Annotated in this window: 51 protein-coding genes (1 of these 51 only partly in view); 29 read left to right on the top strand and 22 right to left on the bottom strand. The window is 68.3% G+C overall.

From position 1 onward, the window contains the following. Positions 1-970 carry the 5' portion of a substrate-binding domain-containing protein gene (locus tag GQE99_RS16730; protein WP_161353285.1) on the bottom strand. The gene continues 224 nt to the left of window position 1, outside the view, so only the first 970 of its 1,194 coding nucleotides appear in the window; the start codon lies at positions 968-970; its stop codon lies beyond the left edge, outside the window. A gap of 101 nt (positions 971-1,071) precedes the next feature. Between GQE99_RS16730 and GQE99_RS21885 the strand changes: the two genes are divergently transcribed. Together GQE99_RS21885 and GQE99_RS16720 are read left to right on the top strand one after the other, a co-directional pair. Continuing rightward, the gene (locus GQE99_RS21885) at positions 1,072-1,671 is read left to right on the top strand and encodes a PAS and helix-turn-helix domain-containing protein (protein WP_161352772.1); all 600 of its coding nucleotides are present in this window, start codon (positions 1,072-1,074) and stop codon (positions 1,669-1,671) included. Positions 1,672-1,727: 56 nt separating this feature from the next. Next, on the top strand, positions 1,728-2,573 hold the full coding sequence (locus tag GQE99_RS16720) for a fumarylacetoacetate hydrolase family protein (protein WP_161352771.1): 846 nt from the start codon (positions 1,728-1,730) through the stop codon (positions 2,571-2,573). Between the two features lie 10 nt (positions 2,574-2,583). Here GQE99_RS16720 and ggpS read toward each other — a convergent pair whose 3' ends face one another. From ggpS to GQE99_RS16695, 5 genes are all read right to left on the bottom strand, one after another. Next, positions 2,584-4,086 carry a glucosylglycerol-phosphate synthase gene (ggpS, locus tag GQE99_RS16715; RefSeq protein WP_161352770.1) on the bottom strand — a complete coding sequence of 501 codons (1,503 nt, stop codon included), beginning with the start codon at positions 4,084-4,086 and terminating at the stop codon, positions 2,584-2,586. A 1-nt stretch (position 4,087) separates the two neighbouring features. After that, on the bottom strand, positions 4,088-4,870 hold the full coding sequence (locus GQE99_RS16710; RefSeq protein WP_161352769.1) for an HAD-IIB family hydrolase: 783 nt from the start codon (positions 4,868-4,870) through the stop codon (positions 4,088-4,090). Then, entirely contained in the window at positions 4,867-5,991 is a 1,125-nt protein-coding gene (locus GQE99_RS16705) for an NAD(P)H-dependent glycerol-3-phosphate dehydrogenase (RefSeq protein ID WP_161352768.1), read from the bottom strand. The genes GQE99_RS16710 and GQE99_RS16705 overlap by 4 nt, the downstream gene beginning before the upstream one ends. Positions 5,992-6,281: 290 nt before the next feature. After that, complete coding sequence (locus GQE99_RS16700; RefSeq protein ID WP_161352767.1) at positions 6,282-7,436, bottom strand: polysaccharide biosynthesis/export family protein; 1,155 nt, start codon at positions 7,434-7,436, stop codon at positions 6,282-6,284. Positions 7,437-8,029: 593 nt separating this feature from the next. Continuing rightward, positions 8,030-8,938: a LysR substrate-binding domain-containing protein gene (locus GQE99_RS16695; protein ID WP_161352766.1), complete on the bottom strand. Its 909-nt coding sequence runs from the start codon at positions 8,936-8,938 to the stop codon at positions 8,030-8,032. Between the two features lie 143 nt (positions 8,939-9,081). Between GQE99_RS16695 and katG the strand changes: the two genes are divergently transcribed. Then, positions 9,082-11,271, top strand: a complete 2,190-nt coding sequence (katG, locus tag GQE99_RS16690) for a catalase/peroxidase HPI (RefSeq protein WP_161352765.1) — start codon at positions 9,082-9,084, stop codon at positions 11,269-11,271. Between the two features lie 56 nt (positions 11,272-11,327). On the opposite strand, the gene GQE99_RS16685 is transcribed toward katG, so the two are convergent. Next, the gene (locus tag GQE99_RS16685; RefSeq protein ID WP_161352764.1) at positions 11,328-13,559 is read right to left on the bottom strand and encodes a CHASE2 domain-containing protein; all 2,232 of its coding nucleotides are present in this window, start codon (positions 13,557-13,559) and stop codon (positions 11,328-11,330) included. A gap of 190 nt (positions 13,560-13,749) precedes the next feature. Here GQE99_RS16685 and GQE99_RS16680 point away from each other — a divergent pair, with 190 nt between their 5' ends. Next, entirely contained in the window at positions 13,750-17,823 is a 4,074-nt protein-coding gene (locus tag GQE99_RS16680; RefSeq protein WP_161352763.1) for a tandem-95 repeat protein, read from the top strand. A 7-nt stretch (positions 17,824-17,830) separates the two neighbouring features. Here the strand turns inward: GQE99_RS16680 and GQE99_RS16675 are convergent, their stop codons facing one another. Both GQE99_RS16675 and GQE99_RS16670 read right to left on the bottom strand, forming a co-directional pair. Further along, positions 17,831-19,069 (bottom strand): lytic murein transglycosylase, encoded by a 1,239-nt coding sequence (locus GQE99_RS16675; RefSeq protein WP_161352762.1) that lies wholly within the window; start codon positions 19,067-19,069, stop codon positions 17,831-17,833. 154 nt (positions 19,070-19,223) lie between these two features. Further along, the gene (locus GQE99_RS16670) at positions 19,224-19,433 is read right to left on the bottom strand and encodes a dodecin (RefSeq protein WP_161352761.1); all 210 of its coding nucleotides are present in this window, start codon (positions 19,431-19,433) and stop codon (positions 19,224-19,226) included. Positions 19,434-19,590: 157 nt separating this feature from the next. On the opposite strand from GQE99_RS16670, the gene GQE99_RS16665 reads away from it, so the two are divergent. Together GQE99_RS16665 and GQE99_RS16660 are read left to right on the top strand one after the other, a co-directional pair. Further along, positions 19,591-19,953 (top strand): type II toxin-antitoxin system Phd/YefM family antitoxin, encoded by a 363-nt coding sequence (locus GQE99_RS16665; protein WP_161352760.1) that lies wholly within the window; start codon positions 19,591-19,593, stop codon positions 19,951-19,953. 41 nt (positions 19,954-19,994) lie between these two features. After that, positions 19,995-20,594, top strand: a complete 600-nt coding sequence (locus tag GQE99_RS16660) for an REP-associated tyrosine transposase (protein WP_161352759.1) — start codon at positions 19,995-19,997, stop codon at positions 20,592-20,594. Positions 20,595-20,639: 45 nt separating this feature from the next. Here GQE99_RS16660 and GQE99_RS16655 read toward each other — a convergent pair whose 3' ends face one another. Then, positions 20,640-21,029, bottom strand: coding sequence for a hypothetical protein (locus GQE99_RS16655; protein WP_161352758.1), 390 nt, complete (start codon positions 21,027-21,029; stop codon positions 20,640-20,642). 271 nt (positions 21,030-21,300) lie between these two features. Next, on the bottom strand, positions 21,301-23,100 hold the full coding sequence (gene lepA, locus GQE99_RS16650; protein ID WP_161352757.1) for a translation elongation factor 4: 1,800 nt from the start codon (positions 23,098-23,100) through the stop codon (positions 21,301-21,303). 163 nt (positions 23,101-23,263) lie between these two features. Between lepA and GQE99_RS21320 the strand changes: the two genes are divergently transcribed. Next, a complete protein-coding gene (locus GQE99_RS21320) occupies positions 23,264-24,028 on the top strand; it encodes a hypothetical protein (RefSeq protein WP_202530868.1) in 765 nt (254 codons plus the stop codon). Between the two features lie 184 nt (positions 24,029-24,212). Here the strand turns inward: GQE99_RS21320 and GQE99_RS16645 are convergent, their stop codons facing one another. Further along, on the bottom strand, positions 24,213-25,070 hold the full coding sequence (locus GQE99_RS16645) for a helix-turn-helix domain-containing protein (RefSeq protein WP_328794166.1): 858 nt from the start codon (positions 25,068-25,070) through the stop codon (positions 24,213-24,215). A 109-nt stretch (positions 25,071-25,179) separates the two neighbouring features. Here GQE99_RS16645 and GQE99_RS16640 point away from each other — a divergent pair, with 109 nt between their 5' ends. After that, on the top strand, positions 25,180-25,407 hold the full coding sequence (locus GQE99_RS16640; RefSeq protein ID WP_161352756.1) for a DUF2061 domain-containing protein: 228 nt from the start codon (positions 25,180-25,182) through the stop codon (positions 25,405-25,407). A gap of 60 nt (positions 25,408-25,467) precedes the next feature. Here GQE99_RS16640 and GQE99_RS16635 read toward each other — a convergent pair whose 3' ends face one another. Next, the gene (locus GQE99_RS16635; protein ID WP_161352755.1) at positions 25,468-26,673 is read right to left on the bottom strand and encodes a glycerophosphodiester phosphodiesterase family protein; all 1,206 of its coding nucleotides are present in this window, start codon (positions 26,671-26,673) and stop codon (positions 25,468-25,470) included. 119 nt (positions 26,674-26,792) lie between these two features. On the opposite strand from GQE99_RS16635, the gene GQE99_RS16630 reads away from it, so the two are divergent. Continuing rightward, positions 26,793-27,740, top strand: coding sequence for a 1-phosphofructokinase family hexose kinase (locus GQE99_RS16630; RefSeq protein WP_161352754.1), 948 nt, complete (start codon positions 26,793-26,795; stop codon positions 27,738-27,740). Between the two features lie 82 nt (positions 27,741-27,822). Continuing rightward, positions 27,823-28,125: a hypothetical protein gene (locus tag GQE99_RS16625; RefSeq protein WP_161352753.1), complete on the top strand. Its 303-nt coding sequence runs from the start codon at positions 27,823-27,825 to the stop codon at positions 28,123-28,125. A 10-nt stretch (positions 28,126-28,135) separates the two neighbouring features. On the opposite strand, the gene GQE99_RS16620 is transcribed toward GQE99_RS16625, so the two are convergent. Then, positions 28,136-28,579 (bottom strand): low molecular weight protein-tyrosine-phosphatase, encoded by a 444-nt coding sequence (locus GQE99_RS16620; RefSeq protein ID WP_161352752.1) that lies wholly within the window; start codon positions 28,577-28,579, stop codon positions 28,136-28,138. A gap of 114 nt (positions 28,580-28,693) precedes the next feature. Here GQE99_RS16620 and pcaD point away from each other — a divergent pair, with 114 nt between their 5' ends. The 9 genes from pcaD (at position 28,694) to GQE99_RS16575 (ending at position 39,648) form a co-directional block, all read left to right on the top strand. Further along, the gene (gene pcaD, locus GQE99_RS16615) at positions 28,694-29,488 is read left to right on the top strand and encodes a 3-oxoadipate enol-lactonase (RefSeq protein ID WP_161352751.1); all 795 of its coding nucleotides are present in this window, start codon (positions 28,694-28,696) and stop codon (positions 29,486-29,488) included. Then, positions 29,488-30,201, top strand: a complete 714-nt coding sequence (locus GQE99_RS16610) for an alpha/beta fold hydrolase (RefSeq protein ID WP_161352750.1) — start codon at positions 29,488-29,490, stop codon at positions 30,199-30,201. The genes pcaD and GQE99_RS16610 overlap by 1 nt, the downstream gene beginning before the upstream one ends. A gap of 79 nt (positions 30,202-30,280) precedes the next feature. After that, positions 30,281-31,372 (top strand): Zn-dependent alcohol dehydrogenase, encoded by a 1,092-nt coding sequence (locus tag GQE99_RS16605; RefSeq protein ID WP_161352749.1) that lies wholly within the window; start codon positions 30,281-30,283, stop codon positions 31,370-31,372. A gap of 66 nt (positions 31,373-31,438) precedes the next feature. Further along, positions 31,439-32,155 (top strand): Crp/Fnr family transcriptional regulator, encoded by a 717-nt coding sequence (locus GQE99_RS16600; protein ID WP_161352748.1) that lies wholly within the window; start codon positions 31,439-31,441, stop codon positions 32,153-32,155. Next, on the top strand, positions 32,145-34,304 hold the full coding sequence (locus GQE99_RS16595) for an STAS domain-containing protein (protein ID WP_161352747.1): 2,160 nt from the start codon (positions 32,145-32,147) through the stop codon (positions 34,302-34,304). Before GQE99_RS16600 ends, GQE99_RS16595 begins: the two co-directional genes overlap by 11 nt. Continuing rightward, positions 34,301-34,681 carry a DUF3307 domain-containing protein gene (locus GQE99_RS16590; RefSeq protein WP_161352746.1) on the top strand — a complete coding sequence of 127 codons (381 nt, stop codon included), beginning with the start codon at positions 34,301-34,303 and terminating at the stop codon, positions 34,679-34,681. The genes GQE99_RS16595 and GQE99_RS16590 overlap by 4 nt, the downstream gene beginning before the upstream one ends. Positions 34,682-34,814: 133 nt before the next feature. Next, positions 34,815-36,197 (top strand): TolC family protein, encoded by a 1,383-nt coding sequence (locus GQE99_RS16585; RefSeq protein ID WP_161352745.1) that lies wholly within the window; start codon positions 34,815-34,817, stop codon positions 36,195-36,197. Further along, on the top strand, positions 36,194-38,341 hold the full coding sequence (locus GQE99_RS16580; protein WP_161352744.1) for a type I secretion system permease/ATPase: 2,148 nt from the start codon (positions 36,194-36,196) through the stop codon (positions 38,339-38,341). Before GQE99_RS16585 ends, GQE99_RS16580 begins: the two co-directional genes overlap by 4 nt. After that, on the top strand, positions 38,341-39,648 hold the full coding sequence (locus GQE99_RS16575; RefSeq protein WP_161352743.1) for an HlyD family type I secretion periplasmic adaptor subunit: 1,308 nt from the start codon (positions 38,341-38,343) through the stop codon (positions 39,646-39,648). The genes GQE99_RS16580 and GQE99_RS16575 overlap by 1 nt, the downstream gene beginning before the upstream one ends. Positions 39,649-39,652: 4 nt before the next feature. On the opposite strand, the gene guaD is transcribed toward GQE99_RS16575, so the two are convergent. Beyond that, positions 39,653-40,939 carry a guanine deaminase gene (gene guaD / locus GQE99_RS16570; protein ID WP_161352742.1) on the bottom strand — a complete coding sequence of 429 codons (1,287 nt, stop codon included), beginning with the start codon at positions 40,937-40,939 and terminating at the stop codon, positions 39,653-39,655. A 123-nt stretch (positions 40,940-41,062) separates the two neighbouring features. On the opposite strand from guaD, the gene mgtE reads away from it, so the two are divergent. The 4 genes from mgtE to GQE99_RS16550 all read left to right on the top strand — a co-directional run bounded on the left by mgtE (position 41,063) and on the right by GQE99_RS16550 (position 45,723). After that, a complete protein-coding gene (mgtE, locus tag GQE99_RS16565; protein WP_161352741.1) occupies positions 41,063-42,445 on the top strand; it encodes a magnesium transporter in 1,383 nt (460 codons plus the stop codon). Beyond that, on the top strand, positions 42,442-42,996 hold the full coding sequence (locus tag GQE99_RS16560) for a 5-formyltetrahydrofolate cyclo-ligase (protein WP_407943800.1): 555 nt from the start codon (positions 42,442-42,444) through the stop codon (positions 42,994-42,996). The genes mgtE and GQE99_RS16560 overlap by 4 nt, the downstream gene beginning before the upstream one ends. A 68-nt stretch (positions 42,997-43,064) precedes the next feature. Then, positions 43,065-43,877 carry a TIGR00282 family metallophosphoesterase gene (locus GQE99_RS16555; RefSeq protein ID WP_161352740.1) on the top strand — a complete coding sequence of 271 codons (813 nt, stop codon included), beginning with the start codon at positions 43,065-43,067 and terminating at the stop codon, positions 43,875-43,877. Between the two features lie 67 nt (positions 43,878-43,944). Beyond that, entirely contained in the window at positions 43,945-45,723 is a 1,779-nt protein-coding gene (locus tag GQE99_RS16550) for an SLC13 family permease (RefSeq protein ID WP_161352739.1), read from the top strand. Positions 45,724-45,781: 58 nt separating this feature from the next. Here the strand turns inward: GQE99_RS16550 and GQE99_RS16545 are convergent, their stop codons facing one another. From GQE99_RS16545 to GQE99_RS16535, 3 genes are read right to left on the bottom strand one after another with little or no spacing between them, the layout of a single operon-like run. Further along, positions 45,782-46,909: a tetratricopeptide repeat protein gene (locus GQE99_RS16545; RefSeq protein WP_161352738.1), complete on the bottom strand. Its 1,128-nt coding sequence runs from the start codon at positions 46,907-46,909 to the stop codon at positions 45,782-45,784. Positions 46,910-46,916: 7 nt separating this feature from the next. Further along, the gene (locus tag GQE99_RS16540; protein WP_161352737.1) at positions 46,917-48,698 is read right to left on the bottom strand and encodes an SLC13 family permease; all 1,782 of its coding nucleotides are present in this window, start codon (positions 48,696-48,698) and stop codon (positions 46,917-46,919) included. Positions 48,699-48,729: 31 nt separating this feature from the next. After that, complete coding sequence (locus GQE99_RS16535) at positions 48,730-49,323, bottom strand: LysE family translocator (RefSeq protein WP_161352736.1); 594 nt, start codon at positions 49,321-49,323, stop codon at positions 48,730-48,732. An 81-nt stretch (positions 49,324-49,404) separates the two neighbouring features. On the opposite strand from GQE99_RS16535, the gene GQE99_RS16530 reads away from it, so the two are divergent. The 3 genes from GQE99_RS16530 to GQE99_RS16520 all read left to right on the top strand — a co-directional run bounded on the left by GQE99_RS16530 (position 49,405) and on the right by GQE99_RS16520 (position 51,784). After that, the gene (locus GQE99_RS16530; RefSeq protein ID WP_161352735.1) at positions 49,405-49,848 is read left to right on the top strand and encodes an Lrp/AsnC family transcriptional regulator; all 444 of its coding nucleotides are present in this window, start codon (positions 49,405-49,407) and stop codon (positions 49,846-49,848) included. A gap of 150 nt (positions 49,849-49,998) precedes the next feature. Continuing rightward, on the top strand, positions 49,999-50,739 hold the full coding sequence (locus tag GQE99_RS16525; RefSeq protein ID WP_161352734.1) for a YebC/PmpR family DNA-binding transcriptional regulator: 741 nt from the start codon (positions 49,999-50,001) through the stop codon (positions 50,737-50,739). Between the two features lie 112 nt (positions 50,740-50,851). Continuing rightward, the gene (locus tag GQE99_RS16520) at positions 50,852-51,784 is read left to right on the top strand and encodes a pirin family protein (RefSeq protein WP_161352733.1); all 933 of its coding nucleotides are present in this window, start codon (positions 50,852-50,854) and stop codon (positions 51,782-51,784) included. Between the two features lie 3 nt (positions 51,785-51,787). Here the strand turns inward: GQE99_RS16520 and GQE99_RS16515 are convergent, their stop codons facing one another. Genes GQE99_RS16515 through GQE99_RS16505 form a run of 3 tightly spaced genes read right to left on the bottom strand, consistent with a single transcriptional unit; the run spans position 51,788 to position 52,565 of the window. Continuing rightward, entirely contained in the window at positions 51,788-52,231 is a 444-nt protein-coding gene (locus GQE99_RS16515) for a hypothetical protein (RefSeq protein WP_161352732.1), read from the bottom strand. An 11-nt stretch (positions 52,232-52,242) separates the two neighbouring features. Beyond that, a complete protein-coding gene (gene hemP, locus GQE99_RS16510) occupies positions 52,243-52,395 on the bottom strand; it encodes a hemin uptake protein HemP (protein ID WP_407943802.1) in 153 nt (50 codons plus the stop codon). Between the two features lie 5 nt (positions 52,396-52,400). Then, on the bottom strand, positions 52,401-52,565 hold the full coding sequence (locus tag GQE99_RS16505; RefSeq protein WP_161352730.1) for a hypothetical protein: 165 nt from the start codon (positions 52,563-52,565) through the stop codon (positions 52,401-52,403). Between the two features lie 154 nt (positions 52,566-52,719). On the opposite strand from GQE99_RS16505, the gene GQE99_RS16500 reads away from it, so the two are divergent. Next, on the top strand, positions 52,720-53,631 hold the full coding sequence (locus GQE99_RS16500) for a DMT family transporter (RefSeq protein ID WP_161352729.1): 912 nt from the start codon (positions 52,720-52,722) through the stop codon (positions 53,629-53,631). On the opposite strand, the gene GQE99_RS16495 is transcribed toward GQE99_RS16500, so the two are convergent. Continuing rightward, on the bottom strand, positions 53,628-54,614 hold the full coding sequence (locus tag GQE99_RS16495; protein WP_161352728.1) for a 2-hydroxyacid dehydrogenase: 987 nt from the start codon (positions 54,612-54,614) through the stop codon (positions 53,628-53,630). The two genes, GQE99_RS16500 and GQE99_RS16495, sit on opposite strands and share 4 nt — an antisense overlap. Positions 54,615-54,742: 128 nt before the next feature. On the opposite strand from GQE99_RS16495, the gene GQE99_RS16490 reads away from it, so the two are divergent. Further along, entirely contained in the window at positions 54,743-55,252 is a 510-nt protein-coding gene (locus GQE99_RS16490; RefSeq protein WP_161352727.1) for an SH3 domain-containing protein, read from the top strand. A gap of 59 nt (positions 55,253-55,311) precedes the next feature. Beyond that, positions 55,312-56,217 (top strand): cation diffusion facilitator family transporter, encoded by a 906-nt coding sequence (locus GQE99_RS16485; protein WP_161352726.1) that lies wholly within the window; start codon positions 55,312-55,314, stop codon positions 56,215-56,217. Positions 56,218-56,259: the final 42 nt, after the last annotated feature.

Genomic DNA, 56,259 nt, shown 5'->3' with positions numbered 1-56,259 from the left:
CGCGCAGCGCCTTCACCACGGCCAGCGCCGAAGCCATGCCACCGGCGGTGAAGAAGTCCGGCGGGGTGCCGAAGCGGTCCATGTGCTCCTTGACGAGCCAGTCGTTGATCTCGTTGTCGAAGGCTTCGTAGTAGTAGTACACGGCGCCTTCGAGACCCGGGAAACGCTTGTAGGTCGGCAGAACCGGCAGGATGTGTCCGCCCATCGACAGCTCGATGTCGAAGCGGCCCGGGTCCATCGACTGCAGCTTGCCCGGCGCGTCGCCGCCACCGGCCCAGTAGACGAGAATGACCTTGCGGCCTTCCTTGTCCTTCAGCGCGTTGAAGAGACGCTCGCCCACGGCGGTGAAGTCGGCGGTGCCCTGCGGCGCGTATTCCTCGGCGACCACGGTGGCGCCGGTGCCGTCGAGCGCCCTCTTGAAGGCTTCGATGCCGTCACGGCCGAACGCGTAGTCCTCGGCCAGCGTCGCGACGTAGAGGTCTTCGTCGGGCTGGAGCGCGAGCGCCTGGGCCTGCATGTCCATCGACGAGTTGCGCGAGGTCTTGAACACGTAGCGGTTCGAGTCGGGACCGGTGAGCGAGTCCGCGACCGCCGGCTCGACGATCAGGATGCGCTCGTACTCGGCCGCGATGGGCAGCATGCCCGTGGTCACGCCGGAAGAGGTGGCGCCGACCGCGATCAGCACTTCGTCGTCCGCATAGGCCTCGGCCAGCGCGGCGCGCGCCACGTCCGGCTTGAACTGCGTGTCCTTCTTGATGATCTCGATCGGATGGCCGTCGACCGCCATCGACCCGTCGGTGGCGTATTCGATCCCCATCTCGAACCCGGTCTGGGTCTGTTTCGAGAAGGCTTCGAGCGCGCTGCCCGACATGCCGTGGATGAGCGCGATCTTGACCGGATCACCGTCCTGCGCGACGGCCGGAACGGCGAAGCTGGCAGCGACGGAAAACGCGGCCAGTGCGCGTTTCATGAGTTTCATGGAATGTCCTCCCTTTCCCCGCGGCGGTTTCACACCACGCGGGATCGTTGTAACGTGCACAGAGCCTCGCTTTTGGGAAGGGTCTGAGCAAGTTGGGGAAAATACGTATAGATGAGGCGTTCTCGTCCGGGGACTTCGCGGACCTCGCGTTCGAATGCGCGCCGGTGGGTCTGGTCGTGACCGAAAGCCGCGTGATCCGCAGCTGCAACCCCGAGTTCGAGCGCATGTTCGGCTACGGGCCCGGCGAACTCGACGACCAGTCGTTCCAGGTGCTCTACCCCACGCCGGAAGAGTTCGTGAAGATCCGCGACCGGGGTGTCATGCAGCTGCGCGAAACCAACACCTACTGGGACGAGCGCGTGATGGCACGCAAGGACGGCTCGCTCTTCTGGTGCCGTACGCGGGGCCATTCGCTCACCCCAGAACACGACCCCCTCAACCGCGCGGTCTGGAGCTTCGCCGACCTGTCGGGCCACCGTCCCTACCAGCCGCTCACCAAGCGGGAGCGCGAGGTGGTGAACCTGCTGGCCGAGGGCATGACGTCGAAGGAAGTGGCGCGCGAGCTCGAGATCAGCCCGCGCACGGTCGAGGTCCACCGCGCCAAGCTCCAGCGCAAGTTCGGCGTCACGAACACGAACGCCCTGCTCCACGCGATGTCCGGCGTGCCGCCCGAGCGCATCGTCGCGCGATAGGCTTGCACCCGGCGCCCGGCCCCGGCACAAGGTTGCCGGGATATCGGGAGGACCACATGAAACTCGCACGCTTCACGACGCAAGGCACCACGCGGCTGGGCCGGATCGACGGGGACCAGGTCGTAGACCTGTCCAAGCTGGGCCACGGCGCCTCCATGCGCGCGCTGCTCGACGCCTGCGCGGGCGACCTGTCCGCCGTCGCCGCCGTCGAGGGGCCGGCCTTCCCGCTCGACCAGGTCACGCTCGAAGTGCCGATCGACGACCCGCAGAAGTTCCTCGCCCTCGGCATGAACTACGCCGACCACGTCGCCGGTGCCGCGGGCCAGGGCTTCACCGCGCCCGACAGCCAGACATGGTTTTCCAAGCAGGTGTCCTGCCTCAACGGCCCCACCGGCGACATCGTGATCCCGCGCGTCTCGGACGAGGTGGATTACGAGGGCGAACTGGTCGTGATCATCGGCGAACGCTGCCGCTACGTGCCCCGCGAAGACGCGCTCGGCGTGATCGCGGGCTTCGCCGTGGGCAACGACGTGTCGGTGCGCGACTGGCAGAAGCGCTCCCCCACCTTCATGCTGGGCAAGGGCTTCGACACCCACGGCCCCGTGGGCCCTTGGATCACCACGCTTGAAGAGGTGCCGGACCCGCAGATGCTGTCGATCCGCACCTGGGTCAACGACGAGCTCAAGCAGGACGGCACCACCGACCAGATGATCCACAAGGTCGCCGACCAGATCGCCTATATCAGCCAGGCCTTCACGCTGATGCCGGGCGACGTGATCATGACCGGCACGCCCGCTGGCACCGGGATGGAGCGCGGGACCTATCTCAAGGCCGGGGATGTGGTGAGGATCGAGATCGACGGGCTCGGCACGCTCGAGAACCACGTCGTGAAAGAGGCCTGACCCCGAAGGATCAGGCCGCGGACATTTCGACGACCTTCGCGGCGTCGCCGCCCAGGGCCTGCATCTGGTGATCGGCCCAGAAGCGGATGTCGTAGCGCTGCACCGTCTCGCGCAGCGCGCGCATCCGGTCCTGCCGCTCCGGCGCTTCCATGTTCAGCGCCTGCTCGATGGCACTGTCCATCGAGCGCGCCGAGAACGGGTTGGTGAGCAGGGCCGAGCCCATCTCGACCGCCGCCCCCGCGAACTCCGACAGGACAAGCACCCCGTCACCGTCCACGCGCGCCGCGCAGAACTCCTTGGCGACGAGGTTCATCCCGTCGGCCAGCGGCGTGATCCATGCCACGTCGGCGGCGCGGTAGTAGGACACGAGCTCGGCGAAGGGGATCGCCCGGCTGATCAGGGCGATTGGCTGCCAGTCGAGCGTGCCGAAGCGGCCGTTGATGCGCCCCGCCATCTGTTCAAGATCGGCCTGGATGTTCTCGTAGACCGTCATGTTCTGGTTGGCGGGCACCGAGACATGCATCAGGCGCACCTTGCCGCGCAGGTCGGGGTTCGACTCGAGCAGCCGCTCGAAGCTTTCAAGCTGGTCGATCCCGCCCTTCGTGTAGTCCGTGCGCCCGACCGACAGAAGCAGCCGCCGATCGCCCAGGTCCGCGCGGATCTGCGCGGTCTTCTCGGCGGTTTCCGGGCGGCTCGCCACCTCCTCGATGTAATCCGCGTCCACCCCGACGGGCGAGGCCTGGACCCGGATGCTGTGACCCTTGTAGTCGAGCTGCGAAGGCACCGACACCTCGGTCAACGCCGAGAACCCGGTGGCGAAGTCGTCATCCACCTTCTGGCGCTTCGTCACCTCGACATCGAGCATGGAGCGCGCGGCGGAGACGAAGTTCGCCACGTAGCGCGGGATGTGGAACCCCACCACGTCGCAGGCCAGCAGGCTTTCGAGGATCTCCTTGCGCCACGGCAGCACGTTGAACATGTCGGCCGAGGGGAACGGCGTGTGGTGGAAGAAGCTGATCTTCACGTCCGGGCGCAGCTGGCGCAGGTAGCCCGGCACGAGCCACAGGTTGTAGTCGTGGACCCAGACCACGGCCCCCTGCGCGGCCTCGGCGGCGGCGGCCTCGGCGAAGGCCCAGTTCACTTCGCGGAACGTCGGCCAGTCCACCGGGTCGTAGTTGTAGCGCTCCTTGAAGCCGTGAAGGATCGGCCAGAAAGCCTCTTTCGAGGAAACCTCGTAGAAGCTCTTCACCTGCGCGCGCGTCAGCGGCAGGCGGCTGACGGCATAGGTGCCGAAATCGTCGTCGATCTCGATGCGCCGCTCGAAATCGGGATTGTTCGGGTCCTCGGCTTCCTTCCAGGCGACCCAGGACCCCTTGTCGAAGCGGCCGAAGAAGCTCTTGAGCGTCGGAACGATCCCGTTCGGGCTCTTGTTCTCGTGGTATTCGATCTTTCCGTCCACCTCGACCTCCGTATAGGGCTGGCGGTGGTAGACGATGACGAGGTTCGAGGACATCTCAGGCTCCTTGCGGGGTCTCGGGGTGAAGATCGAAGGCGCGGATCGCCTCCAGGATGCCGGCGGCGCCCTGCGCGGTGGCGTGATGCACCTGCGGCAGATGAGCGACGCGGGCGACGAGGTCGGGCTCGGAATTGCCCACCGCAACGGCGGGCAGCCCGCATTCCAGCATGGACAGGTCGTTGAGCGTGTCGCCGGCCACGAGCACGCGCTTTTCATCCATGCCCAGGTGGTCGACGAGCCGGCGGATCGACGGCCCCTTCGACACGCCCTTGGGCAGTACGTCGAAATAGCGGTTGTCGGAGATCAGCCAGTCGAGCTCCATCTCTTCGACATGGGCCTTGGCCGCGTGATCGAAGCTGGCGGGGTCGAGATCGTAGCTCATCCGGTAGCGAAACGCCGTGGGCTGAAGCGTCAGGCCCGGCGCGCCCTCAAGACGCGCGCGCACCCGGTCGCCGTTGTCGCCCCAGCGCGTCGCGATGTCCGCCTCGAGCGCCTCGATCGGGGAAATCGTGTCACCGGTGACTTCGGCGATCGTGGTGCCCACGTCGCCGACCACGTATTCCGGCCACGGCAATGTCCCGGCCGCGCACATCTCGCCGATGAACTGCGGGTCGCGCCCGGTGACGAAGATCAGGCCGACCGTGTCCCGGTTCGCCTCGATCCAGTCATAGAGCGCACGCCGCTCGGCCTCGGTCCCACCCAGGAACGTGCCGTCGAGGTCTGTGGCCAGCGTGAAATGCCGGTCGGCCAGCGGCCTGCGGGGATGCGTAGCGACATTCATCGGGTCGTTTCTCCGAAGCCAAGGGTCGCGGTGGGCGCGGGATGGTCGAGCAGGATGTCCAGCGCGCGCGGCTCCGCCTCGATCGGGCGGGTCCAGAGGGCATTGAAGCTGTCCTGGAGATCGGCCCCCTCGTGCAGCACCGCGTTCACCGTTTCGCAGATCGGCATCGGCACCCCGATCCGGCGCGCGAGGTCGATGACGGACACCGCGTTCACCTCGCCCTCGACCACGACGGGCTTGCCGTCGAAGCAATCGGCCCGGTCGGTCCCCTGCCCCAGCTGGGTGCCCAGCGACATGTTGCGCGACGTGGTGGAGGAGCAGGTGAGCGTCAGGTCGCCCGCCCCGGCAAGACCGGTGACGGTTTCACGCGACCCGCCCAGCGCCTCGGCCAGGCGCTTCATCTCGTCGATGCCCCGCGTGATGAGCGCGGCGCGCGTGTTCTCCGCGAACCCCGCGCCCGACATCATGCCGCAGGCGATGGCGATCACGTTCTTCACCGCGCCGCCCACCTCGACGCCGACGAGGTCGTCGGAGACGTAGGGGCGGAAACCGCCACCGGACATCGACACCGCCAGCCGCGCGGCCGGGCTCGATTGCGGCTCCAACCGGTCGGCATAGGAGAACGGGAACGCCACGGTGGCCGCCGTCGGGTGGTCGAGCGCGGTTTCACGGGCGAAGGTCGGCCCGGACACGGCGCCCACCGGATGGCCCGGCAGCATCTCCGCCACCACCTCGGCCAGGAGAAGCCCGGTGCCCCGCTCGATCCCCTTGCAGGCGACCGCGACGGGGATGCCCGCGGGGATATGCGGCGACATGGCGGTGCAGATCTCGCGCAGGGTGGAGGACGGGGTGACGATCAGCACGGCCTCGGCGCCCGCGAGCGCCTCCCCGATCACCGATGTCGCGCGGATGCCCGGCGGGAGCGGTATGCCCGGCAGGTAGTCGGGGTTCTCGCCACGCAGGTTGATCGCTTCGGCAAGCTCCGGGTGGCGCGCCCAGAGCGTCACGTCGCGCCCGGTGCGGGCAAGAACGGTGGCCAATGCGGTGCCCCAGGACCCGGCGCCGATCACGGCGACGCGGGAATAGGGATCGGATGACGGCTTGTGTTCGCTGTCTTTCATCTGTTCGGGCCTGGGCCCTTTCGGATTGTCGTTGCTCGGCCGACCGCGGGGCGGATCGGCCCAGGGAGCCTTGCGGACTCACCGGTCTGTCGCGTCCGGCCCCTCATCCGCCCGGGTCAACGGGGCGCGCGACGTTCCTGACATGACGTTAGGACGCCCCGGCCCTGCTTCAAGGCCATGCTGCCCCGCAGCATCCGCAGGAGCGCCTGACGCGCCGGACTCCCGCGACCTGCACGGAAATTCACCGGAATTGCACAGATTTCGTGCAATTCCGGCAGGATGTGTGGGGATCAGCGGCTGGCGATCAGCGAGCCGTAATTGACGCTTTCCGCGGCCAGCCCGACGAGGACCAGGAACTTGCGCAGCTCGGTCGACGGGGCGCCGGAGACATAGAGGATGTCGTCGTGCTCCACGTTGAAGCGCTTGGCCAGGAACAGCGTGTTGGGGTCGCGCAGGTCGGCGCGGTAGACCACGTTCACCTCGCCCTGCCGGGCCGGCAGCTCGGCCTCCGGCTTGAACGCGCGCACCAGCTCCGCCGGCTCGCGGCGCAGGAGGAACACGCCGCCCGGGTCCGACAGCTCGTCGATCAGGCCCCCGGCCTTGGCGACGGCCTTCTCCAGGGTGATGCCCTCGGTCGAGAAGTCCACGATGGCGTTGCGCCCGGTCGCGCCCAGCGCGGTGAATTCCTGCACCTCGCGCACCACGGTGATCGTGTCGCCGGGACGGGCGAAGATGTTTTCCTTGGGCGTCGAGATCAGCGTGCCCATCGCGACAGTGAGCGTCCGGCCCCCGCGCGTGAGCGTCACCCAGGTTTCGTCCGTCGGGCTGCGCGCGCCGCCGGCCGCCGCGATCACGTCGAGGATGCGGTCCCCGGCCTGGGTAAGCGGAATGCGCCGTCCGTTCACCACGTCGCCGGTCACGGTGACGGTGTTCGACACGTTGCGGTCCACCGAAACCACCGCCTGCGGCTCGATCGCCTTGCCCTGGAGGGCCGAGACGATGCGCGCCTCGGCCTCGGCAAGCGCGAGACCGGCCACGGTCACGCGCCCGGCATAGGGAATGGTGATCGCCCCGTCGCGGTCCACGACCTGCGGCGGGATGTTGACCGACCGCGACCCGGTCGCGGTCGCCCCGGCGCCGGCGAACAGCCCACCGCCGTTCGCCTCCCACACCGTGACGCCGACCGCGTCGCCGACGCCGATCCGGTATTGCCCGACACCGCGATAGGCGCCGAAGAGCCCGCCGAAGCTGGGATGCCCCCGTCCGTTGAGCCGCTCGACCACCGGCGGCGTCAGATCGACGACGACGAACCCTTCCGAGGTCTCGCTGGCGGCCTGGTTTTCCGGTGAATTGAACGCGGCGGCAGTCGGCCCCTTGCTGGGCAGAATGGTGCAGGCGCCAAGCAGAACTGTCAGGACGAGCGGCAGAAGGCGGGCCAGGGTCATGCGGCGATCCGTTTGATGTTGGACTCTCTCGATTCGCGTGCTTGGCCCGGCGCGCCACGGCGTGATCGGCACGGCTCAGGACTGCGCCTCGATCTTCCCATGACCATCCCCCCGGACACCACGCAAACTGTGTGGCAGGAAAAGCCGGAGTTGGCAATTGGCCTGCCCGGCGTCGCGCGGCAGCCCGAAGCGGTCGGGTTCTGCGGCCCGAAGCGCGCGAGGCCGGGAAAAGCCGTGGTTTTTCAATGCGCCAGAAGCCGGACCCGGCCGGTTTTCCCCGGATCACCCCCATGTTTTGCGTGTCCTGCGCGCCACTGTCACCACATATGGGTTTGTCGCGCGATCGCCGTGCGGCCCAACCGGGCACGAATCATGAAGAATTTCCGCAGATACGCCGCCAGTTACGCCCCCGAAGACGGGCCTTTCGCCCGGTTCACGGCCGATGGGCTGGGCTGGTCTCCGCTGAGCGGCATTTCGCGCCCTCACCCGAGGGTTCCGGGTCTGCCGCGCCCGGTGGACGAGATCACCCGCACGCTGCGCAAGTACGGCTTCCACGGCACGCTGAAGCCGCCCTTCCGGCTGTCCGGCTGGGCTCAGGCCGCGACCGTGCGCGCCAGCCGCGCCACATCGCGCACCACCTCGGAGATCTCGCGCAGCTGCGGGGCAAGGGGCGACGACTTGCGCCAGATCATGCCGATCGTGCGCTTGGGCTCCGGCGCGCCGAAACGGGCGATGTCCACGTCCGTGGCCCGGGTCTCCACCGGCACCGCCATTTCGGGGATCAGGGTCACGCCGATGCCGGAGCCGACCATCTGCACAAGCGTGGAAAGTGAACTTCCGTCCAACGTTTCGCGCGGCATGGCCGACTGGATGTTGCAGAAGGACAAGGCCTGGTCGCGGAAGCAATGCCCCTCTTCCAGCAGGAGCAACCGCATCTCACGCAGCCCGTCGCGGTCCGGCACCGGCTTGTCCCGGTCCGCGCCCGGGCGCACCAGAACGAAGGATTCGTCGAAGAGCGCCACCTCGGTCAACGCCGGCTCCGACACCGGCAGCGCCACGATGGCGGTGTCGAGCTTGCCGTCGTGCAGCTCGGTCAGCAGTTTCGAGGTCAGCGACTCCCGCACGTGGATGTCGAGCCCGGCATGAAGCGCGGACAGCCGCCCGACGATCCGGGGCAGCAGGTAGGGCGCGATGGTGGGGATCACCCCGATCCTGAGCCGGCCCGCGATCCGCCCCTGCGACGCACGGGCAAGATCGCCCAGCTCGTCCACCGCGCGCAGGATCTCGCGCGCCTTCGTCACGAAATCCTCGCCAAAAGCAGTGAGCCGCACCTGGCGTGCCCCGCGCTCCACCAACGGCGTGCCCAGCTCTTCCTCGAGCTCCTTGATCCGCATCGAGATCGCGGGCTGAGAAATTGCGCAGGCATCGGCGGCGCGTCCGAAATGGCCGTGACGGGCGAGCGCGTCGAAGTAGCGGAGTTGTTTGAGGGTGATGTTTGTCATAACCCCAAATTATCGCCCCGATCAGAAAACGCAACTTATTGGAATGAGCCTTCTGTGCTAGAACGATTCCAGACAGGGGACCGGGGCGGCCGCCCGGCCTTTGAGACGATAATGATTTCGGCTTTTCTAGGGAGAGAAAACCAATGGACGGCAACACTCCAGGCAAATGCCCCTTCACGGGCGGCGCGACCGCCATTCAGGGCGACATGAACAACCGTCGCTGGTGGCCAAACCAGCTCAACCTGAAGATCCTCGCGCAGAACTCGTCGCTGTCGAACCCGATGGGCGACGATTTCGACTATGCCGAGGAATTCCAGAAGCTCGACTACACCGCGCTGAAGAAGGACCTCGAGGCGTTGATGACGGACAGCCAGGACTGGTGGCCGGCCGACTTCGGTCACTACGGCGGCCTGATGATCCGGATGGCCTGGCACGCCGCGGGCACCTACCGCATCGGTGACGGCCGCGGGGGTGCGGGCACCGGGCAACAGCGCTTCGCGCCGCTCAACTCCTGGCCGGACAACGCCAACCTCGACAAGGCCCGCCGCCTTCTGTGGCCGATCAAGCAGAAGTACGGCAACCAGATCTCCTGGGCCGACCTCATGGTGCTGGCCGGCAACGTCGCGCTGGAATCGATGGGCTTCAAGACCTTCGGCTTCGCCGGCGGACGCGCCGACGTGTGGGAGCCGGAAGAGGACGTGAACTGGGGCCAGGAAGAGGAATGGCTCGGCACCGACAAGCGCTTCCACGGCGAACGCGAACTCGACGATCCGCTGGCCGCGACGCACATGGGCCTGATCTACGTGAACCCGGAAGGCCCCGAGGGCGACCCGGACCCGGTCGCCGCCGCCCATGACATCCGCGAAACCTTCGCGCGCATGGCGATGAACGACGAGGAAACCGTCGCGCTGATCGCCGGCGGCCACACCTTCGGCAAGACGCACGGCGCGGGTGACGCGGCCCAGGTCGGGCCGGAACCGGAAGCCGCCGGCCTCGCCGAGCAGGGCTTCGGCTGGACCTCGAGCCACGGCTCGGGCGTGGGCCCGGACGCGATCACCGGCGGGCCGGAAGTGACCTGGACCAAGTCGCCGACGCAATGGTCGAACAACTTCTTCGAGAACCTGTTCAGCTACGAGTACGAGCTGACCGAAAGCCCGGCGGGCGCCAAGCAGTTCGTGGCCAAGGACGCGCCGGAGATCATCCCGGACCCCTTCGACCCGAACAAGAAGCACAAGCCCACCATGCTTGTCACCGACCTGTCGCTGCGCATGGACCCGGCCTACGAGAAGATCTCGCGCCGGTTCTATGAAAACCCGGACGAGTTCGCCGACGCCTTCGCGCGCGCCTGGTTCAAGCTGACCCACCGCGACATGGGGCCGAAAGCCCGCTACATCGGGCCCGAGGTGCCGGAAGAAGATCTCATCTGGCAGGACCCGATCCCGGACGTCGACCACCCGCTCGTGGACAGCGCCGACATCGACGCGCTCAAGGACAAGATCCTGGCCTCCGGCCTGTCGGTCTCCGAGCTCGTGAAGACCGCCTGGGCCTCGGCCTCGACCTTCCGCGGGTCGGACAAGCGCGGCGGCGCCAACGGCGCGCGCATCCGGCTGGCCCCGCAGAAGGACTGGGACGCCAACGAACCGGAAGCGCTGGCCAAGGTGCTCGGGGTCTACGAAGGCATCCAGAAGGACTTCAACGACAGCGCGTCGGGTGGCAAGAAGATCTCGCTCGCCGACCTGATCGTGCTCGGCGGCAGCGCCGGGATCGAGAAGGCCGCGAAGAATGCCGGCATCGACATCTCCGTGCCCTTCACCCCGGGCCGGATGGATGCCAGCGAAGAGCAGACCGACGTCGACAACTTCGAACCGCTCGAGCCCTATGCCGACGCGTTCCGCAACTACCAGAAGGCGCAGTACGCCTCGACGCCGGAAGCCATGATGGTGGACCGCGCGCAGCTTCTGACCCTCACCGCGCCGGAAATGACCGCGCTCGTGGGCGGGATGCGCGTGCTGGGCGCCAACCACGGCGGCTCGCCGCACGGCGTGCTCACCGACAAGCCGGGCACCCTGACGAACGACTTCTTCGTCAACCTGCTCGATATGTCGAACAAGTGGGAAGCCACCGACGCGGACGAGACGACCTTCGAAGCCAAGGACCGCAAGACCGGCGCCGTGAAATGGACCGGCACCCGCGTGGACCTGGTGTTCGGTTCCAACTCGCAGCTTCGCGCGCTGGCCGAGGTCTATGGCCAGGCGGACGCGAAAGAGAAGTTCGCGGCCGACTTCGTCAAGGCCTGGGTCAAGGTGATGGACGCCGACCGCTTCGACATCTGATCCGATCGGATACCTGAAACGATGCGGCGGCCCCCCGGGGCCGCCGTTTTTCCTGGCTACTTGCTCGCCGCGATGAACACGCCATCCCAGCCCTCGGGCGGCGGCGCGTTACGGAAGCCGGCGATCCGTTCACGGTAGAGCGCCGCGTAGCCCGACATGTCCTGTCCCAGCTCATCGCCGGCCTGCTCCAGCCGCTCCAGCGCTGCCTCGCCCCCCTCCCAGTCCTTGACGTCGTAGGCCGCGCGCATCTCGGCATTGGCGTCCGCCAGGGCCGCCCATGCGGGCCTGTCGCACATCGCGCGGTCGCCCATGAGCGCGTAGATCGTGACCGGCAGCAGCTTGCCCTTCACCCGCACGCGGTCGAGCTCGATCATCGCGAAGTCACCGCCCACCTGCGTGTGCACGCTGTCGTCCGCGATGATGCCCAGCCCGTAATTCTTCGACAGCCCTTCGAGCCGGGAGGCAAGGTTCACCGTGTCGCCCAGCGCGGTGTAGTCGAAGCGCGTGTCGGACCCCATGTTGCCCACGGTGCAGGCCCCCGTGGACAGGCCGATGCCCACGTCGATCAGGAGCACGCCGTCCCCCTCCTCTGCGCGGCGCTCGTCGTTGATCTCGCGGACCCGATCGTACATCGCCAGCGCCGCCCGGCAGGCCGCGGCGGGATGGTCGGGCGTGTCCAACGGGGCATTCCAGAACGCCATCACTGCGTCGCCCATGAACTTGTCGATCGTCCCGCGCTCGTCGAGGATCGCGTTCGACAGCGCCGTGAGGAACCGGTTCATCAGGAGCGTGAGCCCCTCGGGATCGTCGCGGTAGCTTTCGGCGATGGTGGTGAAGCCGCGCACGTCGGAGAAGAGCAGCGTGAGCTCCCGCCGCTCGCCCCCCAGCGTCAGCGCGTCGGGGTTGTCGGACAGCTGGTCGACGAGATCGGGCGAGACGTATTGCCCGAAGGCCGACCGGATCTGGCGCCGCATCCGTTCTTCGCGCAGGTAGTTGAGGCTCGCCATCAACATCAGCGTCAGCACGGCGGCCAGGATCGGGAAGGTCGGGTCGAGCAGCGTGCGCTGCGCCGCGAAAGCATACCACGACCCGCCCGCGTAACCCGCCATAACCACGACGGCGAGGATCATGACGAAGGTCGCCCGGAAAGCGGGCACCAGGATGATGATGATCAGCCCGAGAAGCGCGGTGATCACCAATTCGACCGCGATGGCGGTATTGGGACGCTCCAGGAGACTGCCCGCGAGGATGTTCTCGAGAATCTGCGCGTGGATCTCGACCCCGGCCATCGAGACGCCCAGCGGCGTGGGCCGGAAATCCTCGAGCCCGATGGCGGAGGTGCCCACCAGCACGAGATGGCCGCGCAGCCGCCCCTCAGGCATGCGCCCGGTCAGGATATCGGCGGCCGAGACATAGCGGTCGGCCCGCGACGGGGTGAGATAGGGCCAGACCGTCCCGTCCCCGGCGGTCGGCACCAGCTGCCGCGCCACCACCACGCCCTCGATCCCGGCGGCGTTCGTGCGCACGGCGAAGGCATCGCCCCCCGTCGCCACGCGCAGCAATTCGGGGGCGAGCCCCAGCCGCACCCGGTCCTCGACCATGAGGACGAGCGGCGCGCGCCGGTAGATGCCGTCGGGGTCCGGCCGGGTCGAGAACACGCCATGCCCCATCGCGGCATCCTCGATCACGGGGAGGTTCTGAAGCAGGCGCGGGTATTTCTGCAAGAACGGCGTCGGATCTTCGCCGAGAAAGGCATGCGGCACCTCGCGCACGTCCGAGGACACGCCCCGGTCCCCCGCGAGCCGCACGCTGGTCTGCCCCGTCACCACCCGCGACCGCGAGATGGCGCGCGCGAACAGCGCGTCGTTGTCCGGCAGGTCCTTGAGCGCATCGCGCAGGTCCACCGGGATGCCATCACGCTCGGCGACACGGGCCGGGGAAAGGCGGTCGGGCTCGGAGAAGATCACGTCGAAGGCGATCGCCGCCGCTCCGTCCGCGGTGATCTTGGTGACGAGCTCGGCCATCCGGTCGCGCGGCCAGGGCCACTGGCCCAGCTCCTCGATGCTCGCGTCGTCCAGGTCGACGATGGCGACCGGCTGCCGGGCATAACTGCGCGGCTGGATCTGCTGGTACAAATCGAACGCGGCCGAGCGCAGGGCGGCCACGGGACCGGGATCGGCCACACGCAATGCGAGCAACGCGACAAGCAGCGCAAGGCCCAGCACGCGGCTCGACCCGACGCGCCGCGCCGCCCCCTTTGCCATCCGTCCGATCAGCCGATCCGCCATCTGTCCCCTGCCAGGTCCCTGCCCCAGCAAACGGGCGGGCTGCCCCCCGGTCAATGGTCAATCCGGTGAAACCCGGGCCCGGGTGGCGTGGCACCGGGCCGAAAAACCCCAACGAAGATGCAATTTTTGCGCGAATCGGGTATGGATTCGGGGTGTTTTGAACAAACCATCCTTTCGGGACGGGCATTTTATGCGTGATTTTGAATTCCACGCCGGCGCCGCGGGCGCGCCGGAGGACGTGTTGCATGTCGCGTCGGACGCGCCGATCGACATTCCCGACCGCGCGATTTTCGCCGCCGAATACCAGCGCGAAGGCCACGACCTGGTGATCGAAACGACCGGCCAGCCGGACCTGCGACTGGTGGACTACTTCCGCGCGGATGCACCCCCCGATCTTATAGCCGACAACGGCGCGGTGCTGCGCGGCGACCTCGCCGCCCGCCTCGCCGGTCCCATCGCCCCGGGACAATACGCGCAGGCCGGCGGCCCGGACGGCGCCGACCCAATCGGCCAGGTCGAAACGCTGCAAGGCGTCGCCTTCGCGGAACGCGTCGACGGCACCCGCGTCCAGCTCGATATCGGGGCGAAGATCTACGAAAACGACGTGCTGATCACCGACGGGGGCGGCAAGATGTCCGTCACCTTCGCCGACGGCACGATCTTCACGCTCGCGGCCAATTCACGGATGGTAATCGACGACCTCGTCTATGACCCCGACGCCTCGGAGGGCAACGGCGGGGCCTTCTCGCTCGTCGAAGGCGGCTTCGTCTTCATCGCCGGCGAAGTGGCCAAGACCGGCGGCATGGACGTGAACACGCCCACCGCCACGATGGGCATCCGCGGCACCACCGTGCTGGTGGAGATCACGACGCTGGACGGCGTCTCGACCGTCGAGGTATCGCTCAACACCGATCCGGACGGCGGCACCGGCATGATCGAGCTGCGCGACCTGTCCGGCAACCTCATCGCCACCATCGACAGCACCGACACCAAGTGGATCGTCTCGCCCGTCGAGGGCGAAACCCGCGAAGTGGTGCGCACCGCAGACGACCTCGCCGACGACCAGGCGCTCCTCCTCGACGCCGCCCGCGCCTACGCGCTCGCCTTCGAACGCGTGGAAGCCGGGGGCACCTTCGTCGAACTGAGTTCCAGCTCGGGCGGCAGCGAACCGGACGGTGTCGACACGGAGACCGGAACCCAGGGCAACGACAGCGACCCGGACGACGGCACGCCCCCCTCCGGCGACGGGTCGGGCGGCGGAACCGGGGGATCGGGCGGCGGCACCACCGGCGCACCTCTCAACACCCTGCCCGAGGCGGGCGACGACGAAGCGACCGGGCCGGAGGACGGCACGATCACCGGCAACGTGCTGGCCAACGACAGCGACGCCGACGCGCACCCCGTTTCCGTCATCGTCAACTCGCTGCCCCAGAACGGCACGCTCGACCTCGACAATGCGAGCGGCGCCTACACCTACACCCCCGACGCCGATTTCAGCGGCACCGACGGCTTCACCTACACGATCTCAGACGGAAACGGCGGCACCGACACCGCCAGCGTGACCCTGACCGTCACCTCCGTGCAGGACGCCCCGGTCGCAACCGACGACGAGATCACCGTCGCCGAGGACTCGGGCGCCCTCAGCTTCAACGTCCTCGACAACGACAGCGACGCCGACACCGGCGACACCCTCACCCTCGCAGCCCCCGTCACCGACGGCTTCGTCACCATCGCCCAGGACGGCACCGTCTCCGGCACCCCGCCCGCCGACTACACCGGCACGCAGGTGATCAGCTACACCGTCACAGACGGCAACGGGAACAGCGATACCGCCGACCTCACCGTCACCGTCACCTCCGTGAACGACCCGCCGGTCGCCGTGGACGAGACCGCGGAAACCGACGAGGACACGGCGGTCGAGATCACGCCCGACTTCGCGGCGCTCGATGTCGACGGCGACACGGTCACCGTGGCCTCCGTCTCGAACGGCAGCCACGGCGTGGTGACGCATGATGGCGACGGCACGTTCACCTACACGCCGACGGACGATTTCAATGGGACGGACAGCTTCACCTACACGGTCACGGACGGCAACGGCGCCTCGGACAGCGGCACGATCACCGTCACCGTCGCGCCGGTCAACGACGCCCCGGAGGCGACGGACGAGACCGTGGCGGGCGACGAGGACAACGTCCTCACCGTGACCCCGGCCTTCGACGCGACCGACGTGGACGGGGACGACGTCTCCATCCTTTCGGTCACCGACGGCGCCCACGGCACGGTCGAGATCGGCCCGAACGGCGAACTGCGCTACACGCCCGATGCGAACTTCTTCGGCTCCGACAGCTTCACCTACACCGTGACCGACGGCGCGGGCGCGACGGATACGGGGAGTGTCGATGTCTCCGTCGCGGCGGTGAACGACGCCCCGGTCGCCGACGACGCGACCATCGAGGTGGATGCCGGCGAGGTGTTCGCGGGCACGGCGACGGCGAGCGATGTCGAGGGCGACGACCTCACCTTCTCGATGGGCACCGGCCCGGCCCATGGCACCGTCACGGTGCACGGAGACGGCAGTTACACCTACGAGGCCGATGCGGGCTTCTTCGGTCTGGACAGTTTCGAGGTGGTGGTGAGCGACGGGACCGCCACGGACACGGCGACGATTTCCGTGGAAGTCGACCAGCAGACCGACGACAGCGAGACGGTGACGCTGAAGGTTTCCGAGGAAGCCGAGGGCGGCAACCCGGCCGGCAATGTCGCTATCGGTGTCAACGACGTGCAAAGCGACGTGATTAACATCTCATTCGCGCTAGACGGGTCCGGATCGATTGGGAGTACCAATTTCGAAACAATGAAGGCCGCCGTCTATGCCACCATTCAGGATTTGGCTAAGGCGTTCGAAGGCTCCGATACCGTCGTCAATATCCAGATTCTGCATTACGACAGCGGTATCGAACGGTATAGTAACGACGAAATAATTGATACTGAAGGTGACAGCCACACGCAGCCAAATTCAGCCGACTTTACACTCGCAAACGCTGAAACCGTCGTGCTGCCCTTTATCGACGCCCTAACCTACAACGGCGGCGGGACATCTTGGGGGCCACCGATCGACCGCGCTAATGATTTCTTTAACCCCAGTGATCCCGACACCACCAACCTATTGTATTTCATTACGGATGGTGCGCCCAGCGACAACTGGTCTTCATCGCGCGATGCCCTTGAAGCGGCCACCCCGAACCTCGAAATCGAAACGTTCTGGATTGGCGATAACGTATCTCAATCTGACTTGGACCGCCTGGAAGACCTGGACAGCGATGGTTCATCGATTGAAGTAGATAACACGGACTCTCTTTACGCTGCCTTCAACTCCTCAGGACTCTTGGCGGCAAAGTTGGTCGATTTTGCATTGAAGCTGGACGCTGACGGTACCGGTCCCCAAGTCATCGCCGACGAAGACAGCCCGGCGCTCGTCTCAGACGGCCTGAACTACGACCTGGCCCTCGCCGACATCGACGGGATCGGCGACCTGTTGGGCGAGGACAACCTGTTCAATGCCACGGCGACCTTCGACCTCGACGGGGACACCGACACGACCGACGACCAGGTGACGATCAACTCGGTCGAACTGATCTCGAAGAATGCCGCCGCGCAGGACGTGGCCGGAACGGCGAAGTCCGACCTTCTGTTGGGCAGCGACCTGGCGGACGATATCTCGGGCGGTGACGGGAACGACGTGATTCTGGGCTTCGGGGGCGACGATGTCCTCTCGGGAGGTGCGGGAGACGATTTCATCCATGCCGGCGACGGCGACGACACGCTGATCGAGGACCTCGGAGCCGACAGCTACGACGGCGGCGCGGGACGCGACCTGCTCGCGTTCGCGACGGGCATCCACGCCGACGGGGACCTGATCGCCACCCTGGCGGGCTCCGACATCGAGGCGGTAGACCTGTCGAACGGAGAGGCCGACGCGCTGTCGATTTCCCATGACGACGTGATCGCGCTCTCGACCACGGCCGATACGGACCTCGAAACCCTGCTCGACGCGGCGCTGGCCGAAAGCGCCACGATCCTGGGCGAGGCCGGGGACAGCGTGACGCTGGAGGCCGGGGCGAGCGGCGACTGGGTTCTCGACCAGGCGGGCGTCGCGGACGGCAACGGCAACACGCTCGACATCTATCAATACGTGGACGGCGGGACCGTGCTGGCGACGCTCGGGATCGACGACGAGGTCACGGTGCAGCCGGCGATCGCGTAGACCCGGATCAGCCGCCCAGCGCCTCTTGCATGCCCGTCTCGGGAAAACAGGTCGCCGTGCGGCCCGCCTCCTCCTGCCAGCGCCCGATGGCGCGCCGGGTCTTGAACCCAGGCAGCCCGTCGACCCCGCCAACGTCGTGTCCGCGCGCCACCAGCGCCTCCTGGATCGCGGCGATGTCGGAGCGGTAGAGCCCGTCGATCTCGTCCCAGCCCGCATGGAAATCACCCATGCCATAGGCGATCCGGTCGCCGATATGGCCCACGAAGAGCGCGTAGAGGTCGCTCGTGTTGTAGTCCTTCAGAACGTAGAAATTCGGCGTCGCGATGAAGGCGGGGCCGTGGCGGCCGACGGGCATGACCAGCATGCCGTCGCCTTCGAGCTCGTGGTCAGGGAACGGGCGGCCCGAGACGCGGGTCACGCCCATGTCCACCCATTCCGAGATGGGGCGGGCCTGGTCGGGGCCTTCCAACGTGCAGCTCACGTTGTCCGGCACGCGCACCTCGAACCCCCAGTCGCGGCCGGTGACCCAGCCGTGGTGGGCCAGGTAGGCGCCGATGGAGGCGAGGGTGTCGGCCTCGGAATTCCAGATGTCCGCGCGGCCGTCGCCGTCGCCGTCCTTGGCGTGGGCGAGGACGTTGGTGGGCATGAATTGCGGCTGGCCGAGCGCGCCGGCCCAGCTGCTCTTCATTTCGTCCGGGGCGATGTCCCCGGCCTCCGCGATCTTCAGCGCGGCGATCAATTCGCCCGTGAAATAAGGGGCGCGGGTGCTCATGAAGGCCTTGGTGCCCAGCACTTCGAAGGCGTCGTGGCGGATCGGGACGCGGCCGAAGCCGCTTTCGCGGCCCCAGATGGCCAGGAGGATGCGTCCGGGCACGCCGGTTTCGGCCTCGACCCGCGCGAGCGTCTCGGCATGACGGCGCGCCATCACCCGGCCCACCTCGGTCGCGCCGTCGACGGCGGGAGCCCGGAAGTAGTTGGAAGGATTGCCGAATTCCGCCTGGCGGGACGGCTCATCCGGATGCGGATCGGCGCCGGGGGGGACGAGGTTGGGGAGATCCCAGTTCAGGGTGACGTTGTCGAAGGCGGTGTTGAAAGTGGGGCGGGAGATGCCTTCGGCCTGGGCGCGCGGCCACAGGGTGTCCTCGAGCCACGCCTGGAACTGCCGCTCGACGGCGGCGCGGTCCTGGGCCGTGGCGGGGCCGGCCAGGAGGGTCGCGAGGACGAGAAACAGGCGAAGCAGGGTCATGGGGCCAATCCTTCAGCCGGGCGCGGGAGGCGCCCGGTGGCCGATGATCCTAGGGCCAAAGGGCCCGCGTTCCAAGGGGCCGCAGCGAACGCACAACCCCTTGTGATCATTGAGTTATCACCTGCAAATCGGCAGGACTTCGCCGGTCGTTTCCCTAGCCTTCGTCGAGCCGGAAACCCAGCTTCACGCCCACCTGGAAATGCGCCACCTCGCCGTTCTCGACATGGCCACGGATCTCGGACACCTCGAACCACTCGATGTGCCGGACCGAGCTCGAGGCGGCCTTCACCGCCTGGCGGATGGCGTCGTCGATGCTGTCGGGGGACGAGCCGTAGACCTCGGTCACGGGGTAGACATGGGACATGGGAAACCTCCTTTGGTTGCCCGGCCAGTGTAGCACGGCGCGCGCCCGGGCGGCGAAAGCTTAAACTTTCCGGGGTGTTTTCGGGGGGCAGTTCAAACTTTCGACCCCGTCCGGAGGGGCCAGTTTAAACTTTCCGCGCCCCGAAAGGAGACCCCGCATGGCCCTGTTCTACGACCGCAACGCCGAGAGCCCCTACCCGATCCGGGAGCGGCTGTTCATCCCGCTCACCCGGGTGCGCCCGGAGCTGACCCAGCTCATCCGCGAGGTCGAGGTGAACGGGCGCAAGGTGATCATCCGCCGGCACCGCAAACCCGTCGCCGCCCTCGTCGCCCACGACCTGTTCGAGCTGTTCTGGACCTGGGACGAGGACTGGGTCTGGGGGCCGGTCGATCCGAAGACCGACAAGCGGCTGGGGCTGAACTGGCAGAAGAAGCCGGAATACGCCCACCTGCTGCCGCCGGCCGAGCCGCTCTCGGTGTCCACGGCGAAGCCGGGGTGGCGGCGGTGGCTGGGGCGGTGACGATTAACCCGCGCTTAACCTTGCGCGCCCAGCCTCGGCGCATGTCCACCTACCTGCGCCCCCGCCGCCCCGGCGCCCGCGTGTTCTTCACCGTCACCCTCGCCACACGCGGCGGGCGGCTTCTGGTGGAAGAGATCGACCGGCTGCGCGCCGCCGTCGCGCGGACGCGGGCGGAGCGGTGGTTCGGGGTCGAGGCCTGGGTCGTCCTGCCCGACCACATGCATTGCATCTGGGTCATGCCCGAGGGGGACGCGGATTATTCGACGCGGTGGGGTGCGATCAAGGCGCGGTTCACGCGGAGTTTGCGGGAGGAGGCCGTATCCACGCCCCGTAGGCCGGGCTTCAGCCCGGCAGAACCGCCAAAACCGGCCACCCCGATCCCGACCGAGTATCCCGTTGTGCACTCCGGGCGATATGCCGGGCTGAAGCCCGGCCTACGGGTGGCGAAGCGGGAACAGGCGGTCTGGCAGCGGCGGTTCTGGGAGCACCACATCCGGGACGAGGCCGATTTCGCGGCGCATCTTCGGTATTGCTGGATGAACCCGGTGAAGCACGGGTTCGTCGACCGGCCCGAGGATTGGCCGTATTCCTCCGTGCATCGCGACGCGCGGTTCGTGCCGGGGGTGGATTTGACGTCGTGATGGTGTGGCGGGGTGACGTAGGGCGGGGTTTCACCCCGCCCTTTTTTATATGTTTACGTTGAGTTGGCCTTCAGCAGCCTCTTTGCAAGCCGATGCAGCCGAATACCCAATATTAATGGTATTTGCATACTCCGTAGAGATAAGCTGCCCACGCGCATTCAATCTAACATAATACGGCGTAAACCCAACATATCCGCCCATTCGATTCTTGGAGTTCAGTTCACCACAATATACGCGGTCACCTTCCGAAGTCACATAGACCTTTTGTTTGCGAAACTGTGCAGAGTTGGGGTCGAAAAGCGTAGAATGTTCTCTTATTGCGATTTCGGCCGGCTTGGATGACGCATTGACGGCCTTCGCATTGACGGGACGCGTCTCTCCTGCGGCACAGGCAGATAAAGCAAGGCACAAAACTAAAGTCACAAATTTCTTCAAAACTTACTCCTCTTTTGCTCAGTTATTCTTCTTCGAAACTGAGGCCATAGTCCAGCGCAAGAAAGAGATTATCAACACACAAAATAGAGCACCGCTGCGAAAACTAGCACGTGACGGACTTTCAGCGAACGAGATCCCATTTGCCGTGCAACGTATAGCGTTCGGGTTGCTGCGGGAAGCATGCACACCCATATTTCCCGTCAAACCAACCGCCGCCATGTGCCGGGGTGGAACCCCGGCCTACGGGTGCGGTGACGGGTGCCCGGGGCGGTTACGAGTCCATCTTCAGCGCCGAGATGAACGCCTCCTGCGGGATTTCCACCTTCCCGAACTGGCGCATCTTCTTCTTGCCGGCCTTCTGCTTCTCCAGAAGCTTCTTCTTCCGGGTGGCGTCGCCGCCGTAGCATTTGGCCGTCACGTCCTTGCGCAGCGCGGACAGCGTTTCGCGCGCGATGACCTTGCCGCCGATGGCGGCCTGGATCGGGATCTTGAACATGTGGCGGGGGATGAGGTCCTTGAGCTTCTCGCACATCGCCCGCCCCCGCATCTCGGCCCGGTCGCGGTGGACCATCATCGAGAGCGCGTCGACGGGTTCGTCGTTCACGAGGATCTGCATCTTCACCAGGTTGTCCGCCCGGTAGCCCTCGATCGAGTAATCGAAGCTCGCGTAGCCCTTCGTGACCGATTTCAGCCGGTCGTAGAAGTCGAACACCACCTCGTTCAGCGGCAGGTCGTAGACCACCATCGCGCGGCTGCCCGCGTAGGTCAGGTCGAGCTGGATGCCCCGGCGGTCCTGGCAGAGCTTGAGCACGTCGCCCAGGAATTCATCGGGCACCATGATGGTCGCCTTGATGCGCGGCTCCTCCACGTGGTCGACATGGGTCATGTCGGGCATGTCGGCGGGGTTGTGCAGCTCGTGCATCGTCCCGTCCTTCATGTAGACGTGGTAGACCACGCTGGGGGCGGTGGTGATGAGCTCGATATCGTATTCGCGCTCCAGCCGGTCGCGGATGACCTCCAGGTGCAGAAGCCCCAGGAAGCCGCAGCGGAAGCCGAAGCCCAGCGCCGCCGATGTCTCCATCTCGTAGGAGAAGGAGGCGTCGTTCAGCGCGAGCTTCTCGATCGCGCCGCGCAGGTCCTCGAACTCCGCCGAATCGACCGGGAAGAGGCCGCAGAAGACCACGGGGATGGACGGGTTGAAGCCGGGGAGCGGCTTGTCGCAGCCCTTCTTCTCATGCGTGATCGTGTCGCCGACCTTGGTGTCGCGCACCTGCTTGATCGAGGCGGTGATGAAGCCGATCTCACCCGGGCCCAGTTCCTTGACGTCCTGCATCTTGGGGCGGAAGACGCCGATGCGGTCGATCTGGTGGACCGTGCCGTTCTGCATGAAGGTGATGCGGTCGTTCTTCTTCATGCGCCCGTCCATGACGCGCACCAGCACGACGACGCCCAGGTAGGCGTCGTACCAGCTGTCGACCAGCATCGCCTTGAGCGGCGCGTCGGCGTCGCCCTCGGGCGGCGGCAGGCGGTGGATGATCGCCTCGAGCACCTCGCGGATGCCCACGCCGGTCTTGGCCGACACCGCGATGGCGCCGGAGGCGTCGATGCCGATCACGTCCTCGACCTGCTCGGCCACGCGGGAGATGTCGGAGGCGGGCAGGTCGATCTTGTTGAAGACCGGCACGATCTCGTGGTCCGCGTCGATCGCCTGGTAGACGTTGGCGAGCGTCTGCGCCTCCACCCCTTGCGTGGAGTCCACCACGAGGAGCGAGCCCTCGACCGCGCGCATGGAGCGGCTGACCTCGTAGGCGAAGTCGACGTGGCCGGGGGTGTCGATCAGGTTGAGCACGTAATGCTCGCCGTCCAGCGCGTCGTACTCGATGCGCACGGTGTTGGCCTTGATGGTGATGCCCCGCTCGCGCTCGATGTCCATGGCGTCGAGCAGCTGCTCTTTCATGTCGCGGTCCGGCACGGTGTTCGTGGCCTGGATCAGGCGGTCGGCGAGCGTGGATTTCCCGTGGTCGATATGCGCGACGATCGAGAAATTGCGGATGTGAGCAAGGTCGGTCATGCGCGTGCAGATACCACCCTTCCGGGGGGCGTGGAAGTGGGCAAAGACGGGTTCGCGCCCGCAGGTGCGACAGGAGGGCGCGGGGACCGTTGACGCCCGACAATGCGACGGGTGTGCCCGGGCGGCTACCCCGGTTCGCAGGCAGACGAAGGAGAGATGACGCATGCCCGCGAAAAAGATGGTTCATGGAATCGTGGTGCCGGTCACGGCGCTGGCGATCGGCCTTGGCGCCGGCACCCTGGCGAGCGTGGCGCCCCTGCCCGGGTTCGGCAGCGCCGCCTGGGCGGCCGACAACGCCCAGGGACCGCAGGGCGACACGTCCGGCGGACAGGGCCAGGGCAGCCAGGGCGCCCAGTCCGGGCAGAGCAACCAGGGCGGCCAGGGCACCGGCCAGGCCGGGCCGGGCGCCGATTCCGACAGCAAGGGCCCGCAGGCGGGTTCACCCCCGGACCGCGAGAGCGGCGGCATGCCGCCCTGGGCCTCGGAGGGCATCCCGGAGGTCGAGCTGGGCCGGCTCAGCGTCGCGCGTTCGCCCGACGCGGTCATCGACCGCGCCTATGCCGAGGCGCTCCTGGTCATCGACTCGATGGCGGACTTCTACAACCTGAGCCTCGACGAGATGATCGCGGAGCTGTCGCTGAACTGGGACGAGATCACGATCATCGACTCGCCGCTCCAGAACCTCGCGATCTTCCGCGACGCGCTCGACGGGTCGATCGACCTGTCGGACTACGGGATCACCAACGACCCGTTCACGCTCATGGCGGTCACGCTGGGCGTGGCGTCGGACAAGAACCTCCCGATCACCGCTGAGACGGTCTATGCCGTATCGGTGATCTTCGAAATGCCGCTCAGCGAAGCCGACTCGATCGCGCTTGCCGAAGCGGCCGAAGCGATCCGGATCGCCGTGCTGTCAGGTCACGGTTGAGCCCGGTACGCCGGGCGGCCTTTGGTCAGTGGGGGCCGCCCGGTTTCCAATGCGACGCCCCCCGAAGGGTGCGCGATCCCTGCCGGTGCGGCGGCACCACAACCCTATGCCGCTGCCCCGACGCAGGACCGGCCGCCTGTCCATTGCTCCCGCGACGGGCGGTCGGGTTCTTTCCCCGGTCGCGCTAGATCCGGTCCATGAGCCGCGCCAGGTGGGACCCGAAATCGCGGGCATCCACCTCGGCCTCGCGCACGAGCCAGTCGAAATGTTCGATCAGCGAGCGCAGGCGCGAGCTTTCGCGGAACGCGAGGTAGAGCCGGCCCACGTAGATCACCCCGACGAGCGGCCCGTAGATCGTGATCGGGGCCGAGAATACCCGGCGGCTGTCGTAGAGGAAGACGCGCAGGCTGGGGTAGAATTCATCGTGCAGGGCCATGAAATGGGACAGCTGTTCGCGGCGCACCGCCTTGGTCAGGCCGCGGTAATACCCCTCGCCGGTCGCGAGCGAGTCGAGCTCCTGCACCGAGATGGCGATCTCGTGGTCCGAGGACCGGGTGCGCAGCACGTCGAGCCGTTCGCGCATGGCCGAGATCGCCTGGTCGGTCGTCTTGGACAGGAAGCTCGCGTATTCCCAGCGCATCATCGCCTCGGTCTTGAGCATGTCGGGCAGCGTGGCGGGGACGTGGCGCACCTTGTAGCCTGATGCCTCCCGGAACCAGTCGAGAAGCTGCTCGTCGGCCGAGGTGCGGTCGGCCTCGGTCATCTGGACGGCCGCCTCGATGGCGTCGCCGGGTCGTTCGGGCCGGTCGGTCAGCCCGAGCAGGTAGTCCGTGGACACGCCCAGCACCGCGGCGCAATCGGCGGTGAGCTGGGAACCGGGCAGCCGCGCCGCGTTCTCGTCGAAGATCTGGGAAATGGTGGAGCGGTTGACCCCGGTGGCGCGGGCCAGACCCGACTGGCTCGCCCCCTTCAGGGCCATCGCGCCCGCGAGCCGCTCACGGAACAGCGCGGCCCGATCCCGTTTGTCGATATTTTCCAGCACTGTTCACTTTTCTCATCAATTGCCGCTTTCCGTTTACGAATAACAGAATTCCCGTCAGCGCGTCCAGACGGTAAACCCCCGGATATCAACGATAAAAAAGGAGGCACCGATGGACACGACGAAACGCACCCTCGCCAAGGCGATCAGCTGGCAGGTCATGGGGCTTTTTGTCACCACTGCGCTTGGCTACGTGGCGACCGGATCGGTCACCGCCGGTGGCGCGCTGGCGGTGTCCTCGGCGGGGCTCGGACTTGTCACCTATACTTTTCACGAAAAGATCTGGGCCCGTATCCGCTGGGGCTACAACGCCGTGCGCGCCGAGAGCGACGCGACCTGAGACGAAACGAAAGGAGGCGGGCCCGACGCCCGCCTCCACGGTCACCCGGACGCGCCGGGTTCACATGCCCTGCGCCATGCAGTTGGCATAGTAGGTCACGGTCGCCGGCCAGTCCGAGAACACGCCTTCGACGCCCACGTCCTGCGCCAGCACGTCGAGCACGGTGAAATAGTCCGCGTCGTTATCCACGGCCTCGGCCACCGACTGGTAGTACCAGCCGCCACCGGTGTTGAGCGGACCCGAGCGTTCCAGCGTCCACGTGATGAGGTTCAGACCGGCCTCTTTCGCGGCCATCGCGTAGTCCGACGCGGCGATCTGGCCATCCTTCACGGTGACCAGCATGTTGATCGACGGGGCGAGGTAGTTGACGCCCTGATCCACCAGCGCCGCGAAATCCTCGTTCCACGTCTCGGCGTTCTGCTCGTCGAAGCCGTTGAACCATTCGACGAGGTAGACGGCCTGTTTCCCGAATTCCGGCTCGTTCTCGATCCAGTAGAGCACGTCCTCGAGATTGAAGGACTGCGGCCAGACGCGGTTCGGCGCGATGCCGGCGTCCTTGTATTCGTTGATCATCTTCTGGGCGTAGTCGGCCTGCGTGAACCCGTCGAAGGGCATCTCGACCGACGGCGATTTCAGCTCGGGGGTGAAGTCGGCGCCCAGTTCGTCGAAGAGTGCGATCGACTCGGCGTGGGTCATGAGCGTGCCGCCCATGGCCGAGTAGAGGTCGGTGCGCCAGCCGGCGGTGCCGTCCATGTAGGCTTCGACCGTCTCGCCCATCGCATTCGCCGCATCCATCTTGCCGGTCAGCGTGCGGAACTCGGCCAGCGTGATGTCCGAGGTGCGGCATTCGGCGGCGGCGGGGGTGTCGCCGTTCGCGCCCGTGAACGGCGTGGTGCAGTTCTCGGCCAGGTCGGTGGCGAGGATGTTCGTCGTGGTGTGCAGGTCGTTCTGCGCGTGGCGGCAGACCAGTTCCTTGTCCGCCGTGAAGGTCACGTCGCATTCGAGGATGCCCGCGCCCATCCGCGCGGCGGCACGGTTCGATTCCACGGTGTGCTCGGGGAACATGAGCGGCGCGCCGCGGTGGCCGATGGAGAATTTCTGCGCGGTCATCTCCATGTCCTGGCAGGCCATGAGCTTGTCCTTGAGCGCGCCCTCTTCCATGCGGTCGATGAGGTAGAAGGGGCGCGGGCCCAGTTCGACGGGGGCTGCGGTGGCGGCACCGGCGAGGATGGTGCCGGCGAGCGCGAGCGTGAATGTGCGGGTCATGTCGGAGATCTCCTTGTTGACGTATCCGGTGGTGACAGAATGGTCAGCCGTGAAACCGGCGGATGACGGTTCTGCGAAACCTTCGTGACAGGTCGCGGGCACGGGGATAGCGTCGAGTCATGACCGGCATTCTCACCGTCACCCTCAACCCGGCGCTGGACATCTCGACCTCGGTCGACGCGGTCCGCCCGGAGGACAAGCTGCGCTGCGCGCCACCCGCGCTCGACACCGGCGGCGGCGGCGTCAACGTGGCGCGCACCATCGGGGAGCTGGGCGGGCGGGCGAGCGCCTTCGTGGCGCTCGCGGGCCATATCGGGCGCCACTACGCGGACCTGATGGCCGAGGAGCCGCTGGACCCGGTGATCTTCGACGTGCCGGGGGAGACGCGCCAGTCGCTCGCCGTGACGGACACGAAGGCGCAGGAGCAGTACCGCTTCGTGATGCCGGGGCCCGCCTGGACCGATGCGCTGGCGGATGCGGCGATCGAGGCGGTGGTCGCGGCCAGCACGCCGGGGGGCTACGTGGTGCTCTCGGGCAGCCAGCCGCCGGGGGTGCGCAACAGTTTTCCCACGGACCTCGCCGCCCGGATCGACGCGGCCGGGGCGCGGCTGATCCTCGACACGTCGGGGCCGCCGCTGCGCTCGCTCCTCGTCGCCGGGGCCGCGCGCCACCACGTGCTGCGGCTCGACGGGGCGGAGACCGCCGAGCTGGCCGGGCGGCGGATCACGAGCCGGCGGGAGGTGGCCCAGTTCGCCCAGTCGCTGGTCGAGGACGGGATCGCGGACGTGGTGGTGCTCGCGCTGGGTCCCGAAGGCTCGGTGCTGGCCACGCGCGAGGGACGCTGGCATGCGCGCACCGAGGACGTGCCGGTGCGCTCCAAGGTCGGGGCGGGCGACAGTTTCGTCGGGGCTTTCAGCCTTGCGCTGCTCCGGGGGGCCACGATGCCGGAGGCGTTGGTGCGCGGTTGCGCGGCGGCGTCGGCCGCCGTGATGAGCGAGGCGACGGCGCTGTGTTCGCGCGCCGACGTGGACGCGCTGGCGGAGAGCGCGACGCTGACGACACTGTGACGGATCCCAATTCACAGAATGTACGAAACGTGCTATTCATCGGGGCTGAAGACCACGTGTTTCGGCCTCCAGGGATCGACCCATGAAATCCACCCTCCTCGCAGCCACCCTCGCCGCGCTCATCGCCAGCCCCGCTTCGGCGGCCGGGATCATCGAGCGCGCCTGCATGTCCTCCGAGCGTTCGGGCGCCACGGCGCTTCTGTGCAACTGCATCCAGGCGGTCGCGGACGAGCTTCTGGCGCCGCACGAACAGCGCAAGGGTGCGGCGTTCTTCAGCGACCCGCACAAGAGCCAGGAGACGCGGATGAGCAAGAACCGCTCGGATTCCGAGTTCTGGGAGAAATGGACGAGCTACGGCGACAAGGCCGCGCAGCTGTGCAACTGAGGCCGGGGGCCTAGAGCCGGGACAGGAGCCCGCGCGCGCAGGCTTCGACCAGCTCGATCGTCTGATCGAAATCGCGGGTGTAATACGGGTCCGGCACATGGTCGGCCCCGGTTTCGGGCGCGTAATCGGTAAAAAGCACGACCGGCGTGTCGTCGCCCGCCGGGCGCAACGCCTCGATCTCGGAGAGGTTGGCCGGGTCCATCGCGACGATCAGGTCGAAGTCCGCGAAATCCCCGCGCGTGAACTGGCGCGCACGCAGGCCGGACATGTCGTAGCCGTGCGGGCGCGCGGCGGCCTGCATCGCGCCGTAGGGTGGCTCCCCGACGTGCCAGTCCGAGGTTCCGGCGCTGTCGAAGGCGACGTCCGTCCCTTCGGCCAGGACACGGGTCACCGCTTCGGCGGTGGGGGAACGGCAGATGTTGCCGAGGCAGACGAAAAGCACGCGTTTGGTCATGACGCGACCCTAGCGCGGCGGCGGCCGAGGGCAACAGCGTTTGTCCCGCGTGCCGCAGCGGCCCCCTTCCCTTTCCGGCCCGACCCCGGCAAGGTCCGCCGCGAGGAGGAGTTCATGCAGATCGCGTCACTTGCCGACATCCGCACCCATTTCGAGGTGCGCGGCCCCGCCACGGGCCCCACGGTGCTTTTCATCAATTCGCTGGGCACGGATTTCCGGCTGTGGGACCGGGTGGTCGCGCGGCTGCCCGCGCACCTGCGCCTGATCCGCTACGACAAGCGCGGCCACGGGCTGACCACCGCGCCGGGGGGCGCGTATTTCATGGGCGACCTCGTGCAGGACGCGGGGCGGCTTCTCGATCACCTGGAGGCGCGCGACGTGGTGGTCGTCGGCCTGTCCATCGGCGGCATGATCGCCCAGGGGCTGGCCGCCGAACGGCTGGACCGGGTGCGCGCGCTGGTGATGTCCAACACCGCCGCCAAGATCGGCACCACGGAAATGTGGGACGAGCGCGTGGCCACCGTGCGCCGGGACGGGATCGAACCCCTGGCGGACGGCACGATGGAGCGCTGGTTCGGCCGCCGGTTCCGCGAAAGCGAGCCGTTGGTGGTCGAGGCGTTCCGCAACATGATGACGCGCCAGCCGGTCGACGGTTACGCCGGCTGCGCCGCCGCCATCGGCGAGACGGACCTCTACGAATCCACCGCCGCGCTGAAGCTGCCCACGTTGGGGATCGCCGGGTCCGAGGATGGCTCCACGCCGCCCGACATGGTGCGCGAGACGACCGAACTGGTGGCCGGGTCGCGCTTTCACCTGGTGCGGGGGTCCGGGCACCTGCCCTGCGTCGACAACCCCGACGAATACACCCGCGTTCTGACGACTTTCCTTCACGAGATAGGACACCTGTGATGGCCCGTTTCCTGTTGATCCACGGATCGAACCATGGCGCCTGGTGCTGGCGCGACACGATCCCCGCGCTCGAGGCGCTGGGACACGAGGCGCGGGCGATCGACCTGCCTTCGCACGGCGACGATCCCACCCCGATCGCGGAGGTGACACTGGACGGTTACGCCGACGCGGTGCTGGAGGCGCTCGATGGCCCCACGATCCTCGTCGGCCATTCGGCGGGCGGTTTCGCGATCACGCAGGCCGCCGAGCGCGATCCGTCGAACGTCGCGGGGCTGGTGTTTCTCACCGCCTACGTGCCGCAGCCGGGCAAGAGCCTGATGGACATGCTGGCCGAGGCGCCGGAGCAACCGATGAAGGGCGCCTTCGAGATGGCCGAGGACCGCAAGAGCTTCCGCTTCAAGCCCGAATGGCTGAGCCGCGCACTCTACACCGAGTGCCCGGACGACACCTACGACTACGCGATAGCCCATATCGGCTGGCAGCCGATCAAGCCGCAGGCCACGCCGGCGACGTTGACCGGGCGCGCCGACGGCGTGCCGCGCCGCTACATCTTCTGCACCGAGGACCGCGCCATCCCCCTGTCGCACCAGCGCCAGATGGCCGAGGGCTTCGCCCCGGACGAGACGCGCGAGCTGGCCACCGGCCATTCGCCCTTCTTCTCGGCGCCCGAGGCCCTCGCCCGGCTGCTCGACGGGATCGCGGCAGAGATCTGACGCCTTTGGGCTTGCTTTGTCGGGCGGTGCGGCGCAAAACGTAATTGCGAAACACCGTTTCACTGTGCGGGAGAACCACATGGACACCATCAAGGCCGCCGTCTGCCACGCGCATGGCGAACCGCTTGTCATCGAAGAGATCACGATCCGCCCGCCCCAGGCCGACGAGATCGAGGTCGAGGTCCACGCGGTGGCGATCTGCCAGTCCGACATTTCCTTCGCCGAGGGCGGCTTCGGCGGCCCGCTTCCGGCGGTCTACGGCCACGAGGCATCCGGCGTCGTGACCAAGGTCGGCCCCGGGGTGAAGGGGCTTGCGGCCGGCGACCGGGTGGTGGTGACGCTGATCCGCGCCTGCGGGCACTGCCCGTCATGCCAGACCGCGCGGCCGGTGACCTGTGAAACGCCCTACGACTCGCTCACCGAGGGGCCGCTTGCGACTGCCGACGGCACGCCGATCTACCAGGGGCTGGAGACTGGGGCCTTCGCCGAGAAGGTCGTCGTGCTGGCGAGCCAGGCCGCCAAGGTCCCCGACAGCGTGCCGATGGACAGCGCAGCCCTTCTGGCCTGTGGTGTCATCACCGGCCTGGGCGCCGTGGTGAACGTGGCGCAGGTGCGCCCGGGACAGAACGTGGTGGTGATCGGCGCGGGCGGCGTCGGGCTGAACGCGATCCAGGGCGCGCGCATCGCGGGGGCCGCGCGGATCATCGCGGTCGACATGACCGAGGAAAAGCTCGACATGGCGCGCGAGTTCGGCGCGACGCACGGCGTGCTTGGGTCCGAAGCCAAGCCCTGGAACGAGGTCAAGAAACTGACCGGCGGGCGCGGCGCGGACGCGGTCTTCGTCACCGTGGGTGTCGCCCCCGTTTATGACGTGGCGCCGCGCTACCTTGCCCCCGGGGGCGAGGTGATCATGGTGGGCCTGCCGCATTACACCGAGAAGGCGACCTATTCGCCGCTGGCGATGGGCAACGCGAGCCAGGGCATCCAGGGCACGATGATGGGCGACACGGTGATCCGGCGCGACATCCCGTGGCTGGTCGACCTCTACGAACAGGGGCGGCTGAAGCTGGACGAGCTGGTCTCGGGCCGGTTCCGGCTGGACCAGATCAACGAGGCGATCGAGAGCACCCGGTCGGGCACCGCCAAGCGCAACGTGATCGTGCTGAAGTAGAGAAAATCGCGGCCCCGGCGCGATTTACTCTTTTTCTGCATGGGTCATACAAGCTAGGTCTGGTCCATGATCGTCGTGGGCAGTCTGACACTTCTCGAATTGGCGGGCTTCATCGGGGTCGGGTTCTACCTGATCGCCTATCTCCTGCTGCAGCTGGGCACCATCAAGGGCTCGGGCTACACCTTTCCGGCGCTGAACCTGGTCGGCAGCCTGCTGGTGCTCCTGGGTCTGGCGACCAATTTCAACTGGCCCGCGGGCGCGCTCCAGATCGCCTGGGCGGTGATCTCGGTCTTCGGCCTGGTGCGCATCTACATCCAGAATTCGCGGCTGAACTTCTCGGAAGAGGAGCAGACGCTGATCGCCTACGGCCTGCCGCGCATGGCCAAGCCGACGGCGCGCAACCTGCTGAACCGCGGGGTGTGGTCGAACGCCGAAGCGGGCACCACGCTCACCGAGGAGAACGAGTGCGTCACCCATCTGCACTTCATGCTGCACGGGTCGGCCAAGGTGTCATCCGGCGGGGCCGACATCGCCGAGATCAAGCGCGGGTTCGTGGGCGAGATGAACGTGATGGAGGCGGCCCCCGCCTCGGCCACCGTGACGATCACGGAGCCGTCGCGCATCTTCACCGTTTCCGGCACGACCCTGCGTTCGCTTGCCGAGACGGATGCGGATTTCGCCTCGAGCCTGTCGGTGCACCTGGCGCGCTCGACCAAGGAAAAGCTGATCGAGGCCAATCGCAAGCTGTCGGCACCCGCGGATTCCTCGGGACATGTCGCCTGAGCATGGTGCGCGGGGCCGGATAGCGCGCCCCGCCGTCGCCGGGCTTGTCCTGGGCTTCGACAACCTGAGCCGCGCGATCGCACTGGCGAGCCTTGTCTTCACCGGCGCGCTCGCCGCCGGCGCCCCCTACGCCACGGCGGTCTTCCTTCTGAGCGGCATCCTGGGCACCGGGTCGCTGATGCTCGGGCGCTATTTCGTGGGGCCCGCCTTCGCGAACGTGCAGAACGCCACGGTGGCGATCCTGCTGCCCTCGATCATCGCGCTCACCGCCGGACCCGAGGCGAAGGTGGCGACGGTCTTCGCCATTCTCGGGATCACGGCGTTGCTGACGGGGGCCGCGATGGTGGCGGTCGCCGCGCTGAACCTCGCGCGGTTCGTGCAGCTCGTGCCCTTCCCGGTGTCCTCGGGCTACCTCGCGGCGTCCGGCGCGCTTCTGGTGATCTCGGCGGTGCGCATGACCTGCGAGGGCGGGATGTGCCTGCCGGCCGGCGGCGCGGGCGTTCCCGACGCCCTGCCCGCCCTGATGCTGGCCGCGGGCTTCGCGGCGGTGCTGTGGGTCATCACGCTGCGCTGGCGCACGATGGGGCTGGGCGCGGCGCTGGTCCTGGCCTTCGCGGGGTTCTACGCGGTGCTGGCCGTGACGGGCGTGACGCCGGAGGGCGCACGGGCGGCGGGGTTCCTGCCGACGCGGCCCGCCGCGACGGATACGTCCCCGGTCCGGCCGGGCGACGTGGACCCGGGGGCGGTGCTGGCCGCCCTGCCCGCGATCCTCGCCGCCGCGGTGGTCAGCCTGTTCTCCGCGATGCTCAACATCACCGGGGTCGAGCTGACCCTGCGCCGCGACATGGACCAGCGGCGCGAGCTGGTGCGGCAGGGCACGCTCAACATCGTGACGGGGCTGTGGGGCAGCACCGTGAGTTTTCTCAACACCTCCAACACGATCGCGGCGCGCTTCATGGGCGCCTCGGGGCGCGTGACCGGCATCGTGACCTGCGCCGTGCTGGCCCTGGGCATCCTCTTCGCGGGCGATATCCTGGCCTACGTGCCGGGTTTCGTCTCGAGCGGGCTGCTGATCTTCTTCGGGGCCTCGATCGTGGGCCAGTGGTGGGTCTTCACCCGACACGAGCAGACCCTGGCCGAGTGGCTGCTCGCCTTCGCGATCATCGCCGCCTCGGTCGTCGTGGGCATGCCCGGCGCCGTCGTGCTGGGGATCATGGCCGCCTCGCTGATCTTCGCCGTGTCCTATGCCCGCCTGCCGGTGGTGCGCGGCTCGTCCGACCTGTCGGTGCTGCGCTCGACCGTGGACCGGGGGCCGCAGCAGGTGGAACTCCTGCGCGCCCACGGGCACGAGGTCGCGGTGGTCACGTTGCAGGGGTTCCTGTTCTTCGGATCGATCGAACGGGTGTCGTCGCACATCCGCGACCTGATCGAGGGCGACGCGGCGCCGGGCACCGTCATTCTCGACTTCAGCCGCGTGAGCCGGATGGACGCCTCCGCGCTTGCCGCCCTGCGCAAGCTCGACATCCTCGCCCAGAAGCGCGACGTGGACGTGGTGCTGTCCGACCTCAACGAAACGCTCGCCCGCGACATCGCCCGGGCGCGGCTGGTCGAGGACACCGACCGGCTGTCGACCGCCCCCACCACCGATGCCGCGATGGAGGAGGCCGAGACCGCCCTCATCGCCCGCGCGCGCCCCGGGGGCGACGTGCCGGACGACGCGCTTTCGGCACTCACAGCGCTGATCGGCGACGGGGCGATCGCGCGGCGGCTCTTCGACGAGATGACCCGCGAAGAGGTGCGCTCGGGCACCCGCATCCTGACGCGGGGCGAGATGTCGGGCGATGTCTACCTCCTGGAGCGCGGCATGCTGTCGGTCTGGATCCGCACGGGCGATGACAGGCCGCTTCGTGTCATGAAGCAGCGCCCCGGGGCGATCGTGGGCGAGATCGCGAGCTACGCGGGCAAGGCGCGGACGGCCGACGTCGTTGCCGATACGGACGCGGTGGTCTACCGTCTGTCGGACAACAAGTTGCGTGAGTTGCAGGACAAAGACCCCAGGCTGGCCGCGTATTGGCATCAGGCGATGGCGTCAGGTCTGGCTGAAAAGCTCGATCGCACGAACAAGATACTGGGACAGCGCGCATCATGACGCCGGAATTCATCCTCTTCGTGATCCTGCTTCTGCAGGTGAAACACTTCTTCGCGGACTACGCGTTGCAGACGGTCTGGATGATCCGCAACAAGGGCAATTACGGCCATCCCGGCGGTCTGGCGCATGCGGGCCTGCACGGGGTCTTCACCTTCGTCGTGCTGATCTTGACCGGCTTCGACCCGGTGCTCTCGGCGCTCGTGTCGGTGGGCGAGATCGTGATCCATTACCACATCGATTATGCCAAGGACCGGATCACCCGGATGCGCAAGCCCGACCCCAACCGGCGCGAATACTGGGTCTTCCACGGGCTGGACCAGTTCTGCCACCAGGCGACGCTGGTGGGCGTGGTCGCCGTCCTGTTGTGGTTTGGCTGACACATACACGTACGAGATGTTCCAATTCGTACGCGCCGATTGCGACGGCGTAACATATCCCTATTCTCGAAGTTATATTTTGCGACTTTGAATGACGCCGGGGTCAGGGGAAGGCCCGGCGCGGGAGAACATGATGGTTTGGCGTATGCGAGCGCTTCTGGCGGGCCTTGGCGTCTGTGCGACCCTCGGCGCGCCCGTGGCCGCCGAGAGCCTGCGCGACGCGGTGCGCGCGGCGGTGACCGAAAACCCGGCCGCGAAGGTCCGCGAGGCCGAGGCCCGGGCGACCGCCTTCGATCTTCTGGCACGCGAGCGTGATTTCCTGCCCACCGTGACCGCGAGCGCGGAGGCCGGTGTCTACTACTACAACGATCCCGCGCGGCTTTCGCCCGCGAACAACAACCGGGTGTCGGCCGCGGCGCGCGCGAATGTCGAGGCGGCCTACGTCGTCTTCGACGGGTTCCGGCGTGCCAACGAGGTCTACCGGGACGCGGCCCGCGTGGACGAGACCGTGTTCCGGCTGCTCGACGCCTCGGAGACGCTCGCCCTGAGCGCGGTCGAGGCCTATATCGACGTGCTGCGCCATCAGCAGCTGGTGGCCGTGTCCCGCCAGAACGTGGCGCGCCACCGGGAGATCTCGGGCCGCGTGGCGGACCTCGTGGAGGGTGGGCGCCTGCCCTCGTCCGACCGGTTCGACGCCGAACGGCGCGTCATGTCGGCCCGGCTGGCGCTGGTGCAGGTCGAGGAGGCCCTGCGCTCGTCGCAGGCGCGTTACGAGGCCATCGTGGGCCACGCGCCGCACGGGCCGATGAAGATCGAATGGGTCCACGACCTACCGCTTACCGGCGAGGCGTTCACGGCGCGGGCCGTCCGGCGCAGCCTGTCGGTGAAGGCCGCGGACGCGGGCGTGAAGCAGGCCGAATACGGGGTCGAGGTCACGGAATCGGGCCGCCTGCCGCAGGTCACGGCGCGCGTCGGCGCCAACGCGGGGCTCAACGGCAACGGCGTGCCGGGGGCGGCCTATGACGCCTATGCCGCCGTGGGCGCGGAATGGGAAATCTTCGCGGGCGGGCGCAAGGCCGAGACGCGGGCGGCGAAGATGCGCATCGTGCAGGCGATGGCCGAGCGCGACGAGGCGATGCTCGACACCCGCGAGCTCGCCGCCACCACGTGGTATGCCTACAACGCCAACATCGAGCGCACCGTGCTGCTCGATCGGCAGCTGGCGGCCTCGCGCAGGGCCGCGGACCAGTACTACACCCAGTTCGAGGCGGGCACGCGGTCGCTGCTCGAGGTGCTCGACGCCGAGGCGACGTGGTTCAACGCACGCTTCGAGGACATCAGCGCCGAGGCCTCATACGCCTTCAACCAGTACCAGATCCTGGCCGTCGAAAGCCGACTGGCCGAGCATTTCGGGATCAAGAATGCCGGGACCGCCCTGATGCCCGACTTCGAGGCGCGGGCGGTCGAGAACGGGCCCCGCTCGGTCTTCGCGACGGAGATCCCGGACCTGAAATGATGGACGCGACAGCCACGGCGCAGGCAGGGGACGAGGCCGACGCCGGGCTCGCCGCCGCCGCGTGGCTGGCCGACCATCATGACCGCGCCTGGACCGACGACGCCGCGCGCGCGCGGCTGCCGGGCGGCGAGGACACGCGGCGCCCCGAGATCCTGTCGCAGGCGCTGGCAAGCGCGGGGTTGCGCGCCCGGATGGTGACGCGGCGGCCCGACCGGCTGGACCCGGCCACCCTGCCCGCCGTGCTGTTCGACTTCGACGGCACCCCCTTCATCCTGACCGCGATCACCTCGAACCCGCGCCGGATGCGGATCGCGGAGCCTGCGCGGGGCGGGCTGGAAAGCGAACTCACGGCGCGCGAGCTGCGCCACAGGGCGCGCCGGCAGGCGATGCTCGTCACCGCCGAGGAGACGGCGGAGACGGACGGGGAGGCGCCGGGGGGCCACTGGTTCTGGCGGCCGATGAAGGAGAACCGCGGCGCGTGGGTGCAGATCGTCATCGCCGCCCTCGCGATCAACCTTCTGGGGCTCGCGCTGCCGATCTTCGTGATGAACGTCTACGACCGGGTGATCCCGAACCTCGCCTTCGTGACGCTGGGCACGCTGGCGCTGGGCGTGGGCATCGCCATCGCGCTCGACTTCGCGCTGCGCTCGGTGCGCGCGGGGGTGCTGGAGCGGATCGGGCGGCGGCTGGACGTGGGCATCTCGTCGGCGCTCTTCCGGCACGCGCTCGCGCTCAGGCCCGCCGACATGCCGGGCGGCGCGCTGGGCACCGCGACCTTCCTGCGCGACTTCGAGACGGTGCGCGAATTCTTCGGCTCCCAGAGCCTCGTCGCGCTCATCGACCTGGTGTTCATCTTCATCTTCATCGGCGTGCTGTGGATCATCGTGGGGCCCCTGGCCTTCGTGCCGCTGGCCGCGATCCCGGTGATGCTGGCGCTGGCCGTCGTGGCGCAGATCCCGATGGGGGCGGCCGTGGCGCGCGCGCAAGCGGCGGCGAACCGGCGCCAGAAGGTGCTGATCGAGGCGCTGGCGGGGCTGGAGACGGTCAAGTCGCTCAACGCCGAACCTGTCATGCAGCGCGAGTGGGACGCGGCCACCGCCGCGTCGGCCCGGGTGTCGGGGCGGTCGCGGTTCTGGTCGAACTTCGCCGCGAACGGGACAGGCGTGATCCAGCAGGGCGTGAGCATCGCGATCATCACCTGGGGCGTGTTCCTGATCTCGGACGGGCGGATCTCCATCGGGGCGCTGATCGCGGCGAACATCCTGTCGGGCCGCGCGCTTGCCCCGCTGGGGGCCATCGCGCAGACGATCTTCCGCGCCCACCAGGCGCGCCGTTCGATGCAGACGCTGACGGCGCTCATGGCCGTCGCGCCCGAGCGGCAGGCGGCGATCGAAAGCCGCATGACGATTCGGGCGGGCCGGGTCGAGACGCAAGGTCTGGGCTTCACCTATCCCGGATCGACCGTGCCCGCGATCGCGGAGCTCGACCTGGCCGTGGCCCCCGGCGAGATCGTGGCGCTCGTGGGCCGGGTGGGATCGGGCAAGTCGACGCTGGGCAAGCTCCTGTCCGGGCTTCTCGCCCCGCAGCAGGGCACGGTGCTGATCGACGGGCAGAACCTGTCCCAGTACGACCCCGCCGAGCTGCGCCGGGGCGTGGGCTACCTGCCGCAGGAGCCGGAGCTTTTCACCGGCACGCTGGGCGAGAACCTGACCATCGGTGCGCCGCGCGCCGGCGCCGACGACATCGCGCGCGCCCTGCAACTGTCCGGCATGGACGGGTTCGTCGCCACGCTGCCCGACGGGCTGGGCACCTTCATCGGCGAGCGCGGCGGCAACCTGTCGGGCGGTCAGCGCCAGGGCCTTGCGCTCGCCCGCCTGATCCTGCGCCGGCCGCGCGTGCTGTTCCTCGACGAGCCGACGAACGCGATGGACCGGGACATGGAGACCCAGGTGACCGAGCGGCTTTCAACGCTGCGCGAGGACGGCACCGCGCTGATCCTGTGCACCCACCGCCCCGGGCTGGCCGCGCTGGCGGGGCGGATGGTGGTGCTCGACAAGGGCCGCAAGGTGCTGGACGGCGAGAGCCAGAAGGTGCTGGGCCGGCTACAGCAGGCCGCGCTCGCGCGCACCAAGGAAGGTGCGTGATGTTCGGGCCGTCGGTCGACGAGGATTTCGTGAACCGCGCGGGCGTGCGCCCGCAGGGCGAAGGCCGGGGCGGCACGCTTCTCCTGGCCGCGCTGGTGGCCGGGATCGCCGGGTTCCTGTGGTGGGCGGCCGTCTTCGAGATCGAGGAGGTCACGCGCGGACAGGGACGTGTCGTGCCCAGCCAGCAGGTGCAGGTGATCCAGAGCCTCGAGGGCGGGATCGTGCGCGAGATCCTCGTGGACGAGGGCGAAACGGTGGAGCCGGACGCGCCCCTGATCCGCATCGACGACACCACGGCCGGTGCCCGGCGCGGCGAGCTTCTGGAACAGGAAGCCGCCCTTCTGGCCGAACGGCTTCGGGTGCGGACGGAGGCCGAGGGCGGCGCGACGCTCGCCTTCCCCGAAAGCCTCACCGCGCGTGCACCGGAGGCGGTGGCCGCGGAGCGCGAGGTGTTCGCGTCGCGCCGCTCGCAGCTGTCCTCCGAGCTCGACGTGCTGAACGACCAGCTCTCGCAGCGGCGCGCGGAGCTGGGCGAAGCGCGCGCGATGATCGCCAAGCTCGAGGGCCAGATCGCCCCGCTGGCCGAGGAGGTGCGCCTCACGCGCGGCTACGTGGACAGTGGCGCGATCACGCAGATCGAGCTTCTGCGGCTGGAGACGCGGCTTGCCGAGCTCGAGGGCGAGCTTGCGGTGAGCCGGGCGCGCCTGCCCCGGCTGGAGGCGGCCATCGCGGAGGCCGAGAACCAGATCGAGACCTCGCGCCGGGCCTACGTGCTGACCGCGCGCGAACGGCTGGCGCGGGTGCAGGCGGAGCTCTCGGTTCTGCGCGAGACGCTGCGCGCGGCGCAGGACCGGGTGACGCGCACCACGCTGCGCGCGCCGGTGCGCGGGATCGTCAACACGGTGAACGTGGCCACGATCGGCGCGGTGGTCGGTCCGGGCGACCCGTTGATCGAGATCGTGCCGGTGGACGATCATCTGCTGGTGGAGGCGCGGATCACGCCGCAGGACGTGGCTTTCATCCGCCCGGGCGACCCGGCCTCGGTCAAGATCACCGCGTTCGATTACACGGTCTACGGATCGCTTCAGGGCACCGTGCAGCGGATCGGGGCGGACACGGTCACCGACGCGGACGGCAACGCCTTCTTCCAGGTGACGATCCGGACGGACGAGACGGCGCTCGGCGGCAACCCGATAAGCCCCGGGATGGTCGCGCAGATCGACATCCAGACGGGGCGCAAGACGGTGCTCGACTATCTCCTGAACCCGTTTCTCAGGGTCGGGAGCGAGGCGCTGCGCGAGCGCTGACGTCTCAGACCCGCTGGCCGCCCACGTAGGTCGCCGTGACCGCGCGGTCGTCGCCCATCATGATGGTCGGGAAGAGTTGCTCCCAAATGGAGTCGGCGCGTGCGGCCCGCTGTTCGATGGCCGGCGTCGAGGCGAGATCGAGGACGACGAGGTCGGCCTCGTAATCCGGGGCGAGCGTGCCGATCGTGCCGCCCATGCCGATGGCGTTGGCCGACCCCGCGGTCGCGAGCCACAGAAGCTCGGCCGGGTGGAGCGGCGCGCCGCGCAGCTGCCCGACCTCGTAGGCCGCCGCCATCGTGCGCAGCATCGAGAAGGACGAGCCGCCGCCGGTGTCGGTGGCGAGCCCGATCCGGTGGCCTTCCGCCTTGAGCCCGGCCATGTCGAAAAGGCCCGAGCCGATGAAGGTGTTCGAGGTCGGGCAATGGACGAGACTCGCCCCCGCTTCGCGCAGCCGGTCGCGTTCGCGGGTCGACAGGTGGATGGCGTGGCCCATCAGCGCGCCTTCGCGCAGGAGACCGAAGCGGTCGTAGATGTCGGTGTAATCGGTCGCCTCCGGGAACATGCCCATGACCCACTCGATCTCTTCGGTCTGCTCGGAGAGGTGGGTCTGCATGAGGCAGTCGGGGTGCTCGGCCCAGAGCGCGCCCAGCGCTTCGAGCTGTTCGGGCGTCGAGGTGGGGGCGAAGCGCGGCGTGATGGCGTAGCTCAGCCGCCCCTGCCCGTGCCAGCGGTCGATCAGCCGCTTGGAGTCGTCTTGGGCCGACTGCGCCGTGTCGCGCAGGTCGTCGGGGGCGTTGCGGTCCATGCAGGTCTTGCCGCCCACCACGCGCATGCCGCGTTTCTGGGCCTCGGCGAAATAGGCGCCGACGCTTTCGGGATGGATGGTGCAGAAGCTCACGGTCGTCGTCGTGCCGTTGGAGAGCACGAGGTCGAAGTAGCGCGCCGCGATCTCGGCGGCGTAGCCGGGGTCGCCGAACCGGGCCTCCTCGGGGAAGGTGTAGGTGTCGAGCCAGTCGATCAGCCGCTTGCCCCAGCTCGCGATGATGCCGGTCTGGGGGTAGTGCGCGTGGGCGTCGATGAAACCGGGCAGGATCAGCGCGTCGCCGTGGTCCACGACCTCGGCGTTCTGCCACACGCGGCGCAGCGCATCGGCCGGCCCGACCTCGACGATGGTGCCGGTGGTGTCGTCCACCACGACGCCCCCGCGCCGGTCCCACAGGGCGGCCTCGTCCGGTCCCGCCTCGAACGGGTCCGCGAAGAAGGAAAGGGTCTGGCCGAGGATCAGTTTCATGGGAGGTCCGTGTGTGATTGCCGCGCGAGCCTAGGGCGCGGTGGGGGCGAGGTCCATGCCTTTCCCCTGTATCTCGCTGCGCCCATCGCCTAAGGTCGCCCGCGACAACGGGCGAGGTGCAAGATGGCGGAAGACCTGATCACCGAGGAACTTCTCGAGGATGACGATTACGCGCTCGACCGCGACACGGTCGAGCCGATCCTGGCCGCGCTGCGCGAGGGCGACAGCGAGGCGCTGGCCAAGCTGCTCGACCCGATCCACCCGGCCGACATCGCCGACCTTCTCGAGCAGGTCGACGAGGACACGCGCATCCGGCTGGTGCAGCTCTACGGCATGGAGTTCGACGGGGAGATCCTGTCGGAACTGAACGAGGGCATCCGCGAATCCATCATCGCCGCGCTGCACCCGGAGGTGCTGGCGGACGCGGTGCGCGATCTCGAATCGGACGACGTGGTCGACCTGATCGAGGACCTCGACGACCCGCAGCGCGACATCATCCTGGACGCGCTGGCCGCGACCGACCGGGCCGCGGTCGAGCAATCGCTCGCCTACCCGGAGGAATCCGCCGGCCGCCTGATGCAGCGCGAGCTTGTGGCCGCACCCGAGCACTGGGACGTGGGCCACGTGATCGACCACATGCGCGCGCATGACGACCTGCCCGACCAGTTCTACCACGTGATCCTCGTGGACCCGCGGATGCGGCCCACGGGCTATGTCACGCTGGGCAAGATCATGGCGAGCCCGCGGACCGCGAAGCTGACCGAGATCATGGAGGACAGTTTCCGCACCATCCCGGTCCACCAGGACGAGGCGGAGGTCGCCTACGCGTTCAACCAGTATCACCTGATCTCCGCGCCGGTGGTGGACGAGGACGACCGGCTGGTGGGCGTGATCACCATCGACGACGCGATGATCATCCTCGACGAGGAACTGGAAGAGGACATCCTGCGCCTGGCCGGCGTCGGCGAGACGAGCCTGACCGACCGGGTGCGCGACACGGTGCGCGCGCGGCTGCCGTGGCTGGGGGTGAACCTTGTCACGGCGATCATCGCCTCGCTCGTCATCGCGATCTTCGAGGACGTGATCGCGAGCTTCGTGGCGTTGGCGGTGCTGATGCCCATCGTGGCCTCGATGGGCGGTAACGCGGGCACCCAGAGCCTGACGGTCGCGGTACGCGCCATCGCGACGAAGGACCTTACCTCCTCGAACCTCTGGCGGGTGATCCGGCGCGAGGCGGCCGTGGGGTTGATCAACGGGGCGGTCTTCGCGCTCGTCATGGGGCTCGTGGGCGTGGTGTGGTTCGGGACCTGGATGCTCGCGGGTGTCATCGCGGCGGCGATGGTGATCAACCTGCTGGTTGCAGGGTTGTCGGGCGTGTTGGTGCCGGTGCTGCTGGAACGGCTCAAGGTCGACCCGGCGCTGGCCTCCGGCACCTTCGTGACCACGGTGACGGACGTGGTCGGGTTCTTCGCCTTCCTCGGGCTGGCCGGGATCGTTCTGCTGTGACGCTGGACAAGGCCGAAGCCCGCCGCACGGCGCTTGCCGCCCGTGACGAAGCCCACGACCCGGAGCGCGACCGCTTCGCGCAGGCGCGGCTGCGCACGGCGCTCGCCCCGCTGGCCGGGCGGCCGATCGCCGGGTTCCTGCCCATCGGGACCGAGATCGACCCGCTGCCGATCATGGCGGAGCTGGCGACCGAAGGGCCCGTGGGGGTGCCGATCACGCCGTCGCTGGGCCATCCCCTTTCCTTCCGCGCCTGGACCCCGGAGACCCCGCTCATCGACGGGAAGTTCGGCACGCGCTGGCCCGCCGAGGGCGACGAGGTGGTGCCCGAGGTGCTGATCGTGCCGCTGGTGGGCTTCGACCGGGCGGGCAACCGGCTGGGCTATGGCGGGGGGTTCTACGACCGCACGCTCGAGGCGTTGCGCGCGGTGCGCCCGACGGTGGCCGTGGGCTATGCCTATGCCGCGCAGGAGCTGGAGGAGCTGCCGCTCGAGCCCACCGATCAGCCGCTCGACGCGATCGTGACGGAGGCGGAGACGCTGCGGTTCACGTAACGGGGCCGCGCGTGCGCGGGCGCGCGACCTTGCTTGCTCTCCGGCGTGGGAAACTCTAACCAGACCGCATGAAGATTTTGTTTCTCGGTGACGTGATGGGCCGGGCCGGGCGCACGGCCGTCGCAGACCGCCTGCCCGCCCTGCGCAAGGAATGGTCGCTCGATTTCGTCGTGGTCAACGGCGAGAACGCGACGAACGGGGCCGGCCTGTCGGAGGCCCATGCCAAGCTTCTGTTCGAGGCGGGGGCCGACGTGGTCACGCTGGGCGATCACGCCTTCGACCAGAAGGAGATGCTGTCCTACTGCGAGGGCGAGACGCGGATCATCCGGCCGCTCAATTTCGCCAAGGACGCGCCGGGACGCGGGGCCCGGGTGTTCGAGGATCACCGGGGACGGCGGGTGCTGGTCGCGCAGGTGCTGGGCAACGTGTTCATGAAGCGCGCCTTCGAGGATCCGTTCGGCCATATCGAACGCGCGCTCAAGCCCTTCAACCTGGGCGGCGCGGTGCAGGCCACGCTGGTCGACGTGCATTGCGAGGCCACGTCCGAGAAGATGGCGATGGGCCATTTCCTGGACGGGCGCGCGAGCATCGTGGTGGGCACGCACACGCACGTGCCGACCGGGGACGCGATGATCCTGCCGGGCGGCACCGCCTATCTCACCGATGCGGGGATGTGCGGCGATTACCATTCGGTGATCGGCATGGAGAAGGCCGAGCCGCTGCGCCGCTTCGTCACCGGCATGGCCAAGGGGCGCTTCAACCCGGCCAACGAGAGCGCGACGCTGTCGGGCATCTACGTCGAGACCGACGACAAGACCGGGAAGGCCACCAGGATCGTGATGGTGCGAGATGGCGGAAAACTGCAGGCGTCGACCCCCTGAGCGCACAGGGCGCGCTTGCTCCAATCGGGCCATGCGGGCAGAATGACCCGGTCGAGATCGGGGTGAAATGAACCTTTTCCAACTTCCCCAGGGCGCGGAACCCGTCGTGGCGCTGATCGTGGTCGGCGTGATGTTCCTCCTGTTCCTGCGCGAGATCTTCCCGACCGAGGTGGTGGCGATCGGCGGGGTCGCGGTGATGCTGATCACCGGCATCCTGCCCTACCCCGACGCGCTGGCGGTGCTGTCGAACCCGGCGCCGTGGACCATCGCCTGCATGTTCATCATCATGGGGGCGCTGGTGCGCACCGGGGCGCTCGACTGGTTCACCAGTCTTGCCGAGGGACAGGCCGCGGCGCGTCCGGCGGTGGCCCTGGGCATCCTGATGCTTTTCGTGATCTTCGCCTCGGCCTTCGTCTCCAACACCCCGGTGGTCGTGGTCATGATCCCGGTCTTCACGCAGCTTGCGCGACGGCTGGACATCGCGGCCTCCAAGCTCCTGATCCCGCTGTCCTACGCCGCGATCATGGGGGGCACGCTGACGCTGATCGGGACCTCGACGAACCTGCTGGTCGACGGCGTGGCGCGATCGAACGGGCTGGAGCCCTTCTCGATCTTCGAGATCACGCCGCTCGGGCTGATCGTCGTGGCCTGGGGCATGGCCTATCTCTACGTGGTGGCGCCCCGGCTTCTGCCGGAGCGCTCCAGCATGGCGAGCCTGCTCACCGACCGGTCGCGCAAGAAGTTCTTCACCGAGGCTGTGATCCCGCCGGATTCGAACCTCGTCGGGCGCGAGGTGCTGGGGGTGCAACTCTTCAAGCGCGAGGGCGTGCGGCTGATCGACGTGGTGCGCGGCGACATATCGCTGCGGCGCAACCTCGAGGACGTGAAACTGCAGGTCGGCGACCGGGTGGTGCTCCGGACCCAGATGACCGAGCTTCTGTCGCTTCAGCGCAACAAGAGCTTAAAGCGCGTCGACCAGGTGTCGGCGGTCGAGACGACCACGGTGGAAGTGCTGATCTCGCCGGGCTGCAAGATGATCGGGCGCAAGCTGGGGCAGCTGCGGCTGAGGCGCCGCTACGGGGTCTATCCGCTGGCCGTGCACCGGCGGAACCAGAACATCGGCCAGCAGCTCGACAACATCACGGTGCGGGTGGGCGACACGCTGCTGCTCGAAGGCGCGCCGGAGGACATCCAGCGGCTCGCCTCCGACATGGACCTGGTGGACGTGACGAAGCCCTCGGGCCGGGCGTTCCGGCGGGGGCATGCGCCGATCGCGCTGTTGTCGCTCTTCGGCATCGTGGCGCTCGCGGGCCTGGGCGTGGCGCCGATCCTGGCGCTGGCCGTGGTCGCGGTGGCGGTGGTGTTCCTGACGCGCGCGGTGGACGCGGACGAGGCGTTCAGCCAGGTGGACGGGCGGCTCCTTGCGCTGATCTTCTCGATGCTGGCCATCGGCGCGGCGCTCGACGCCTCGGGCGCGGTGGAACTGATCGCGCGCGGGATCGCCCCCACGATCGAGACGCTGCCGCCCTTCCTGGTGATCTGGTCGATCTACCTGCTGACATCGGTGCTCACCGAGCTCGTGTCGAACAACGCGGTGGCGGTGGTCGTCACCCCGATCGCCATCGGGATCGGCACCGCGATCGGGGTCGATCCCCGACCCCTGGTGGTGGCGGTGATGATCGCGGCCTCGGCCAGTTTCTCGACCCCGATCGGCTACCAGACCAACACGCTGGTCTATGGCCCCGGGGGCTACAAGTTCACCGATTTCCTGAAGGTGGGCATTCCGCTCAACCTGTCGATCGGGCTCCTGACGAGCGCGCTGATTCCGCTGATCTGGCCGCTGTGAGGCGCGCGGGGGCTCTGCCCCCGCACCCCCGAAGTATTTTTCGGAACGATGAAGGGGATCAGGGGCGGTTGCGCCGTGTCGCGTGGCGGTGGGTGTAATCGTCCTGGCCCATGTGCATGCGGCCGGGGAGCGGGTAGTCGGGGTCGAAGGGGGCGCTTTCGCCGTAGCCGAACCAGCTGTCCTGCACGAAGGCGCGGCCGCGCATGTAAGGCCAGACCGCGCGGCGCAGGAAGAGCTGGTCGTCGACGCGCGAGTTGAGGACCTTTTCGCGCTCCCTGGCGAAGGCGAGGATGCGTTTGCCCATCGGTGGCAGGTTGCCGCGGTGGGCGCCCCAGAGGCCGGCCAGCACGAGTTCCGAATGGGTCGCGAAGTCGCGCATCACGTGGAAGGGCTGGCCGGAGGCGAGCCAGTCGCGCACCGCGACGCGTTCGCGGATCGAGGGCACGCTGTCGGCGTCGCGCACGACGTAGAGGTCGACCTCGGGGTCGTCTTCCACGAGGAAGCGCCAGAACAGGCCGAACCGGCGCGCGGGGAGCTTGGGGACCATGCGCAGCTGCGCGCCGTTGTCGCCGAGCGCGCGGCGGGTAGCGGCCGGCACGCTGTCGTCGATGTAGAAGCGCGGCGTCCAGCCCGGGTAGAGGTGGCGCGCGACGATGGCGTTGCGCTCGGCCCCCTCGAGGTAGCGCGGATCCGTGCCCCAGAGCGCGTAGGAGATTATGTTGCGCGTGGGCCGTTCGGGATCGAAGGGGCGCGTCACCGGGTCGGGGCGGTCGGAGATCACCGGGGCCTCGGCGTCCTTGAGTTCGAGCGCGCGGATCGACCAGCGCCGGTTTTCCTCCGCGTCGCCCCGGCGCCCGTGGAGCTCGGAGAGGTGGCTTGCGCGCTGGACCTCGGGGATCGGGGTGGCGGGATCGCGGGCGCGCGCGATGGCTTCGTCCACCCGGCCCGCGCGGGTCAGGGCCGAGATCAGGTTGGAGGCGTTCTCGCGCGTCGGGTCGCGGTCGAAGACGGCGCGGGTGAGGTCCACGGCGCGCGCCATGTCGCCGGTGTTGAAGGCATGCGCGCCCAGGATGCGCTGCGCGGGCAGGTAGTCGGGCGGCGCGGCCTCGAGCACGGCGACCTCGTCCGGGGCGAGGGTCAGGTCGCCCCGCTTCAGGATCGCGTCGACGAGGGCCGCGTGGTCCATCGCGCCCTCACATCGGCCAGAACACGAGGATGAGCGGGATCGACACCGACACGACGATCACCTCGAGCGGCAGACCCATGCGCCAGTAGTCGCCGAAGCGGTAGCCGCCCGGACCCAGGATCAGCGTGTTGTTCTTGTGGCCGATTGGCGTGAGGAAGGCGCAGGAGGCCGCGACGGCCACCGCCATCAGGAACGGGTCCGGGTTGCGCCCCAGCGTGTCGGCCATCTGGATGCCCACGGGTGCCGCGACGATCGCGGTGGCGGTGTTGTTGAGCACGTCCGAGAGCGTCATCGTCACAACCATCAGCAGCGTGAGCACCGCCCAGGCCGGAAGCCCTTGGGTGAGCGAGACGAGGCCGTTGGCGATGAGCTGGGTGCCGCCGGCCGACTCCAGCGCCGCGCCGAGCGGGATCATGGACCCCAGGAGCACCACGACCGGCCATTCGACGTGATCGTAGAGCTCGTTCAGTGGCACGATGCCGGTCAGGACGTAACCGATCACCACGGCGCCCAGGGCCACGGGCAGGTAGACCCAGCCGAGGCTCGCCGCCGCGACCGCCACGGCGAAAAGCCCGATCGCGAACCAGACCTTGCGCTCCAGCGTCACGGCGAGGCCGCGCTGCGCGATGGGCAGGCAGCCCAGCCATTCGGTCACGGCGTTCTCGGACCCGTTGGGGACGAGAAGCAGCAGGATGTCGCCCGGGCGCACCGGCGTGCGCGAGATCTTGGAGCGGAATTTCTTGCCCGACCGGCGGATGCCCAGCAGCACCGCGTGGCGGCGCCAGTTGAGCCCGATGGACTGCGCCGTCTTGCCCGCGATGCGGCTGTCGTCGGTGACCACCACCTCGATCTTGGACAGGCCCGCCCCGTCGGCGCGCAGCCGCTCCTCGCGCTTCGAATCGGCGAAGTTGAGCGACAGGGCCGCGCGGAATTCGTCGAGCGCGTCGGGCGTGGCCTCGATCACCAGGGTGTCCTCGGCCTCGATCTTCGTGGTGCGCTGGTTGCCGTACTTGCGCTTGCCGTCGCGCGCGAGCCCGACGATGAGCACGTCGTAGGCGTCGGCTTCGCCGTAGAGGTCCTCGACCCGCTGGCCGATGAGCTTGGAGTCCTCCGGCACGACGAGTTCGGCGGTGTATTCCGAGTAATCCTCCATCGGGTCGATCGCCGCGCCGCCCTGGGCCGCGTCGGGGATCAGTCGCCAGCCGACGAGGGCCACGAAGACGAGCCCCACGAGCGCGGTGAGCGCGCCGACCGGGGCGAAGTCGAACATGGCGAAGGACTGGCCCAGCGAATCCTCGCGGATCGAGGCGATGATGATGTTGGGCGGGGTGCCGATCAGCGTGGCCATGCCGCCCAGGATGGTGGCGAAGGAGAGCGGCATGAGGCTGAGGCCCGGGGCGCGGCCCGCCTTGCGCGCCGTCTGGATGTCGACGGGCATCAGGAGCGCGAGCGCGGCCACGTTGTTCATAAAGGCCGAGAGCACGCCGCCGATCGCCCCCATGATGGCGATGTGCGCGCCCAGCCGGCGGGTGCTGTCGACCAGCGTGCGCGTGATCAGGAACACCGCCCCCGAGCGCACGAGCCCGGCCGAGACGATGAGGACCAGCGCGACGATCAGGGTGGCGGAATGGCCGAAGCCCGAGAACACGTCCTCTTTCGGCACGACGCCGATGATGGCGCCGAGAATGAGGGCCCCGAAGGCCACGATGTCGTAGCGGAACTTGCCCCACAGGAGGAGGCCGAAGACGCCCACGAAGAGGGCGAAGAGGGTGATCTGTTCGAATGTCATGCCAAAGGCTTAGCGCCTCCGGCGGTCTGCGTCACGCCAGAAGCACGGGCACGAGCGAGGCGAGCAGAAGCGCCGCCATCGACCAGTTGAACACGCTCAGACGCCGCGCGCCGGTGAGCCAGCGCCGGATGTGCCCGCCGACGATGGTCCAGCAGGACACGGCCGGCAGGTTGACCGCGCCGAAGACCAGCGCGACCGAGATCACGGCGAGCAGGGTGCGCTCGGGCGCGTAGACGGCGATGGCGGTGAGCGCCATCGACCAGGCCTTCGGGTTCACCCACTGGAAGGCGGCGGCCTGGAGGAAGGTCATCGGGCGCGCGTTCGCCCCCGCGTCGCCCGGGGCGGCGGCATGGGCGATCTTCCAGGCGAGCCAGGCCATGTAGACGACCGCACCGACCTTGAGCGCCGTGTGCAGCGCCGGGACGAGGTCGAAGAGCGCCATGAGCCCCGCGCCCACGAGCGCGATCATCAGCGTGAAGCCGATCCCGATGCCCAGCATGTGCGGCACCGTGCGGCGGAAGCCGAAATTCGCCCCCGATGCCATGAGCATCAGGTTGTTGGGCCCCGGGGTGAGCGAGGAGACGGCGGCGAAGCCCGCGAGCGCGAGGACGAGATCAGTGGTCATGGCGCAATTATCGCCAGTTCCCGCGCCTCTTGGTTGCGAATTGCTGTGCATCGCGCGGATTCTCTGCAATGATCCGGACCCATGGACAGGATCGACCAGCGAATATTGCAGGAGCTCAGGCGCGACGGGCGCATCGCGAACACCCAGCTTGCCGACCGGGTGGGGCTGTCGCCCTCGGCCTGCCTGCGCCGGGTGCAGGCGCTGGAGGCGGCGGGCGTCATCACGGGCTACCGGGCCGTGACCGATCCGGCGAAGCTCGGGGCCGGGTTCGTGGCCTATCTCATGGTCGGGCTCGCCGATCATTCGAAGGCGGCGCAGGAACGGTTCGAGCGCGCGGCCTCGGCCTGCCGCGAGGTGGTGGAGTGCCACAACATCACGGGCACGTTCGAGTATCTCCTGCGCGTGGAGGCGGCCGATCTGGCCGCCTACAAGCGGGTGCACACGGACGTGGTCGGCGCCATCGAGGGCGTGCGGCAGATGTCGTCCTACGTGGTGGTGGGATCGCCCAAGGACGAACGCGGCTGAGGGGTGGCGCGCGCCGCCAGCGGGGCTCTGCCCCGCACCCCGAGGTATTTCGAAAACGAAGAAGGGGGACCGGCCCGCCCGAGTGCTCTTGCCCCGCCCCTGCCCGGTGCCATATAGAGGCGCGACGAAATTCTACCCTCGGAGGTTGCCATGGCTGGCCACTCAAAATGGGCGAACATCCAGCATCGCAAGGGGCGCCAGGATGCGGCGCGCTCGAAGCTTTTCTCGAAGCTCGCGAAGGAAATCACGGTCGCGGCGAAGATGGGCGACCCGGACCCGGACAAGAACCCGCGCCTGCGGCTTGCGGTGAAGGAAGCCAAGTCGAACTCGGTCCCCAAGGACGTGATCGACCGCGCGATCAAGAAATCGCAGGGCGGTGAAGGCGACGATTACGAGGAAATCCGCTACGAGGGCTACGGCCCCAACGGCGTGGCGGTGATCGTCGAGGCGATGACCGACAACCGCAACCGGACCGCGTCGACCGTGCGTTCGACCTTCTCGAAGAACGGCGGCAACCTGGGCGAGACCGGGTCGGTCGGCTTCATGTTCGAGCGCAAGGGCGAAGTGGTCTACCCGGCCAGCGTCGGTGACGCGGACACGGTGATGATGGCCGCGATCGAAGCGGGTGCCGAGGACGTGGAGAGCTCGGAGGACGGGCACGTGATCTACTGCGCCGACACCGACCTCAACGACGTGTCGAACGCGCTCGAGGCCGAGCTGGGCGAGAGCGAGTCGACCAAGCTGATCTGGAAGCCGACGACGACGACCGAAATGGATCTCGAGAACATGCAGAAGCTGATGAAGCTGATCGATGCGCTCGAGGACGACGACGACGTGCAGCGCGTCACGACCAACTTCGAAGCGTCGGACGAGGTGATGGAGCAGCTCTGAGGCACGGAGCCTTTTCGAACATTCGAACCGGCGCACGGGCCCTGTGCGCCGGTTTTTCTTTTACCGATCGCGTATCGGCCCCATTCTGGAGGAAACCGGAAAGGAGGCCGCGATGAGCTGGAACCCCGCGCTGACCCCGGGTCTGCCCGACCCCGCGATGCTCGATGCGATCGAGACGGTGATCGTGCCGCGCAGCCGCGACATCGGCGGCTTCGAGGTGCGCCGCGCCCTGCCTGCCGCCGGGCGGCGGATGGTGGGGCCTTTCGTCTTCTTCGACCAGGCGGGGCCGGCGGAGTTCGTGACCGGCCAGGGGCTCGACGTGCTGCCGCATCCGCATATCGGGCTGGGCACGGTGACCTACCTGTTCGACGGCGCCTTCGAACACCGCGACTCGCTCGGCACGCGGCAGCTGATCCGGCCGGGCGAGGTGAACTGGATGGTGGCCGGTGAAGGCGTGACCCATTCCGAGCGTACGCGGGCCGAGACGCGCAAGGGACCCTCGTCGCTCCTGGGCATCCAGACCTGGGTCGCCCTGCCGGAGGAAGAGGAAGATCGCCCCGCTTCGTTCGAGCATCACGGGAAAGCCGCGCTGCCGGTGCTGGAGGCCGAAGGCATCCGCCTGCGGCTCGTCATGGGACGGGGTTGGGGCGAACGGGCCCCGGTCACGACGTTCCACGACATGTTCTATGCCGACGTGGCGCTGGAGCCCGGGGCGCGCGCGCCCCTGCCGGACGATCACGAGGATCGCGGAGCCTACGTTCTGACCGGGGCGGTCGAGATCGCGGGCGAGCGGTTCGAGGCCGGACGCATGATGGTGTTCCGCCCCGGCGACGCGATGACGCTCACCGCCGGGCCCGAAGGGGCGCGGCTGGTGCTCCTGGGGGGCGAGACGCTCAACGGGCCGCGCCACATCTGGTGGAACTTCGTGTCGTCCTCGAAGGACAGGATCGAGGCCGCGAAATATGCCTGGGCGACCGGCGCCTGGGCCGAGGACCGGTTCCGCCTGCCGCCGGGCGACACGGAAGAGTTCGTCCCCCTGCCCTGACGGTCAGTGCAACCGGGACGGGGCGGGCGTGGCCGGGGTGACGGCGAGGCGCGCCAGCGCGACGCCCGCCTGTTCGGCGAACGCCACGAAGCCGCAGGCCAGGTCGGCGCGCACCAGCAGCGTGGCCATCAGCATCGCGTCGTCCCGGTCCCCGGCCGTCGCCGCCTCCACGATCCGGGCGAGGCAGGCCTCGTCCCCGCCCACGCAGCCGCAGGCGATGTCGTGGCGCATCAGGGGGCGGCGGCCGTAGGCGCGCATCATGTCGCACAGCCCGCCGATGGCGGCGAGCGCCGCGCGCCCGCCGTGGTCGCCCGCCTCCGCCTCGAAGGCGCGGCGTTCGGGCGTGTCGGGCCCGGCACACCACAGGCGCAGGCAGAGGACCGCACCCGCCTCGATCGCGCCCAGCTCGTCGAGCCGGGCGACGGCGGCGCCCCCGCGGGGGTTCATCGCGCCGTCCATCACTTCGTCAGGATCAGTTTTCCGGCGCGGGTGATGCGCAGCGTGTAGAGCGCGTCGCCCAGCATGATCTTGGCCGTGCGCCCGCCGAGGGTCAGTTCCTCGGCCCGGTGCAGCGGGCACGGCGTTTCGCGGGTCCGGTCGGCGGGCGCCATCGCGTTCATCGTGCATCCTCCCGCGGTTCGGTGATCCGGTCGAGCATCCACTCCACCCCGTAGCCCTGTCCGAGCCCCGCCTCCGAGAGCAGGTCGATGAGGTCGGAGCGGCCGGCCGAAGCCATGTCATCGCGGGCCGGCGCGCGGCCCTGGTCTTGCGCGTGTCTCATGTGTCACGTCCTCGAGCAGACCTCTGGCTGGTCCGGCGGGGCCGGCTGGCTTGAGGGGATTTTCTTAAAGCTGACAAAAACACTCAGATAAGTCAATGGCCCGGTTTCGCCTTTCCGCCTTGCACCTTGTCGCCCCGTCGGGTCACGTGTCGCCATGGCAGACACCGCGCCCTCCCCCGCATCGCGTCCCCTCGTCGGCATCTTCTGGATGGTGGTGACGGGGCTGCTCTTCGTCGGGTTCACCGCGGTGGTGAAGGCGACCGGCGGTCGGCTGCCGGCGGCCGAGTCGGCGTTCCTGCGCTACGCCCTGGGGCTCATCTTCTTCCTGCCGTTCCTGCCGCGCGTGCTGCGCATCCGGCTGGACGGAAAGACGCTGGGGCTGCTGGTGGTGCGCGGGGTGTTCCATACCGCCGGGGTTATCGCGTGGTTCTACGCGATGACGCAGATCCCGATCGCGGAGGTGACCGCGATCAACTACCTCAACCCCGTCTTCGTCACGCTGGGGGCCGCGCTGTTTCTGGGCGAGAAGCTGGCCTTTCGCCGTCTCATGGCGATCAGCGTGGCGCTTTTGGGCGCGCTGATCGTGCTGCGCCCGGGCGTGCGCGAGCTGTTGCCCGGCCATTTCGCGATGATCGGCACGGCGGTGTCCTTCGCGGTGGCCTATCTCATTCTCGGACCGATCGCGAAGCGGATCGAGCCCTTCGTGATCGTGGTGCTCCTGTCGGTGACGGTGACCATCGGGCTCACGCCCTTCGCGCTGGCCGTCTGGGTGCCGCCCACGCCGACCGAGGTGATGTGGCTCTTCGCCGTCGCGGGGCTGGCGACGGCCGGGCATTTCACCATGACGCTGGCCTTCGCGGCCGCGCCGCTCACGGTGACGCAGCCTGTGACGTTCCTGCAGCTCGTCTGGTCGGTCGCGCTGGGGGCCATCGTCTTCGGCGAAGGCGTCGACCCCTGGGTGATCGCGGGCGGCGGCATGATCATCACCGCGGTGAGCTTCATCACCTGGCGCGAACACAAACTGAAGCGCCGGGTGACGCCGGGGGCGAACGAGGCGAAGGGTTAGAGCATCCCCGGCACGACGAGGTCGGGCGGGCGGTGGCCGTCGTCGAAGGTCTTGATGTTGATCAGCACCTTCTCGCCCATCTCGATGCGGCCCTCGATCGTGGCCGAGCCCATGTGCGGCAGGAGCACCACGTTGGGCAGGTCGCGCAGGCGCGGGTTCACCTTGAAGCCGTGTTCGAAGACGTCGAGCCCGGCGCCCGCGATCTCGCCCGCGCGCAGCATGCGGGTCAGGGCGTTCTCGTCGATCACCTCGCCGCGCGAGGTGTTGATGATCACCGCCTCGGGTTTCATCAGCTTCAGCCGGCGGGCGTTCAGGAGGTGGAAGGTCGAGGGGGTGTGCGGGCAGTTGATCGACAGCACGTCGACACGCGCCACCATCTGGTCGAGGCTTTCCCAGTAGGTCGCCTCGTGCTCGGCCTCGATGTCCGGGTGGAGCGGTTTGCGGTTGTGGTAATGCACCTGCATGCCGAAGGCGTTGGCCCGGCGCGCGACCGCCTGCCCGATGCGCCCCATGCCCAGGATGCCCAGCCGCTTGCCCGCGATCCGGCCGCCCAGCATCGCGGTGGGCGACCAGCCGGTCCATTCGTCGGCGGCCATCTTGCGGATGCCTTCCGGCAGGCGCCGGCGCACCGCGATGATCAGCGCCATCGCCATGTCCGCGGTGTCGTCGGCGGACACCCCGGGGGTGTTGGACACGAGGATGCCGCGCTGGCGGGCGGTGGACACGTCGATGTGGTCGACCCCGGCGCCGTAGTTCGCGATCAGCTTCAGCTTGTCGCCCGCCTGGGCCAGGAGCCCCTGGTCGATCTGGTCGGTGAGCGTGGGCACCAGCACGTCGGCCCGGCGCATCGCGTCGGCCAGGGCATCCCGGCTCATCGGCGCATCGGTGTCGTTGAGTTCGACATCGAAGAGCTCGCGCATCCGCGCCTCGACCGGTTCCGGCAACCGTCGCGTAACGACAACACTCAAACGCCCTCGCGCCATTCACCGCCTCCCATGGCTTTCTTTCACGTCGCTCTGGTGGCATCCTGTCAGCGAACGCAAACAGGCACAAGCGCAGGTAATAAAATTGCGCGGCCAATAATCGACAACACGCGTTCACGGGCAGAGCAATGAACAAGGTAAGCGCAGTTCTGGCGTTGACGGCCCTCGTGGCGGGACTTCTGATTTCCGCGGCCGAGGCGCGTGCGGCCGAGCGCGGCCCCGTCACCAACCTGCCGATGCCCCGCTTCGTGTCGCTCAAGGCGGACAAGGCCAACGTGCGGCGCGGCCCCTCGCTCACCCACAAGATCGACTGGGTCTACACCCGCCGCGGCATGCCGCTCACCGTGACCGGCGAATTCGGCCATTGGCGCCGGGTGCAGGACCGCGACGGGGTCGGCGGCTGGGTCCATTATTCGCTGCTGTCCGGCGCGCGCACCGGCATCGTCGACCGCGACCTGACCCCCGTGCGGGCGCGCGCGGTGCCCGACGCGCAGGTCAAGGCGCGGCTGGAGGTCGGGGTGATCGTGCATCTCGACGAATGCGGGCCGGTCTGGTGCCGGGTGAAGGTCGCCGGCCACCGCGGCTGGGCCGAGAAGGCGGCCTTCTGGGGCGTGACGCCGGGCGAGGTCTTCGACTGACGGTCTTCCGATCCGCACGCCCCTGCGATAACAGGTGAGCGCGAAACCGAGAGCGCGCCATGTCCGATACCCGAAACATGAACATCACCGCCGCGATCGGCTCGGCCGTGGTCGCGGTCGTGCTCGTGGGCATGAAGCTCTGGGCGCTTGGGGAGACGCGGGCGCTTTCGGTCGCCGCGTCCCTGACCGACAGCGCGCTGGACGTGATGACCGCCTTCGCCGGGATCGCCGCCATCCTTTATGCCGCGCGGCCCGCCGACGAGGACCACGCCTTCGGCCACAGCTCGGCCGAGGACCTGGCCGCGCTCGCCCAGTCGCTGTTCATCCTCGTCTCTTCCGGCATCATCGCCTGGGCCGCCGTGACGCGCATGCTGGCCGGCGAGGCGATGCAGCTCGAGAACCAGGGGCGCGGGATCGTGGTGATGGTCGCCTCGATCGTGTTGAGCCTCGGGCTCGTGATCTGGCAACGGCGGGTGGCGCGCAGGACCGGCAACCGAGTGATCATGGCCAACAGCCTGAACCACCTGGGCGACGTGGTGCCGGCGATCGGGGCGATCGGGTCGCTCTGGGCCTCGGCCGCGTTCGACCTGCCGCAGATCGACAACATCGTCGCGATCGGGGCGGCGCTTCTCCTGGCGATGGGGGCCGTGAACATCTTCAAGGGGGCCTGGGACGCGCTGATGGACCGGGCCGCGGACCCGCAAACCATCGCGGGGATCGAGGAAATCGTGCGCGGGTTTCCGGGGGTGCACGGGTTTCACGACCTCAAGACCCGGACCGCCGGGTCGATGACCTTCGTGAACCTGCATATCGAGCTGGACGGGCAACAGACGCTGGACGAGGCACACGCGATCGGGGCGGCGCTCAGGCGCGCGATCCTGAAGGAGTTTCCCGAGACGGACGTGTTGATCCACAAGGACCCGGTCGGGGTCGAGCCGCATCCGGACGACCCCTCGCGGCGCTGAGGCGCGCGGCGCGCCGCGGGATTTCCGAGGGCTGTCGGAGAA

This window comes from Maritimibacter harenae, from assembly GCF_009882975.1.
Classification (GTDB): Bacteria; Pseudomonadota; Alphaproteobacteria; order Rhodobacterales; family Rhodobacteraceae; genus Maritimibacter; species Maritimibacter harenae.
This window is presented reverse-complemented; position numbering and strand designations above follow the sequence as displayed.

Coding starts and splice junctions, on each gene's coding strand:
- GQE99_RS16600 (WP_161352748.1), top strand. CDS start 31,439: ATGATCGTCGTGGGCAGTCTGACACTTCTCGAATTGGCGGGCTTCATC.
- GQE99_RS16490 (WP_161352727.1), top strand. CDS start 54,743: ATGAACAAGGTAAGCGCAGTTCTGGCGTTGACGGCCCTCGTGGCGGGA.
- GQE99_RS16680 (WP_161352763.1), top strand. CDS start 13,750: ATGCGTGATTTTGAATTCCACGCCGGCGCCGCGGGCGCGCCGGAGGAC.
- GQE99_RS16700 (WP_161352767.1), bottom strand. CDS start 7,436: ATGACCCTGGCCCGCCTTCTGCCGCTCGTCCTGACAGTTCTGCTTGGC.
- GQE99_RS16520 (WP_161352733.1), top strand. CDS start 50,852: ATGAGCTGGAACCCCGCGCTGACCCCGGGTCTGCCCGACCCCGCGATG.
- guaD (WP_161352742.1), bottom strand. CDS start 40,939: ATGAAACTGATCCTCGGCCAGACCCTTTCCTTCTTCGCGGACCCGTTC.
- GQE99_RS16515 (WP_161352732.1), bottom strand. CDS start 52,231: ATGAACCCCCGCGGGGGCGCCGCCGTCGCCCGGCTCGACGAGCTGGGC.
- GQE99_RS16685 (WP_161352764.1), bottom strand. CDS start 13,559: ATGGCGGATCGGCTGATCGGACGGATGGCAAAGGGGGCGGCGCGGCGC.
- GQE99_RS16640 (WP_161352756.1), top strand. CDS start 25,180: ATGGACACGACGAAACGCACCCTCGCCAAGGCGATCAGCTGGCAGGTC.
- GQE99_RS16525 (WP_161352734.1), top strand. CDS start 49,999: ATGGCTGGCCACTCAAAATGGGCGAACATCCAGCATCGCAAGGGGCGC.
- GQE99_RS16545 (WP_161352738.1), bottom strand. CDS start 46,909: ATGGACCACGCGGCCCTCGTCGACGCGATCCTGAAGCGGGGCGACCTG.
- GQE99_RS16670 (WP_161352761.1), bottom strand. CDS start 19,433: ATGTCCCATGTCTACCCCGTGACCGAGGTCTACGGCTCGTCCCCCGAC.
- GQE99_RS16500 (WP_161352729.1), top strand. CDS start 52,720: ATGGCAGACACCGCGCCCTCCCCCGCATCGCGTCCCCTCGTCGGCATC.
- lepA (WP_161352757.1), bottom strand. CDS start 23,100: ATGACCGACCTTGCTCACATCCGCAATTTCTCGATCGTCGCGCATATC.
- katG (WP_161352765.1), top strand. CDS start 9,082: ATGGACGGCAACACTCCAGGCAAATGCCCCTTCACGGGCGGCGCGACC.
- GQE99_RS16635 (WP_161352755.1), bottom strand. CDS start 26,673: ATGACCCGCACATTCACGCTCGCGCTCGCCGGCACCATCCTCGCCGGT.
- GQE99_RS16575 (WP_161352743.1), top strand. CDS start 38,341: ATGTTCGGGCCGTCGGTCGACGAGGATTTCGTGAACCGCGCGGGCGTG.
- ggpS (WP_161352770.1), bottom strand. CDS start 4,086: ATGTCCTCGAACCTCGTCATCGTCTACCACCGCCAGCCCTATACGGAG.
- GQE99_RS16605 (WP_161352749.1), top strand. CDS start 30,281: ATGGACACCATCAAGGCCGCCGTCTGCCACGCGCATGGCGAACCGCTT.
- GQE99_RS16630 (WP_161352754.1), top strand. CDS start 26,793: ATGACCGGCATTCTCACCGTCACCCTCAACCCGGCGCTGGACATCTCG.
- GQE99_RS16660 (WP_161352759.1), top strand. CDS start 19,995: ATGTCCACCTACCTGCGCCCCCGCCGCCCCGGCGCCCGCGTGTTCTTC.
- GQE99_RS21320 (WP_202530868.1), top strand. CDS start 23,264: ATGCCCGCGAAAAAGATGGTTCATGGAATCGTGGTGCCGGTCACGGCG.
- GQE99_RS16585 (WP_161352745.1), top strand. CDS start 34,815: ATGGTTTGGCGTATGCGAGCGCTTCTGGCGGGCCTTGGCGTCTGTGCG.
- GQE99_RS16705 (WP_161352768.1), bottom strand. CDS start 5,991: ATGAAAGACAGCGAACACAAGCCGTCATCCGATCCCTATTCCCGCGTC.
- GQE99_RS16485 (WP_161352726.1), top strand. CDS start 55,312: ATGTCCGATACCCGAAACATGAACATCACCGCCGCGATCGGCTCGGCC.
- GQE99_RS16580 (WP_161352744.1), top strand. CDS start 36,194: ATGATGGACGCGACAGCCACGGCGCAGGCAGGGGACGAGGCCGACGCC.
- hemP (WP_407943802.1), bottom strand. CDS start 52,395: ATGGCGCCCGCCGACCGGACCCGCGAAACGCCGTGCCCGCTGCACCGG.
- GQE99_RS16505 (WP_161352730.1), bottom strand. CDS start 52,565: ATGAGACACGCGCAAGACCAGGGCCGCGCGCCGGCCCGCGATGACATG.
- GQE99_RS16675 (WP_161352762.1), bottom strand. CDS start 19,069: ATGACCCTGCTTCGCCTGTTTCTCGTCCTCGCGACCCTCCTGGCCGGC.
- GQE99_RS16555 (WP_161352740.1), top strand. CDS start 43,065: ATGAAGATTTTGTTTCTCGGTGACGTGATGGGCCGGGCCGGGCGCACG.
- GQE99_RS16665 (WP_161352760.1), top strand. CDS start 19,591: ATGGCCCTGTTCTACGACCGCAACGCCGAGAGCCCCTACCCGATCCGG.
- GQE99_RS16695 (WP_161352766.1), bottom strand. CDS start 8,938: ATGACAAACATCACCCTCAAACAACTCCGCTACTTCGACGCGCTCGCC.
- GQE99_RS16610 (WP_161352750.1), top strand. CDS start 29,488: ATGGCCCGTTTCCTGTTGATCCACGGATCGAACCATGGCGCCTGGTGC.
- GQE99_RS16595 (WP_161352747.1), top strand. CDS start 32,145: ATGTCGCCTGAGCATGGTGCGCGGGGCCGGATAGCGCGCCCCGCCGTC.
- GQE99_RS16620 (WP_161352752.1), bottom strand. CDS start 28,579: ATGACCAAACGCGTGCTTTTCGTCTGCCTCGGCAACATCTGCCGTTCC.
- GQE99_RS16720 (WP_161352771.1), top strand. CDS start 1,728: ATGAAACTCGCACGCTTCACGACGCAAGGCACCACGCGGCTGGGCCGG.
- mgtE (WP_161352741.1), top strand. CDS start 41,063: ATGGCGGAAGACCTGATCACCGAGGAACTTCTCGAGGATGACGATTAC.
- GQE99_RS16625 (WP_161352753.1), top strand. CDS start 27,823: ATGAAATCCACCCTCCTCGCAGCCACCCTCGCCGCGCTCATCGCCAGC.
- GQE99_RS16495 (WP_161352728.1), bottom strand. CDS start 54,614: ATGGCGCGAGGGCGTTTGAGTGTTGTCGTTACGCGACGGTTGCCGGAA.
- GQE99_RS16540 (WP_161352737.1), bottom strand. CDS start 48,698: ATGACATTCGAACAGATCACCCTCTTCGCCCTCTTCGTGGGCGTCTTC.
- GQE99_RS16590 (WP_161352746.1), top strand. CDS start 34,301: ATGACGCCGGAATTCATCCTCTTCGTGATCCTGCTTCTGCAGGTGAAA.
- GQE99_RS16710 (WP_161352769.1), bottom strand. CDS start 4,870: ATGAATGTCGCTACGCATCCCCGCAGGCCGCTGGCCGACCGGCATTTC.
- GQE99_RS16530 (WP_161352735.1), top strand. CDS start 49,405: ATGGACAGGATCGACCAGCGAATATTGCAGGAGCTCAGGCGCGACGGG.
- pcaD (WP_161352751.1), top strand. CDS start 28,694: ATGCAGATCGCGTCACTTGCCGACATCCGCACCCATTTCGAGGTGCGC.
- GQE99_RS16535 (WP_161352736.1), bottom strand. CDS start 49,323: ATGACCACTGATCTCGTCCTCGCGCTCGCGGGCTTCGCCGCCGTCTCC.
- GQE99_RS16550 (WP_161352739.1), top strand. CDS start 43,945: ATGAACCTTTTCCAACTTCCCCAGGGCGCGGAACCCGTCGTGGCGCTG.